General features: G+C 68.8%; 47 protein-coding genes and 1 tRNA gene. 13 read left to right on the forward strand and 35 right to left on the reverse strand.

All coding sequences use genetic code 11. The features are described 5' to 3' along the window. Positions 1 to 298: 298 nt before the first annotated feature. Positions 299 to 871, forward strand: a complete 573-nt coding sequence (locus AB0F44_RS25855) for a cob(I)yrinic acid a,c-diamide adenosyltransferase (RefSeq protein ID WP_350659693.1) — start codon at positions 299 to 301, stop codon at positions 869 to 871. A gap of 7 nt (positions 872 to 878) precedes the next feature. Here AB0F44_RS25855 and AB0F44_RS25860 read toward each other — a convergent pair whose 3' ends face one another. Next, the gene (locus AB0F44_RS25860; RefSeq protein WP_357359630.1) at positions 879 to 1,874 is read right to left on the reverse strand and encodes a helix-turn-helix domain-containing protein; all 996 of its coding nucleotides are present in this window, start codon (positions 1,872 to 1,874) and stop codon (positions 879 to 881) included. Between the two features lie 376 nt (positions 1,875 to 2,250). Between AB0F44_RS25860 and AB0F44_RS25865 the strand changes: the two genes are divergently transcribed. Then, positions 2,251 to 5,421, forward strand: coding sequence for a DEAD/DEAH box helicase (locus tag AB0F44_RS25865; RefSeq protein ID WP_357359631.1), 3,171 nt, complete (start codon positions 2,251 to 2,253; stop codon positions 5,419 to 5,421). 123 nt (positions 5,422 to 5,544) lie between these two features. Here the strand turns inward: AB0F44_RS25865 and AB0F44_RS25870 are convergent, their stop codons facing one another. The 15 genes from AB0F44_RS25870 to prmC form a co-directional block, all read right to left on the reverse strand. Further along, complete coding sequence (locus AB0F44_RS25870) at positions 5,545 to 6,705, reverse strand: MFS transporter (protein ID WP_357359633.1); 1,161 nt, start codon at positions 6,703 to 6,705, stop codon at positions 5,545 to 5,547. A gap of 44 nt (positions 6,706 to 6,749) precedes the next feature. Continuing rightward, complete coding sequence (locus AB0F44_RS25875; protein ID WP_357359634.1) at positions 6,750 to 7,361, reverse strand: DUF1707 and DUF4870 domain-containing protein; 612 nt, start codon at positions 7,359 to 7,361, stop codon at positions 6,750 to 6,752. A 112-nt stretch (positions 7,362 to 7,473) separates the two neighbouring features. Then, the gene (locus tag AB0F44_RS25880) at positions 7,474 to 7,890 is read right to left on the reverse strand and encodes a DUF2550 domain-containing protein (protein WP_357359636.1); all 417 of its coding nucleotides are present in this window, start codon (positions 7,888 to 7,890) and stop codon (positions 7,474 to 7,476) included. 51 nt (positions 7,891 to 7,941) lie between these two features. Next, on the reverse strand, positions 7,942 to 8,334 hold the full coding sequence (locus tag AB0F44_RS25885; RefSeq protein WP_045547377.1) for a F0F1 ATP synthase subunit epsilon: 393 nt from the start codon (positions 8,332 to 8,334) through the stop codon (positions 7,942 to 7,944). Further along, positions 8,334 to 9,770 (reverse strand): F0F1 ATP synthase subunit beta, encoded by a 1,437-nt coding sequence (gene atpD, locus AB0F44_RS25890; RefSeq protein ID WP_350659687.1) that lies wholly within the window; start codon positions 9,768 to 9,770, stop codon positions 8,334 to 8,336. The genes AB0F44_RS25885 and atpD overlap by 1 nt, the downstream gene beginning before the upstream one ends. A gap of 26 nt (positions 9,771 to 9,796) precedes the next feature. Further along, the gene (locus AB0F44_RS25895; protein ID WP_350659686.1) at positions 9,797 to 10,723 is read right to left on the reverse strand and encodes a F0F1 ATP synthase subunit gamma; all 927 of its coding nucleotides are present in this window, start codon (positions 10,721 to 10,723) and stop codon (positions 9,797 to 9,799) included. 3 nt (positions 10,724 to 10,726) lie between these two features. Continuing rightward, a complete protein-coding gene (gene atpA / locus AB0F44_RS25900) occupies positions 10,727 to 12,367 on the reverse strand; it encodes a F0F1 ATP synthase subunit alpha (protein WP_357359639.1) in 1,641 nt (546 codons plus the stop codon). An 81-nt stretch (positions 12,368 to 12,448) separates the two neighbouring features. Further along, positions 12,449 to 13,261: a F0F1 ATP synthase subunit delta gene (locus AB0F44_RS25905; protein ID WP_160027746.1), complete on the reverse strand. Its 813-nt coding sequence runs from the start codon at positions 13,259 to 13,261 to the stop codon at positions 12,449 to 12,451. Beyond that, positions 13,261 to 13,797 carry a F0F1 ATP synthase subunit B gene (locus tag AB0F44_RS25910; RefSeq protein ID WP_355019004.1) on the reverse strand — a complete coding sequence of 179 codons (537 nt, stop codon included), beginning with the start codon at positions 13,795 to 13,797 and terminating at the stop codon, positions 13,261 to 13,263. The genes AB0F44_RS25905 and AB0F44_RS25910 overlap by 1 nt, the downstream gene beginning before the upstream one ends. A 26-nt stretch (positions 13,798 to 13,823) precedes the next feature. After that, positions 13,824 to 14,036, reverse strand: coding sequence for an ATP synthase F0 subunit C (locus AB0F44_RS25915; protein ID WP_141795487.1), 213 nt, complete (start codon positions 14,034 to 14,036; stop codon positions 13,824 to 13,826). Positions 14,037 to 14,113: 77 nt separating this feature from the next. Then, the gene (atpB, locus tag AB0F44_RS25920; protein WP_357359641.1) at positions 14,114 to 14,920 is read right to left on the reverse strand and encodes a F0F1 ATP synthase subunit A; all 807 of its coding nucleotides are present in this window, start codon (positions 14,918 to 14,920) and stop codon (positions 14,114 to 14,116) included. Positions 14,921 to 15,034: 114 nt separating this feature from the next. Beyond that, complete coding sequence (locus tag AB0F44_RS25925) at positions 15,035 to 15,403, reverse strand: hypothetical protein (RefSeq protein ID WP_357359643.1); 369 nt, start codon at positions 15,401 to 15,403, stop codon at positions 15,035 to 15,037. 159 nt (positions 15,404 to 15,562) lie between these two features. Next, entirely contained in the window at positions 15,563 to 16,741 is a 1,179-nt protein-coding gene (locus tag AB0F44_RS25930) for an MraY family glycosyltransferase (RefSeq protein ID WP_357359644.1), read from the reverse strand. Beyond that, complete coding sequence (locus AB0F44_RS25935; protein WP_357359646.1) at positions 16,741 to 17,487, reverse strand: L-threonylcarbamoyladenylate synthase; 747 nt, start codon at positions 17,485 to 17,487, stop codon at positions 16,741 to 16,743. The genes AB0F44_RS25930 and AB0F44_RS25935 overlap by 1 nt, the downstream gene beginning before the upstream one ends. Next, the gene (gene prmC, locus AB0F44_RS25940; RefSeq protein ID WP_357359648.1) at positions 17,484 to 18,341 is read right to left on the reverse strand and encodes a peptide chain release factor N(5)-glutamine methyltransferase; all 858 of its coding nucleotides are present in this window, start codon (positions 18,339 to 18,341) and stop codon (positions 17,484 to 17,486) included. The genes AB0F44_RS25935 and prmC overlap by 4 nt, the downstream gene beginning before the upstream one ends. Positions 18,342 to 18,516: 175 nt before the next feature. On the opposite strand from prmC, the gene AB0F44_RS25945 reads away from it, so the two are divergent. Beyond that, the gene (locus tag AB0F44_RS25945) at positions 18,517 to 19,497 is read left to right on the forward strand and encodes a hypothetical protein (protein ID WP_357359650.1); all 981 of its coding nucleotides are present in this window, start codon (positions 18,517 to 18,519) and stop codon (positions 19,495 to 19,497) included. A 70-nt stretch (positions 19,498 to 19,567) separates the two neighbouring features. On the opposite strand, the gene prfA is transcribed toward AB0F44_RS25945, so the two are convergent. From prfA to AB0F44_RS25985, 8 genes are all read right to left on the reverse strand, one after another. Then, positions 19,568 to 20,647 carry a peptide chain release factor 1 gene (gene prfA, locus AB0F44_RS25950; RefSeq protein WP_357359652.1) on the reverse strand — a complete coding sequence of 360 codons (1,080 nt, stop codon included), beginning with the start codon at positions 20,645 to 20,647 and terminating at the stop codon, positions 19,568 to 19,570. 160 nt (positions 20,648 to 20,807) lie between these two features. Then, positions 20,808 to 21,020: a 50S ribosomal protein L31 gene (gene rpmE, locus AB0F44_RS25955; protein WP_350832694.1), complete on the reverse strand. Its 213-nt coding sequence runs from the start codon at positions 21,018 to 21,020 to the stop codon at positions 20,808 to 20,810. A gap of 212 nt (positions 21,021 to 21,232) precedes the next feature. Next, a complete protein-coding gene (gene rho / locus AB0F44_RS25960) occupies positions 21,233 to 23,038 on the reverse strand; it encodes a transcription termination factor Rho (protein ID WP_357359654.1) in 1,806 nt (601 codons plus the stop codon). A gap of 213 nt (positions 23,039 to 23,251) precedes the next feature. Beyond that, positions 23,252 to 24,175: a homoserine kinase gene (thrB, locus tag AB0F44_RS25965; RefSeq protein ID WP_357359655.1), complete on the reverse strand. Its 924-nt coding sequence runs from the start codon at positions 24,173 to 24,175 to the stop codon at positions 23,252 to 23,254. 5 nt (positions 24,176 to 24,180) lie between these two features. Continuing rightward, positions 24,181 to 25,248: a threonine synthase gene (gene thrC / locus AB0F44_RS25970; protein ID WP_357359657.1), complete on the reverse strand. Its 1,068-nt coding sequence runs from the start codon at positions 25,246 to 25,248 to the stop codon at positions 24,181 to 24,183. Further along, on the reverse strand, positions 25,248 to 26,561 hold the full coding sequence (locus AB0F44_RS25975) for a homoserine dehydrogenase (RefSeq protein WP_357359659.1): 1,314 nt from the start codon (positions 26,559 to 26,561) through the stop codon (positions 25,248 to 25,250). The genes thrC and AB0F44_RS25975 overlap by 1 nt, the downstream gene beginning before the upstream one ends. Positions 26,562 to 26,637: 76 nt before the next feature. Further along, positions 26,638 to 27,582, reverse strand: coding sequence for a zinc-binding dehydrogenase (locus AB0F44_RS25980; RefSeq protein WP_357359661.1), 945 nt, complete (start codon positions 27,580 to 27,582; stop codon positions 26,638 to 26,640). A 64-nt stretch (positions 27,583 to 27,646) separates the two neighbouring features. After that, the gene (locus AB0F44_RS25985) at positions 27,647 to 28,213 is read right to left on the reverse strand and encodes a hypothetical protein (protein WP_357359663.1); all 567 of its coding nucleotides are present in this window, start codon (positions 28,211 to 28,213) and stop codon (positions 27,647 to 27,649) included. 177 nt (positions 28,214 to 28,390) lie between these two features. Between AB0F44_RS25985 and AB0F44_RS25990 the strand changes: the two genes are divergently transcribed. Then, positions 28,391 to 28,963 carry a hypothetical protein gene (locus AB0F44_RS25990; RefSeq protein ID WP_357359665.1) on the forward strand — a complete coding sequence of 191 codons (573 nt, stop codon included), beginning with the start codon at positions 28,391 to 28,393 and terminating at the stop codon, positions 28,961 to 28,963. Between the two features lie 106 nt (positions 28,964 to 29,069). Here the strand turns inward: AB0F44_RS25990 and lysA are convergent, their stop codons facing one another. Together lysA and argS are read right to left on the reverse strand one after the other, a co-directional pair. Then, the gene (lysA, locus tag AB0F44_RS25995; RefSeq protein ID WP_357359667.1) at positions 29,070 to 30,455 is read right to left on the reverse strand and encodes a diaminopimelate decarboxylase; all 1,386 of its coding nucleotides are present in this window, start codon (positions 30,453 to 30,455) and stop codon (positions 29,070 to 29,072) included. Then, positions 30,455 to 32,119, reverse strand: a complete 1,665-nt coding sequence (argS, locus tag AB0F44_RS26000) for an arginine--tRNA ligase (RefSeq protein ID WP_357359669.1) — start codon at positions 32,117 to 32,119, stop codon at positions 30,455 to 30,457. Before argS ends, lysA begins: the two co-directional genes overlap by 1 nt. A gap of 86 nt (positions 32,120 to 32,205) precedes the next feature. On the opposite strand from argS, the gene AB0F44_RS26005 reads away from it, so the two are divergent. Beyond that, positions 32,206 to 32,278 (forward strand) — tRNA-Arg (locus tag AB0F44_RS26005). 516 nt (positions 32,279 to 32,794) lie between these two features. On the opposite strand, the gene AB0F44_RS26010 is transcribed toward AB0F44_RS26005, so the two are convergent. Together AB0F44_RS26010 and AB0F44_RS26015 are read right to left on the reverse strand one after the other, a co-directional pair. Beyond that, the gene (locus AB0F44_RS26010; protein ID WP_357359671.1) at positions 32,795 to 33,637 is read right to left on the reverse strand and encodes a class I SAM-dependent methyltransferase; all 843 of its coding nucleotides are present in this window, start codon (positions 33,635 to 33,637) and stop codon (positions 32,795 to 32,797) included. 36 nt (positions 33,638 to 33,673) lie between these two features. Beyond that, complete coding sequence (locus AB0F44_RS26015; protein ID WP_357359673.1) at positions 33,674 to 33,880, reverse strand: DUF4287 domain-containing protein; 207 nt, start codon at positions 33,878 to 33,880, stop codon at positions 33,674 to 33,676. Between the two features lie 106 nt (positions 33,881 to 33,986). Between AB0F44_RS26015 and AB0F44_RS26020 the strand changes: the two genes are divergently transcribed. From AB0F44_RS26020 to AB0F44_RS26030, 3 genes are all read left to right on the forward strand, one after another. Continuing rightward, positions 33,987 to 34,592, forward strand: coding sequence for an acetoacetate decarboxylase family protein (locus tag AB0F44_RS26020; RefSeq protein WP_357359675.1), 606 nt, complete (start codon positions 33,987 to 33,989; stop codon positions 34,590 to 34,592). A gap of 61 nt (positions 34,593 to 34,653) precedes the next feature. Beyond that, positions 34,654 to 35,001, forward strand: a complete 348-nt coding sequence (locus AB0F44_RS26025) for a VOC family protein (RefSeq protein ID WP_357359677.1) — start codon at positions 34,654 to 34,656, stop codon at positions 34,999 to 35,001. Positions 35,002 to 35,055: 54 nt separating this feature from the next. After that, positions 35,056 to 35,364 carry a MazG-like family protein gene (locus AB0F44_RS26030; protein WP_357359679.1) on the forward strand — a complete coding sequence of 103 codons (309 nt, stop codon included), beginning with the start codon at positions 35,056 to 35,058 and terminating at the stop codon, positions 35,362 to 35,364. Between the two features lie 31 nt (positions 35,365 to 35,395). Here the strand turns inward: AB0F44_RS26030 and AB0F44_RS26035 are convergent, their stop codons facing one another. Then, entirely contained in the window at positions 35,396 to 36,157 is a 762-nt protein-coding gene (locus AB0F44_RS26035) for a lysophospholipid acyltransferase family protein (RefSeq protein WP_350659658.1), read from the reverse strand. Between the two features lie 52 nt (positions 36,158 to 36,209). Here AB0F44_RS26035 and AB0F44_RS26040 point away from each other — a divergent pair, with 52 nt between their 5' ends. Beyond that, entirely contained in the window at positions 36,210 to 37,058 is an 849-nt protein-coding gene (locus AB0F44_RS26040) for an alpha/beta fold hydrolase (protein ID WP_357359682.1), read from the forward strand. A 16-nt stretch (positions 37,059 to 37,074) separates the two neighbouring features. On the opposite strand, the gene AB0F44_RS26045 is transcribed toward AB0F44_RS26040, so the two are convergent. After that, positions 37,075 to 38,022: an LCP family protein gene (locus tag AB0F44_RS26045; protein WP_357359683.1), complete on the reverse strand. Its 948-nt coding sequence runs from the start codon at positions 38,020 to 38,022 to the stop codon at positions 37,075 to 37,077. Further along, a complete protein-coding gene (locus tag AB0F44_RS26050) occupies positions 38,019 to 38,684 on the reverse strand; it encodes a hypothetical protein (RefSeq protein ID WP_357359685.1) in 666 nt (221 codons plus the stop codon). Before AB0F44_RS26050 ends, AB0F44_RS26045 begins: the two co-directional genes overlap by 4 nt. A 220-nt stretch (positions 38,685 to 38,904) precedes the next feature. Between AB0F44_RS26050 and AB0F44_RS26055 the strand changes: the two genes are divergently transcribed. Further along, positions 38,905 to 42,651 (forward strand): multifunctional oxoglutarate decarboxylase/oxoglutarate dehydrogenase thiamine pyrophosphate-binding subunit/dihydrolipoyllysine-residue succinyltransferase subunit, encoded by a 3,747-nt coding sequence (locus AB0F44_RS26055; RefSeq protein ID WP_357359687.1) that lies wholly within the window; start codon positions 38,905 to 38,907, stop codon positions 42,649 to 42,651. Positions 42,652 to 42,793: 142 nt separating this feature from the next. Here AB0F44_RS26055 and AB0F44_RS26060 read toward each other — a convergent pair whose 3' ends face one another. Next, positions 42,794 to 44,965, reverse strand: coding sequence for an MMPL family transporter (locus tag AB0F44_RS26060; protein WP_357359689.1), 2,172 nt, complete (start codon positions 44,963 to 44,965; stop codon positions 42,794 to 42,796). Positions 44,966 to 45,051: 86 nt separating this feature from the next. Between AB0F44_RS26060 and AB0F44_RS26065 the strand changes: the two genes are divergently transcribed. Together AB0F44_RS26065 and AB0F44_RS26070 are read left to right on the forward strand one after the other, a co-directional pair. Then, positions 45,052 to 45,738, forward strand: coding sequence for a TetR/AcrR family transcriptional regulator (locus tag AB0F44_RS26065; protein ID WP_357359691.1), 687 nt, complete (start codon positions 45,052 to 45,054; stop codon positions 45,736 to 45,738). Positions 45,739 to 45,750: 12 nt separating this feature from the next. After that, positions 45,751 to 45,927, forward strand: coding sequence for a DUF6104 family protein (locus AB0F44_RS26070; RefSeq protein WP_008362094.1), 177 nt, complete (start codon positions 45,751 to 45,753; stop codon positions 45,925 to 45,927). A 100-nt stretch (positions 45,928 to 46,027) separates the two neighbouring features. Here AB0F44_RS26070 and AB0F44_RS26075 read toward each other — a convergent pair whose 3' ends face one another. From AB0F44_RS26075 to AB0F44_RS26085, 3 genes are read right to left on the reverse strand one after another with little or no spacing between them, the layout of a single operon-like run. Beyond that, a complete protein-coding gene (locus tag AB0F44_RS26075; RefSeq protein ID WP_357359693.1) occupies positions 46,028 to 46,231 on the reverse strand; it encodes a hypothetical protein in 204 nt (67 codons plus the stop codon). A gap of 26 nt (positions 46,232 to 46,257) precedes the next feature. Continuing rightward, a complete protein-coding gene (locus tag AB0F44_RS26080) occupies positions 46,258 to 47,382 on the reverse strand; it encodes an acyl-CoA desaturase (RefSeq protein WP_357359695.1) in 1,125 nt (374 codons plus the stop codon). 24 nt (positions 47,383 to 47,406) lie between these two features. After that, a complete protein-coding gene (locus tag AB0F44_RS26085) occupies positions 47,407 to 48,501 on the reverse strand; it encodes an iron-sulfur cluster-binding domain-containing protein (RefSeq protein WP_357359697.1) in 1,095 nt (364 codons plus the stop codon). Between the two features lie 146 nt (positions 48,502 to 48,647). Here AB0F44_RS26085 and AB0F44_RS26090 point away from each other — a divergent pair, with 146 nt between their 5' ends. Beyond that, positions 48,648 to 49,283 (forward strand): TetR family transcriptional regulator, encoded by a 636-nt coding sequence (locus tag AB0F44_RS26090; RefSeq protein WP_350659648.1) that lies wholly within the window; start codon positions 48,648 to 48,650, stop codon positions 49,281 to 49,283. Positions 49,284 to 49,389: the final 106 nt, after the last annotated feature.

Genomic DNA, 49,389 nt, shown 5'->3' on the forward strand with positions numbered 1-49,389 from the left:
ACCGGAGACGTCGAGGACGACATCACCCTCCACCGAGTCGAGATGGTCATAGATCACGCTGCGTGCCATCCAGGTGCTGCGTACGTCGAAATCTCCGCTCAGCACCAGCGTCGGCCCGTCGATCAAGATCTCCATGCCCTGCCTCCATCCCCCAGGAAGTGGATTCCCCTCTCGCCCACTATGACGCGCGGCTGCTCCGATTGGTTGCACCTCACCAGCCTCATTCGTCACTCTTGTCCCGATTTTCTGTCGCTTGACCACGTTCGCCGAAAGTGGGCCTTCCGAATAGGCTCAGCGCATGGTCAACCTGACGCGCATCTACACCCGCACCGGCGACGCCGGTGAGACCCGGCTCGGCGACATGAGCCTGACCGCCAAGACCGATCTGCGGCTGGAGGCGTACGCGACGACCGACGAGGCCGGGGCGGCGATCGGTGTCGCGCTGGCTCACGGCGGCATCGACGAGGACGTCGTGAAGGTGCTGACGACCGTCCAGAACGACCTCTTCGACGTCGGCGCGGACCTCTCGACCCCGGTCGTGGCCGAGCCCGAGTATCCCCCGCTCCGCGTCGAGCAGGCCTACATCGACCGGCTCGAGGCCTGGTGCGACGACTACAACGAGCCTCTGGAGAAGCTCCGCTCGTTCATCCTCTCCGGCGGCACCGTGGCCGCGGCCCACCTGCACGTGGCCCGCACCGTCGTGCGGCGCGCGGAGCGGGCGGCCTGGGCTGCGTACGAGGTCCACGGCGAGACCATGAACAAGCTCGCCCTGACCTATCTCAACCGCCTCAGCGACCTGCTCTTCATCCTCGCCCGGCATGCCAACCGCGAGCAGGGCGACGTCCTGTGGGTGCCGGGCGGCGAGCGCTGACCAGGCCTCACAGCCAGCCGCGACGCCCCGCCTCGTAGCCGAGCTGGAGGCGGGTGTCGACCCGCGCGCGGTCCATCATCTGGCGCACCCGCCGCTGGACCGTACGCAGCGACAGCCCGAGCTGCGCCCCGATGGAGGCATCGGTCAGGCCCGCCAGCAGCAGCGAGAGCACCTTGGTGTCCAGGGGCTCGAGGCGGTCGGCGGCCGTCTCGACCGTGCCCTCGGGCGTCGCGACCAGCTTGGGGGCCGAGGTCCAGATCAGGTCGAAGAGGGCGATGATCGCGTCGAGGAGTCCGCTGGGGTGGAGCAGCAGGGCGTCCTGGACCGTGTTGTGCTCACCCGATGCCGACGAACCCTGCATCAGCGGGATCAGGGCGATCTCCCGGTCGACGATGAAGGCGCGCAGCGGCACCGTCGGCACCACCCGCAGCTCGATCCCGATCTCGAGGCCGGAGTCGATGGTCTCGTAGATGCCGGGGGTGTCGAAGACGGAGCGCTCGAGGACGATGTCGTGCCTGACCCCGCGTTCGATCGCGGCCCGCTCGGCCTCGTCGGCGTCCTCCCGGGTGACGACCGCGGCCTGCGGCTTCTGCAGCGCCTGGATGCACTTCTTCGCCGAATACTGCAGCTGGGCGAACCGCTGGGCGATCGCCTCGGTGCCGTGCACGACGTCGACGACGTCGGCCACGTCCCGGCGGGCGACCGAGCCGCGATAGAGACCGGCGAGCTCGGTCATCTCGACCTGTGCACGACGCAGCTCGTCCTGGCGCTGGACGAGCAGCGCACCGAGCGCGACCGCCGGCGGGGAGGCGACGTAGCGGTCCTGGCCGGCCGAGGCCCGAGCCACCAGGCCCTTCCCCTCCAGCGCGGACAGCACCGCCGAGACTGCGTAGGTGTCCAGGTCGGCCGCCTCGGCCAGCTCTTCGAGGTTGGCCGACGGCGCGGCGACCAGCTGGCGGTAGATCGTCTCCTCGAGATTGTCGAGACCAAGCGCATCGAGCATCCGAGATGCCTTTCGTGGCGGGGGAACGAACGACCGACATCATGGCAGATATACGTCACGTCATATTCCCGCCATGGCGGTTCGACTTGCAATCACCGCCAACTTGGCCGAAAGTATTCATCGCCACCTCGGTCCGGATCCCCCCGCTCGGATCGAGGTGGCTTTACTTTTGCGCGACAAAGTTGTCGCGATCGGTTCGGATCCGGTTGTTCAGACGGGATGTCGGGCGTGCGTCTATGCAGGCCGATGAATGCACCGCAACCCCATGGTGACGCGCCGCTGGTCTAGACCACTGCCACCGCAACGAACGAGACGCTGCTCACCACCAGCGTCCACGAAGTCGCAGAACCCGCCTCATGCTGGAAGAATAGATCGGGTGCCCTTGCTCGAAGCTCTCACGAACGACCTGCTCCGCGAGACCTTCGACCCCCAGACCATCGAGCGTGGCGAGGCCTACGCAGCCCAGGGCCGGGTCGGTGAGCCCCGGGTCACCGAGGTCGGCAGCAGCGCGCTGCGAGCAGTAGCCGAGGTCAGAGGCACCAGCCCGGCTCCCTACCGCGTGACCCTCAACCTGGATTCCAGGAACGGCGTCGTCAGGGCAACGAGCTCGTGCAGCTGCCCCGTGCACAACAACTGCAAGCACGGTGCCGCCCTGGGCCTGGTCCTCGCCGGCTCGCGCGCCGGGGCGACGCCGATGGGCCCGTCGTGGGAGACGGAGCTGCGTACGCTCTTGGGCCAGCTCGCCGAGGACAACAAGCCCGAGGACGACCTGCCCGCGCTGGCGCTCGAGATCGACGTGCACAGCCCGCGGTCGGCCGTGGCCGGCTCCCCCACGATCGAGCTGCGCCCGATGCGCATGGGCAACCGCGAGCGCTGGGCGAAGACCGGCGCCGACTGGGGCAACATCCCCAACGCGGTGCCCGGCAAGGACTTCCCCCGCAGCCAGCTGCTCCCCCTGCAGGAGCTGGCCCGCCAGCTGCGGTCCGACCGGCTGCTCTACGCCCGGGGCTCCTCGCTCAGCCTCGCCGACTTCGGCGAGCACGCGGTCAGTCTGCTCCGCGACGCGATCCGTGGCGGTGTGACCGTCCTGCCCGGCGAGAACGTACGCGGCGTGGTGATCTTCGACGAGCCGCTCTCGCTCGCCGGCGAGCTGCGCCGCGAGGACGGCGAGGCCGTCCTCCGCTTCGGACTCGCCCACGGTGACCGGGTCTACGCCGGCCCCACGGTGCTTCCGATCGGCCGCCCGACCCGCTCGGTGGGCGTCCTCGATGCCGGGGTGCTCCATCTCGCTGATCTGCCCGGACCGCTGTCGACGCACGCACAGCGGCTGGTGACCGCCCGGGAGCCGCTCACCGTCCCCGAGGCCGAGATCGGCACGCTGAGCGCCCTGCTGGGCCCGCTGGCCCGTCTGGTGCCGCTGCGCTCGGCCGACGGCTCCCTCGACATCCCTGAGCCTCCCGCACCGCGCCTGACCCTGACGGTCACCTGGCGCAGCTCGACGCATGCCACGCTCGGATGGACCTGGGCCTACGGCGTACGTCACTACCCGGTGGACTCCCGCGAGGACCTCGGCCTGGTGCGCAACCCGGCGGAGGAGGCCGCGCTGCGCGCGAAGGTCTCCACCGAGCTGCTCCGCAAGCAGGAGGTACGCGACGGTGACGCCCTCGCGCTCGCCATCCACGACCTGCCCGCGCTGCGCGAGGTCGACGGCGTCGAGGTCACCGAGGTGGAGCGGCCCGACTTCCGCGAGACCGACGAGGACCCCGAGATCTCCTTCGAGATCACCTCGCCCGACGGTGCTGCCGTCGCCGGGCAGGACTGGCTCGACCTGCAGGTCGTGATCCGGATCGGCGCCGAGGCCGTGCCGCTCCCCGACGTACTCGGGGCGCTGACCCGCGGCGACGACCACCTGATCCTCCCCAGCGGCACCTACATCACCACCGACCGCCCCGAGCTCGACCGGCTGCGCAACGTCGTCGAGGCCGCCGGACAGCTCCACGAGCGCACCGGTGACGGGATCGCGGTCGGGAAGCACGACCTCGGCGTCTGGGCCGAGCTCGCCGAGCTCGGTGTGGTCGACCAGCAGGCCGCCGAATGGGTCCAGCGCGCCCAGGCGCTGCGCGACCTGCGCGAGATCCCCCGGCCCGAGCCGACCGGGCTGGCGACCGAGCTGCGCCACTACCAGCTCGACGGCTTCCACTGGCTGGCATTCCTGCACGAGCAGGGCCTCGGCGGGATCCTCGCCGACGACATGGGTCTGGGCAAGACGCTCCAGGTGCTGGCCACGATCTCCCACGCCGTGCACACTCAGCCGGAGACGCGCGCCCCCTATCTCGTGGTGGCGCCCACGAGCGTCGTACCCGCCTGGGTCCAGGAGGCCCGCCGCCACACGCCCGGTCTCCGGGTGAGCACGGTGAGCAAGCGCGTCGAGTCCATCGCCGAGGCCCGCGAGGGCGCCGACATCGTGATCACGACCTACGCCATCCTCCGGCTCGAGCAGGATGCCTTCGCCGGGCGCCCCTGGGCCGGCCTCGTCCTCGACGAGGCCCAGCAGGTCAAGAACCACCAGTCCAAGACGTACGCAGCGGCCCGCCGCATCGACGCCCGCTGGCGTCTCGCGGTGACGGGCACGCCGTTCGAGAACCGCCTGATGGAGCTGTGGGCGCTGCTCTCGATCACGGCGCCGGGGCTCTACCCCAGCCCGCGGCTGTTCCGCGACACCGTGGTCTCTCCCGTGGAGAAGTCGGGTGACGACGCAGCGCTGCGCCGGTTCCGGACCCGACTGCGACCGTTCCTGCTGCGGCGTACGAAGGAGCTCGTCGCCGACGACCTGCCGCCCAAGCAGGAGCAGGTGCTCGGCGTGGACCTCAACCCGGCCCACCGCAAGATCTACGACGCCCACCTGGCCAAGGAGCGGCAGCGGATCCTGCATCTGCTCGACGACTTCAACGACAACCGGGTGGCGATCCTCAGCGCGCTGACCAGGCTGCGACAGCTCTCCCTCGACCCCGGCCTCGTCGACCCCGATGACGACGACGTCGGCTCCGCCAAGCTCGACACCCTCGTCGACCACATCGAGGAGCTCGCCGCCGAGGGCCACAAGGCGCTGGTCTTCAGCCAGTTCACCTCGTTCCTCGGCCGGGCGCGCACGCGGCTCAAGGAGGCGGGCATCGACGCCGCCTACCTCGACGGCGCCACCCGCGACCGCGGCGCGGTCATCGAGAGCTTCCGCGACGGCGATGCCCCGGTCTTCCTGATCTCCCTGAAGGCCGGCGGCGTCGGCCTGACCCTGACCGAGGCCGACTACGTCTTCGTGCTCGACCCCTGGTGGAACCCCGCCGCCGAGGCCCAGGCCGTCGACCGCGCCCACCGCATCGGCCAGACCCAGCACGTCATGGTCTACCGCCTGGTCTCGACCGAGACGATCGAGGAGAAGGTCATGGAGCTCAAGGAGCGCAAGGCCGAGCTCTTCGCGAAGGTCGTCGACGGCGAAGGCGCCATGGGCTCCACCATTGGCGCCGACGACATCCGTGCTCTCTTCGACTGAAACGGGCGCAGCCCGTCCGGTGTAGCCGAGTCGGCTCATCCTGACCGAAAATCACGTCGAGTCGGCGCGTTATGACGCGCCGACTCGGCATGTATTTACGTCAGGATGAGCCGACTCGACGATTCAGACTGAACGCCGTCTTGCGACCGTCGCGGCCAACGCCGCAGCGGGGATCATGAGGACGGCGACGACCAGCAGGGCGCTCAGGGTGCCGACTTGGTCCCCCACGGCGCCCAGGATCGGTGGGAAGCCGAGGAAGGCTCCGTACGCCAGCGTGGAGACGACCGAGACGCGAGCCGCGGCCCGGGTCTCGTCGTCGGCGGCGATGCTGATCCCCAGGGGGAAGCCGAGGGCGGCGCCGAAGCCCCATAGGACGATCCCGGCCAGCGCGAGCCCGAACGAGCCGGCGAACACGGTCAGTACGATCCCCACGCCCGCCAGCGCCGCCGAGGTGATCAGGACCGGCTGCCGGCCGACCCTGTCGATCACCTTCGCGCCGGCGAAGCGGGCCAGGCTCATGCAGAAGACGAACGCCGCGTAGCAGGCCACCCCGACCCGGTGGCTCACGTCGTAACCGTCGATCATCGCCAGCGACACCCAGTCGTTGGCGCTCCCCTCGGCGGCGGCGAAGGCGAGCACCATCAGTCCCAGCAGCAGCGTGTGCGGCGAGCGCCAGGCGGCGATGAGCTCCCGCCGCGGCGAGTGCCCCTCTCGGGGCGGCTCGGCCGGGAGGAACCCCGCGGTCCCCCACCAGCAGACCGCCAGCACGATGGCCGCGACCCCGGCGACGTGCCACACCGTCGGCAACGTACCCACCAAGGCGATGCCCAGCAGTCCACCGAGCACGGTGCCGACGCTCCACATCGCGTGCAGCTGCGGCATCAGCGTCTTGCCGCCGAGCCGCTCGACCGCGGCCCCCTCGACGTTCATGGCGACGTCCCAGAGCCCATAACCGACGCCGTACGCCACCAGGAACAGCGCCACCAGCCAGGCCTGTCCCAACCAGCTGCCGGAGACCGCCACCAGGGTCAGGGCGGCGACACAGAGCACCGCGCAGCCGCGTACGACCCGGGCGGCGCCCCAGCGCATCACCAGTCCCCCGGCGAGCGGCAGCGCGGCGACAGAGCCGATGCCCATGGCCAGCAGCATCAGGCCGACGGCCGAGTTGTTCAGACCGAGGCTCTCGCGGAGCGCGGGGATGCGGGAGATGAAGGTCGCAGACAGCAGACCGTTGGTGGCGAACGCCACCACCGATCCAGCCTGGGCACGGCGGAGAGGCGTCACAAGTAAAGGCTAGTGGGGCCTCGGGCCGCGTCCAGGTGCGGGGATCAGTCCCGCTTCTTCTCGTACGGCCCACCGCGGCCGAAGATCGGCAGCACCCACGGCTGACGCAGCGGGGCACCGGCGAGCGCGACGACCGCGAAGGCGGCCGCGAGCACCCAGGCGATCCCGTAGAGCGCGCCACCGAGGCCGAAGGTCACGATCGTGACGGCGAGCAGGGTGAGCTGCAGGTTGAGGGCGCCGGCGGCGTGGTGCTTCACGAACTCGGAGCGCTTGCCGACGGTGTAGTAGAGGATCGCGGGGCCGACGACGATCGGAACCAAGGTCGTGGCCTGGGCGAGGGCGCCCAGGAGCCGCTCCTCGGTGGTCGGCGGCGGCAGCAGGTCGCGGACGGGCTTCGCCTGCACCGGCGCCGGGGTGGGCTGCGCGATCAGGTCGCGAGTGATCGGCTCCAGGGCGGCGTACGTCTTCGACTTCATGGTCAGGTCGAACCGGACGTCGAACTCGGCCTGGTCGAGCCGGCCGTCGGCGTAGGCGGACTTGAGGACGTCGATCACGCGGTCGCGATCGGCGTCGGTGCAGCGGAGCTCGTCGCCGGTGACAGGAGCCGACGGGACGGGTGGAGTGGGCGGGGTGGGAATCGGGGCAGTTGAGGACATACCTCTACCATCCGCCGCAGATGCCCTCCGGACAATCAGGGAAGCCCCCGAATGCAAACCGACCGACCCCGGTGTTGTGCCGGAGACGGTCGGAGGGAGTAGGAAGAGTCCCTCAGAAGACGGTCCAGGTGGACCGCATCGGGCGGGACTCCAGCCACGCCTGGAAGCCGATGAGGGTCTGCTGGTCCATCGCCAGGTCGATGTGCTCGCCCTTGACGTCGCAGGTGACGATCAGGCTCTCGGGGTAGAGGACCAGCTCCTCGATCCCCTCGGGAGAGCGGCTGGAGACATAGACGATCTCGGTCCGGCGCCAGACCCGTTTAGGCTTGGGCGAGAGCGAGAAGATCCGGAACCACTCCAGTTGAGCGTCACCGGAGTAGCGGCCGATGCCGATGACCCAACCGCGCCCGGGACTGGTGTCCCGGACGCGGTGGCTCAGTTCGAAGACGCCGCCGTTGCGAGCGAGCAGACGGCGGCGTACGGCGATCCCGACGCCATAGGCGAGGACAAGCAGAAGCGATGCGGCCACAACGGCCAAGAGCAGCTCCCACCATGCCATCCGGGTATCGCCCCTCTTTCCCTAAGAGGCCTTCTCGACAGCGCGGATGCGTGCCTCGGCACGACGGATGCGCTTCTCGGCGTCATTGTTGGTGCCGAGCAGGCGACGGGCCTCCTCGAGCTCGACCTCAGCCTGGCTGAGGTCGATCTCGTGGGCCAGCAGCACGTGCTCGGACAGGATCGAGACGCGGTCGTTGGCCACCGAGAGGAAGCCACCGTCGACGGTCGCGATCACCTCGGTGCCCTCCTCCGGAGTGATCTCCACGACCGCCTCGGTGAGAGCCGACAGCACCGGCGCGTGACCGCGCAGGACGCCGACATCACCGTCGACCGTTCGGGCGATGACCATGGTGGCCCCGCCGCTCCAGACCACGCGGTCTGCAGCGACGAGCTCCACCTGAAGTGCGTCCGTCATCAGAGGCTCTTCTGGATCTCGGCCCACTTCGCCTCGACGTCGTCGAGGCCACCGCACATGAAGAACGCCTGCTCGGCGACGTGGTCGTACTCACCCTCGGCGATCTTGTTGAACGCCTCGATGGTGTCCTTGACCGGAACCGTCGAACCCTCGATGCCGGTGAACTGCTTGGCGACGTAGGTGTTCTGCGACAGGAACCGCTGGATCCGGCGAGCGCGGGAGACGATGATCTTGTCTTCCTCGGAGAGCTCGTCGACACCCAGGATCGCGATGATGTCCTGCAGCTCCTTGTTGCGCTGGAGGATCTGCTTGACGCGGACGGCGCAGTCGTAGTGGTCCTGACCGATGTACTGCGGGTCCAGGATTCGCGACGTCGAGGTCAGCGGGTCCACGGCCGGGTAGATACCCAGCGACGCGATCTCGCGGGAGAGCTCGGTGGTCGCGTCCAGGTGGGCGAACGTGGTCGCCGGAGCCGGGTCGGTGTAGTCGTCGGCCGGCACGTAGATCGCCTGCATCGAGGTGATCGAGTGACCACGCGTCGAGGTGATCCGCTCCTGGAGCTGACCCATCTCGTCGGCGAGGTTGGGCTGGTAGCCCACGGCCGAAGGCATCCGGCCCAGCAGGGTCGAGACCTCGGAGCCCGCCTGGGTGAAGCGGAAGATGTTGTCGATGAACAGCAGCACGTCCTGGCCCTGGACGTCGCGGAAGTACTCCGCCATCGTCAGCGCCGAGAGGGCCACGCGAAGACGCGTGCCCGGCGGCTCGTCCATCTGGCCGAAGGTCAGGGCGACCTTGTCGTAGACGCCGGCCTCCTGCATCTCGTGGATGAGGTCGTTGCCCTCACGGGTGCGCTCGCCGACACCGGCGAACACGGAGACACCACCGTGGTTCTTGGCGACTCGGGCGATCATCTCCTGGATGAGGACGGTCTTGCCGACGCCCGCACCACCGAAAAGGCCGATCTTTCCACCGGTCACGTAGGGGGTGAGGAGGTCGATGACCTTGATGCCCGTCTCGAACATCTGGGTCTTGGACTCCAGCTGGTCGAAGGCCGGAGCCTTGCGGTGGATGCCCCAGCGCTCGTTGACCTCGACCGTGGCCGGGTCGACGTCGAGGATGTCACCGGTCGCGTTGAACACGTGGCCGAGGGTGACGTCACCCACGGGAACCGTGATCGGGCCACCGGTGTCGCGCACCGAGGAGCCGCGTACGACGCCGTCGGTCGGCTTCAGCGAGATCGCGCGGACCATGCCGTCACCGATGTGCTGGGCAACCTCGAGCGGCAGGGTCGTCGTCTCACCGCTGATGGTGACCTCGACCTCGAGCTTGTTGTAGATGTCTGGCATGGCGTCGACGGGGAACTCCACGTCGACGACCGGGCCGATCACGCGGGCGATGCGGCCCGTCGTGGTCTTCTCGTCAACCTGTGCGGTCATTTTCTAGTCAGTCCTTCTGTGGGTTCTCAGTCGTTCGCAGCCTGGGCGTCGGCGAGCGCGTTCACGCCGCCGACGATCTCGCTGATCTCCTGGGTGATGCCTGCCTGGCGAGCCTGGTTGGCAACCCGGGTGAACTTCTTGATGAGCTCATCGGCATTGTCGGTGGCCGACTTCATCGCCTTCTGACGCTGGGCCAGCTCGGAGGCGGCGGCCTGCAGCAGCGCGAACCAGATCCGGCTCACGACGTACTGCGGGAGCAGCGAGTCGAGCACGGCCTCGGCCGACGGCTCGAACTCGTAGAGCGGCAGGACGTCGCCCTCGGCCGGAGCCTCGGTGCCCTCCACGACCTCCAGAGGCAGGAGACGTACGGCGGTGGGCTTCTGCGTCATCATGGTGATGAACCGCGTGTAGACCACGTGGACCTCGTCGACGCCGGGAGCGGCGGCCTTCTCGGCCTCGGTTCCCTCGACGAAGACCTCGATCAGCTTCTCGCCGATCTCCTTGGCCGCCTCGAACTCCGGACGGTCGGAGAAGCCGGTCCAGGCCTGCGCCACGGAACGACCGCGGAACTTGTAGAAGGCCTCCGCCTTGCGTCCGGTGACGTAGAGGTCGACCTCCTTGCCCTCGGCCTTGAGCTTCTCGACCAGGCCCTCGGCCTCCTTGAGCACGCTCGAGGAGTAGGAGCCCGCCAGACCACGGTCGCTGGTGACCACCAGCACGGCGGCGCGGGTGGGCGCCTCCGGCTCGGTGGTCAGCGGGTGGTCCACGTTGGAGTAGGTCGCAACCGCCGAGACGGCACGGGTGAGCTCACGGGCGTACGGCGCGGCCGCATTGGCCCGCTGCTGCGCCTTGATGATCCGGGACGCAGCGATGAGCTCCATGGCACGCGTGATCTTCTTCATCGACTCCGTCGACTTGATCCGCGCGCGGAGTTCACGCACTGACACGGCCATGGGTCAGCCCCGCTTCTGCTTGACGATCTGCTCCTGCTCGACGTCCTCGTCAGCCAGGGCCTCCGTCTTGGAGGAACCCGGCTTGATCGAGTGGCCCTCCGAGGTCTCGAACTGGTTGAGGAACGAGTCGTAAGCCTTCTTCAGCTCGGACTCGGTGGAGTCCTCGAACTTCAGCGACTCACGGATGCCGGCGAGGATGCCGTCGTGGGAGCGACGCAGGAAGTCGAGGAACTCCCGCTCGAACTTGAGCACGTCTTCAACCGGGACGATGTCCAGGCCGCCGGAGGTGCCCAGCCACAGCGAGACGGTCATCTCGTCGATCGGGTAGGGCGAGTAGGCCGGCTGCTTGAGCAGCGCCATCAGCCGCTGACCGCGGGCCAGCTGCTGCTTCGAGGCCGCGTCCAGGTCGGAGGCGAACATCGCGAAGGCCTCCATCGCGCGGTACTGCGCGAGTTCGACCTTGAGCGAGCCGGTGACGCCCTTGAGGGCCTTGGTCATCGCGGCGCTACCGACGCGGGAGACCGAGACGCCGACGTCGATCGCCGGGCGCTGGTTGGCCGCGAACAGGTCGGACTGCAGGAAGATCTGACCGTCGGTGATGGAGATGACGTTGGTCGGGATGAACGCCGAGACGTCGTTGGCCTTGGTCTCGATGATCGGCAGACCGGTCATCGAGCCCTTCCCCATCTCGTCGGAGAGCTTCGCGCAGCGCTCCAGCAGCCGGGAGTGCAGGTAGAAGACGTCACCCGGGTAGGCCTCACGGCCCGGCGGGCGGCGCAGCAGCAGCGACACGGCGCGGTAGGCCTCGGCCTGCTTGGTCAGGTCGTCGAAGACGATCAGGACGTGCTTGCCCTCGTACATCCAGTGCTGGCCGATGGCCGAGCCGGTGTAGGGGGCGAGGTACTTGAAGCCGGCGGAGTCGGAGGCCGGAGCCGCGACGATCGTCGTGTACTCCAGCGCGCCGGACTCCTCGAGGGCGCCACGCACGGAGGCGATGGTCGAGCCCTTCTGGCCGATGGCGACGTAGATGCAGCGGACCTGCTTGTCGGGGTCGCCCGACTCCCAGTTCTGCTTCTGGTTGATGATCGTGTCGATCGCGACCGTGGTCTTACCGGTCGAGCGGTCACCGATGATCAGCTGACGCTGGCCACGGCCGATCGGGGTCATCGCGTCGATCGCCTTGATGCCGGTGGCGAGCGGCTCGTGCACCGACTTGCGGGCCATCACGCCGGGAGCCTGGAGCTCCAGGGCGCGGCGGCCGACCGTCTCGATGTCGCCGAGGCCGTCGATCGCGTTGCCGAGCGGGTCCACGACGCGGCCGAGGTAGCCGTCACCGACGGGGACCGAGAGAACCTCGCCCGTACGTCGGACCGACTGGCCCTCCTCGATCTTGTCGAAGTCGCCCAGGACGACGACACCGATCTCGCGGGTGTCCAGGTTCAGGGCGAGACCAAGGGTGCCGTCCTCGAACTCGAGGAGCTCGTTGGTCATGGCCGAGGGCAGACCCGACACGCGGGCGATGCCGTCCGCGGTCGAAGCGACGGTGCCGACCTCCTCGGTCTTCGCCGCCTCCGGCTTGTAGTCCGCGACGTACTTTGCCAGTGCGTCCCGGATCTCGTCGGGACGGATGGAGAGCTCCGTCATCTGTGCCTTCTCTCTCAGTTCTTACAAGTCAGTCTGTGTCACACAGGGGTCGTACGGCCAGTTGACGGCCGCGGTGCCGGATCAGCCGGCCAGGGCTCGCTGCGCCCCTTCGAGGCGACTCGAGACGGTGCCGTCGATGACGTCGTCACCGATCGATACCTTGATGCCACCGACGACAGCCGGATCGACGACCACGTTGAGGTGGACCTCACGGCCGTACTTCCTCGCCAGTGCTGCCGCCAGACGGGTGGTCTCGGCCTCCGAGAGCGGGGCCGCAACGCGGATGACCGCGGTGCCCTCGTCTGCGACGGATGCCGCGACCTTCTGGTATTCACCGAGAGCGGCCGATGCGGTGCGGTAGGTGCCCGCCAGCGCCTGCTTCGTCAGGGTCACGGTCGCAGGAAGCGCCTTGCCCCCGAGCAGCGTGTCGACGAGCGCGGCCTTGTCCTCGGTCGTGCGAGCCGGGTCGGAGAGCGCGTCGCGCAGCTCCGGCGTCTCCTGCACGGCCTGCTGGACCGCGAACAGCTCGTCGGCGAGGCGCTTGGCCTCGCCGCCGGCGCTGCGGACCGCGGCGATCTCGCTCAGTCGCTCGACCGCGTCGCTCAGGTCACCGGCGTGTGTCCAGCGGTGCTTGACCGCCGACTCGAACACGCCGAGGCCCGTCGCGTCGACCTTCCCGCCGAACAGCTCAGCGACGAGGCCGGTCTTGGCCTCCTGCGGCACCGAGGCGTCGGTGACGAAGCGTCGCAGAGCTGCCTCGGCACGGAGGGTCTGGGAGACCTCGAAGAGGGTGTCGGCCGCCTTCGCCGCCGCCTCAGGCGAGGCGGAGACAGCGGTCTTCAGCTCCTCGGTCAGGGCGGCAACGGCGTCGGCCGACGCTCCACGGAAGTCCATCAGTGAACCCCTGCCTCGAGGTCAGCGAGGAACCGCTCGACCACACGGCTGGAACGCTCGTCGTCGTCGAGGGACTCGCCGACGATACGACCGGCGAGACCGGTGGCCAGCGAGCCGACCTCGGTCTTCAGCGACGTAGCAGCCGCCTGGCGCTCGGCCTCGATCTGCGCCTTGCCGGCGGTGATGATGCGCTCCGCCTCGGACTGCGCCTCGAGGCGCATCTCGGCCTTGATCGCGGCGCCCTCCTCGCGAGCCTGCTCGCGGATGCGGGCAGCCTCGTGGCGAGCGTCGGCCAGCTGGGCCTCCAGCTGAGCGAGCTTGGCATCCGCCTCGGCCTGCTTGGCGTTGGCGTTCTCGATGCCGCCTTCGATCGCCGCGGTTCGATCGGCGTACGCCTTCTCGAAGTTCGGAACGATGAACTTCGCAACTCCCACGAAGAGGATGGCGATGACGATGAAACCGAGGATGATCTCCGGGACGTGCGGGACCAAGGGATTGATCTCGGTCTCCGCAGCGGTTACCTGGGTAAGGATCATGTCGGAACCTTCAGTAGTTCCCTACGTCAGCGAAGGACGAAGGCGAGAGCCAAGGAGATGATGAAGAACTGCTCACACAGAGCGAAGCCGAGGATGGCGATTGCCTGCAGACGGCTCTGGGCCTCCGGCTGACGGGCGACACCGGCGACGTACGCGGCGAAGATCAGACCGACACCGACACCCGGGCCGATGGCGGAGAGGCCGAGGCCGATGATTCCGAGCTGTCCCGACAGTTCCATGGGATTTCCTTCCGGTTATGACGCGATCTGCGTCAGTTGTTGTGCGTCGACTTGGGTTGGGCTGGGATGACGAGGCGTCAGTGCTCGTCGGCGACTGCACCGGCGATGTACATCGCCGAGAGCAGGGTGAAGACATAGGCCTGCAGGAACATGATCAGCATGTCCAGGAAGGACACGAAGATGCCGAGCAGGAAGGCGAAGACGCCGGCGGTGATGCCCTGCCACGTCGGAACGTAGTGCAGGATCAGCCAGGCGCCACCGATGGAGAAGAGCGCCACCAGCAGGTGGCCGGCGAACATGGTCGCGAAGAGACGAATCGCCAGCGTGAACGGGCGCACGACGATGTTGGAGAGGAACTCCAGCGGGACCATCATGATCAGGATCGGGCCGCTCACGCCGCTGGGTACCGTCTGGAGCTTGAGGTAGCCGACGAAACCGTGCTTCGCGATGCCGACGGTGTTGTAGATCAGCCAGGTGATGATCGCCAGGGCCGCCGTGTAGCCGATGTGCGACATCGTGGGGAACTGGACGAACGGGATGATCCCGTAGAAGTTGTTGATGATGATGAAGACGAAGACCGTGAAGAGGTACGGCACGAACCTCATGTAGTCCTTCGACCCGATGATGTCGCGGGCGATGGAGTTGCGGACCATCCCGTAGACGTACTCACCGGCGAACTGCAGACGGCTCGGAACCACGGCAGCCTTGCGGGAGGCGGCGTAGAAGAAGCCGAAGCCGATCACGACGGACAGCAGGACCAGGAGGCTCACCTTGGTCAGGGCCCAGTCGCCGGACCCGACGATCGGCGGAAGGAAGAAGTCCGCGGGCCCCGGGATATGAGGCCCCGACTCCGACGCCATAACGGTGGCGGCAAGCGACTTCACGCTGTCTCCTGTTTGTTCGAACTTACGATTTCTGGGTGGCGAGCCTCAAAGGCTCGGGCATCATCCCGGCGGCCGCCCCCGACGGCCCGGACGATATCAGGCGCTACTGGCGGGTCACGAGTCTGCCCCGGGCAGGTCGAAGAGCGGGATTCGCTCGCGTCGCACCAGGAACGCGAACGTGGTCGTCCAAGCGACTGTGAGCGCCATGACCGAGAAGGCTGCCGGACGTACGACAGCGTCTCCCCCGGTCTGCGAAACGATCAGCAGGACGACGAAGAGAACCATGCCTGACAGCGTGAAGACACCGACAGCGGCGGGCAGCGACAGGGCGGGCGACTTCGCCGCGATCCAGAACATCGCCCAAGAGCCGACCGCCAGCACGACAACGGTGGCGATCGAACCGATCGCAGCACCAGTCAGACCATCGGTCCCGGCAAGAACAAAGGCCACCACGAGGGCCGCGAGCACAGCAACTGCGGACACTGCGGCAGAACCTCGCAGCACCTTGGACTTGCTGGTTGCGGTCGTCATCGTCGGCGGCCGTTCTCTCTGGGGGCATTTCACGTGTTCAGGAGCGTATCCCGAACGCTCGTGAAAACTATCACAAGCGTCTTTGGGTGCCCTAATTGATCGATCAAGGCGTCACGAGTGAGTCTGGTTCTCCAGCGGGGTGAGGTCCTCGGGGACCTCGAGGAGCTTGTCGGTGCGCTCGCCGCGGATCTTGGGGAGGACGAAGGTGAGGAGCACGATGAGGGCGGTGGCGACGACTACGCCGGTGATGACGACCGGGCCGCGGTAGAGGGTCACGAAGACCGAGCCGAAGGACATCAGGCCGGCCCAGAGCCACATGATCAGCACGGCACGACGCTGGGAGTGGCCGATCTCCAAAAGGCGGTGGTGGAGGTGCTTCTTGTCCGCGGCGAAGGGTGAGCGGCCGGCGCGGGTGCGGCGTACGACGGCCAGCACGAGGTCGACGAGAGGGACCACCAGGATCGTCAGTGGGAGCAGCAGCGGCAGGAAGGTCACCAGGAGCGCGGTGGAGGCGTCGAAGGCGTTCACGTTCAGGCCGCCGGCGTTGTAGGAGCCCGAGAGGGTGACCGCGCTGGCGGCGAGGATCAGACCGATCAGCATCGAGCCGCTGTCGCCCATGAACAGTCGGGCGGGATGCCAGTTGTGGATGAGGAAGCCGACGCAGGCTCCGGCGAGGGCGACGGTCAGGAGAGCCGCTGTCGAGGCGCGGCCGATGTCGTTGATCCGGGTGAACTGGTAGCAGAACAGGAACAGCGCCAGCGCGCCGATACCGACGACCCCCGCAGCCAGACCGTCGAGGCCGTCGATGAAGTTGACCGCGTTGACCACGGTGATCACGACGAGCCCGGTGAGCAGAGCGCCCTGGGCAGGGTCGATCGAGAACTGGGTGCCATCGGGGAACGTGATGAGGCTGTACTGCAGGTTGAAGCCCACCAGGATCGCGGTCGCCAGCACCTGGCCGCCCAGCTTGGTGAGGGCGTCGAGCTCGAAGATGTCGTCGACGACACCGACGATGCAGATCAGTGCACCGGCGAGGATCACCACGCCGGTGTCCTGGAGCACGAAGTCCGGCGCATCGGCCAGGAACGGCAGCTCGCGGGCGACCAGGTAGGCAGCCACCAGTCCACCCAGCATCGCCACGCCACCCATGTAGGGGATCGGGACGGCATGTACGTCACGGTCGCGGACCTTCGCGACGGCCCCCGTGCGCATCGCGAACTCGCGGGCGACGACAGTGAGCAGGTAGGTCACCACGGCGGCGACCAGGAAGAGGAGGACGTAGGCGCGCATCAGGCTTCTGTGTCGGCGTCCGTGGCGGGCAGGTCGGTCTCGGGTCCGTCGGTCTCGGGCATGTTGGCGGGGTCCGGATCGCCCGGCCGACGGATGGCGACGTCGTGATTGGCGAGGATCTCGTTGATCCGATCGATGCTGATCGCACCCTCCCGCAGAACCTTCGGCTCGTCACCGGTGGCGGAGACGATCGTGGACGCCTCGCCGACCGGCGACTCGCCCCCATCGATGATGGCCTTGACCATCTTGCCGAGCATCTCGTCGGCCTGGTCGGCGTTGGTGGCCGCAGGCTTCGTGGTGCGGTTGGCCGAGCTGGTCGCCAGCGGACCGACCCGGTCGATGATCCGGCGCAGGATGTCGGAGTCGGGGATGCGTACGGCCACGGTCTGGCGGGCCTCGCCCAGGTCCCACTGCAGCGACGGCTGCTGGTGGAACACCACCGTCAGCGCACCGGGCCACAGCTCCTCGACCAGGCTGCGCGCCCAGTCGGGGATCCGCGTCGCGAGGGCGTCGAGGGTGGCGACGTTGGAGATCAGCACCGGCGGCGGCATCGAGCGGCCTCGGCCCTTGGCGGCGAGCAGACCGGCCACGGCGCCCTTGTCGAACGCGTCGGCGGCGATGCCGTAGACCGTGTCGGTCGGTACGACCACGAGCTCGCCGGCCTGAAGGGCGGCCACAGCAGCATCGATCGCCTCGGTCTGCTCGTCCTCGGTCGCGATCGGGTAGCGCTCAGTCACAGTGCTCATGTTGCCAGTTGTGCGGTCGTGAAGCGCGGACGGCCTGCCAGATCGAGATGATCGCGTACGTCCTGCCATCTTCCGGTGGCGGCGAAGACCGCCGGAGCGCCACCGTTCTGACCGTCAGGGCCCTGCTCGTCGGCGTGCTCGAAGCCGACCACTCCCCCGGGCTTCAGCAGCTCGGCGGCCCGCCGTTCCAGGACGCGGATCGCGTCCAGCCCGTCCTGCCCGGAGAAGAGGGCGAGGTCGGGATCGTGATCGCGCGCCTCCGCGGCGACGGACTCCCAGGCTTCGAGCGGGATGTATGGGGGATTGCAAACGAGCACGTCGACGCTGCCGTCCAGATCGGTGAACGCCTCGGCCATGTCGCCCTGTCGCAGATCCACGCCGGTGCCGGTCAGGTTGCGTACGGCCCAGGGGTAGGCGTCCTCGGAGAGCTCGACCGCGTGCACCTCGGCGCCGGAGACCTCGTCGGCGATGCTCTTCGCGATCGCTCCCGACCCCGTGCAGAGGTCGACGATGACGGGCTGGTCGATGGTCGCAGCCTGGTCGATCGCCCAGCCGGCGAGCAGCTCGGTCTCGGGCCGCGGCACGAAGACGCCGGGACCGACGGCGAGCTCGACGTGGCGGAAGTACGCCACCCCGGTCAGGTGCTGCAACGGCTCGCGTTCCGCGCGGCGGGCGAGCAGGTCTGCGTAGGCCTTCTCATGGTGCTCCGCCACGTCGTCGACGAGGAAGAGACGGTTGCGGTCGGTGTCGAGGACATGGGCCAACAAGATGGCCGCATCGGCGTCCGGGCTGTCGACTCCGGCCTCTTCGAGCTGCTTTCGGGCACTTGCCAGAAGTGTGCGCGGGGCGGTCATGGGCAACTGCTCCTGAATGTGTTAGTCATGCTTTACCCGGCTGAGGGTAACGTTCGGGCGCCTCAACGGTTCTTCCGGTCATATCGGGGGACGCGGGACTGGCCGCACACCTCGTCGGGCGCTGTGCTGCCCCACCATCACACCCGAGATCTCCCCCGGAAGGAAACATCACCCCATGAAGTGGCCCTTGCTGCTTGCACTCATCCTCGTCCTCGTCCTCCTGATCTGGTTCTTCTTCGGACGCCCGATCCGCAAGGACGCCAAGGCCGCACACCGTGCCGACAAGGACCACCCGGCCACCGAGGGCACCGACGCCACCAGCGCTCCCGTCGCCGCTGCCGCCGTCCCCGCCGAGGCGTCCGTGGCCGAGCCGGCCGCTGAGACACCGGCTGCCGACGCTCCGACGGCCGAGGAATCCGCTGTCGAAGAGCCCGTCGCCGAAGAGCCCGCCGAGGCTGCTGTCGAGTCTGAGGTCGCAGAGACCGCCACGGACGACGTGACCGACGCGGACACCGCTGCCGTCGTCGCGGAGGCCGAGAGCGTCACTGCGGCTGCTGCAGCCGACGCCGAGACCACTGAGGCGGAGCCTGCCGCGGCCGAGGCCGTCACTCCCGAGCCCGCTCCCGTCGAGGCCGAGCCGGAGGCAGCTCCGGCCGCCGAGGCGCCCGCCGCGACCAACGGTGCTCCCTACGCCGGCGCCGTGCTGCCGGCTGCTGACGGAAGCAGCTCGGACGCTGCGTACAGCATCAAGGGCAGCAGCGGGAAGAAGTACCACACGACCGCGAGCCCCTACTACGGCCGCACCAAGGCAGCCGTCTACTTCGACTCCGAGGAGTCGGCCGAGGCGGCCGGGTTCGTGCGGGCGAGCAGCGACTTCTACGACCGCAGCAAGAAGGCCGACACGACCGAGACCGAGCAGCCGCTGCCGCCGGCGAGCAGCTACGGCGCCGGTAGCGCCGACCCGCTCGAGGACGGCTCCAGCCCGCACCCGGCGTACGTCGTGAAGGGCAACATCCGCAAGGACGGCGCGAAGCGCTACCACACCTCCGCGAGCACGGCCTTCAAGCGGACCCAGGCCGAGGTCTGGTTCGACAGCGAGGCCTCGGCCGAGGCCGCCGGCTTCGTCGTGGGCTTCAAGAAGAAGGCCAACGCCTGACCTGCACGTCAAAACAAGCTCGAAGGTCGCAGTCACCCGGTGACTGCGACCTTCGAGCTTGTGACGGGCCTTAGGAATCGAGGGAGGCCAGCCGGGCCGCCAGGTCGGCGTCCACGGCGCTTCCGATCACCGGCTCCAGGTCGCCGTCGAGGACCTGGTCGAGGTTGTAGGACTTGTAGCCGGTGCGGTGGTCGGAGATGCGGTTCTCCGGGAAGTTGTAGGTGCGGATGCGCTCGGAGCGGTCGACGGTGCGCACCTGGGAGCGGCGGGCATCGGAGGCTTCCGCGTCGGCGGCGTCCTGCGCCGCCTGGAGCAGGCGCGAGCGGAGCACGCGCATGGCCTGCTCCTTGTTCTGCAGCTGCGACTTCTCGTTCTGCATCGAGACGACGATGCCGGTGGGGATGTGGGTGATCCGGACCGCCGAGTCGGTGGTGTTGACCGACTGGCCGCCGGGGCCGGAGGAGCGGTAGACGTCGATGCGGAGGTCGTTGTCGTTGATCTCGACGTCGATCGGCTCGGCCTCGGGAACCACCAGGACACCGGCGGCCGAGGTGTGCACTCGGCCCTGCGACTCGGTGACCGGCACCCGCTGGACACGGTGTACGCCACCCTCGAACTTGAGCAGCGCGTAGGGCGCCCGGCCGGGCTCGGAGGTCCCCTTCGCCTTCACCGCGACGGTGACGGACTTGTAGCCGCCGAGGTCGGACTCGTTGGCGTCGAGGAACTCGAGCTTCCAGCCCTGACGCTCGGCATAGCGGGTGTACATCCGCAGCAGGTCGCCGGCGAACAGCGCCGACTCCTCGCCGCCCTCCCCCGACTTCACCTCGAGGATGGCGTCCTTGTCGTCGGTCGGGTCACGAGGCACGAGCAGGCGACGAAGCCGCTCCTCGGCCTCCTCGCGCTGCGGCACCAGCGCCTCGGCCTCCTCGGCGAACGAGGGATCCTCCCCCGCCAGCTCGCGGGCGGCCTCGACGTCGTCACCGAGCTGCTGCCAGGAGTGGTAGGCGTCGATGATCGAGCTCAGCTCGGCGTACCGCTGGTTGAGCTTCTTCGCCAGGCGCGCGTCGGCGTGGGTCTCGGGCTCGGCGAGCCGCTTCTCGAGGCCCTCGTGCTCCTCGATCAGCCCTTCGACCGCTTCAAACTGTGACATCTCCGCCTCGCTTCTCGCTTGGAAGGAATACCCGGTTAACCGGGTATTCCTGCACTTCTCGGGCCTTGCAACACCCCGGAAGTGCAGGAATTGCCCGATAAGTTCGATGAAATGCGCCGCGCCGGCCCCCACGAACACGTGGGGGCCGGCGCGTTAAGAGCTACTTGTTGCGCTTGCCGAAGCGAGCCTCGAAGCGAGCCACGCGACCGCCGGTGTCGAGGATCTTCTGCTTGCCCGTGTAGAACGGGTGGCAGTTGGAGCACACGTCGGCGCGGATGGCGCCCTCGGCCACAGTGCTGCGGGTGGTGAAGGAGTTGCCGCAGGTGCAGGTGACCTGGGTCTCGACGTACGTCGGGTGGATGTCGGTCTTCATGAGGTTCCTCTCAAGACATTGGGTTCCGGGTCGCCTCCGCAGGTTGCGGGACGTGAACCGGCACCGAGGATTCAGTGTATGTGAACGCCTGGTGCCGCCAATAATTCCCGGAGGCCCCAGGGCGCACATCGCACTCCGCGCTTCGCGCGGTCACTCCCTCGCTCGGCGCGAGCGGACGAGCAAGCTCGCCGCACGACCTCGCTACGGTCGTCTCAGCTCTTGGCGACCTCGTTGAGCAGCACCATGTTGGTGGCCGAGCCGGCGACCTTCTCGGTCAGGACCGAGGCGGCCTTGGCGCCGTCGAGCGTGGCCAGCGAGGCGCGCAGCTTGCGCACCGCGTCGCCCTCGCCGCCGGTGAAGAGCAGGTCGTCGCGGCGGGTGCCGGATGCGTTGACGTCGACGGCAGGGAAGATCCCGGCCTCCGCGTACTCCTCGCTCAGTCGCAGCTCGGAGTTGGCGGTGTCCTTGAACGCCTCGAAGATGATCTCGTCGGTCTTCGAACCGGTCTCGACCGCGGCCGTGGCGAGGATGGTCAGCGAGCCGCCGTCCTCGACGTTGCGGGCCGCACCGAAGAACCGCTTGGTCGGGTAGAGCGCCGCGGAGTCGACGCCGCCACCGAGGATCCGGCCCGACGCCGGGACGGAGAGGTTGTACGCCTTGCCCAGGCGGGTCAGCCCGTCGAGCAGGACGACCACGTCGTGGCCGAGCTCGACCAGGCGCTTGGCCCGCTCGATGGCCAGCTCGGCGACCACGGTGTGGTCGGTGGGCTGACCGTCGAAGGTGGAGGCGATGACCTCGCCCTTGACGCTGCGCTCGAAGTCGGTGACCTCCTCCGGGCGCTCGTCGACGAGAACGACCATCAGGTGGCACTCGGGGTTGTTGGCGGTGATCGCTCCGGCGATCGCCTGCAGGACGGTCGTCTTGCCGGCCTTCGACGGCGAGGCGATCAGGCCACGCTGGCCCTTGCCGATCGGCGCGACCAGGTCGATGACCCGGCCGGTGACCGGGTCGGAGCCGCCCTCGAGGCGGAGCCGCTGGTCGGGGTGGACCGGGGCGAGCTTGTCGAACTCGACGCGGTGCCTGGCGACCTCGGGGTCGGCACCGTTGACCGAGTCGATGCGCACCATCGGGTTGTACTTCTCCTTGCGCTCGCCCTCGCGGGGCTGGCGCACCTGGCCGACGATCGCGTCGCCACGGCGCAGGCCGAGGCGCTTGACCAGCGACAGGGAGAGGTAGACGTCGTCCGGTCCGGGCAGGTAGCCGGAGGTGCGGACGAAGGCGTAGTTGTCGAGTACGTCCAGGATGCCCGCCGCGGGCACGAGCACGTCGTCCTCGAGGACGGTCGTGTCCGGCTCGCCGCGGCCCGGGCGGTTGCGGTCGCGGTCGCGGCCACGGCGGCGGCGGTTGCGGCGGCTGCCGCCCTCGCCATCGTCATCGCCCGCGTCGTCGCCCGAATCGGCCGGCCGCTCCTTCTGGGCGTCCTCGTTCTTCTTCTCGGCGGCAGGCTGGCCGGCCTTGGCCGGACCCTTGTTCTGGCCACCACCGGCGGACTGACCGGACTGGCCGCCCTGGCCGGACTGACCGCCCTGGCCACCCTGACCGCCCTGGCCCTGGCCGCCGCTCTTGTTCTGGTTCTGGTTGCGCTGGCGACGCGGGCGCTGGGCGCCCTCGTTACCGGCGTCAGCAGCCTCGGCGGACTTCTCCGCGGGCTTGTCGGCCTTCTCGGCCGGCTTCTCTGCGGTCTTCTCCGCAGGCTTCTCAGCGGCAGGCTTCTCGGCAGCGGGCTTCTCGGCAGCGCGCTTTTCGGCGGCAGGCTTCTCGGCCTTCTCCGCCGGCGCCGACTGCGCACGGCTGCTCTGGGCAGCCTTGATCGCGTCGATCAGCTGGGCCTTCTTCATCGAGTTGGCCCCGGTGATACCCATACCGTTCGCCATCGCCTTGAGGTCGGCGAGGAGCATTCCGCCAAGGCCACCGCGCTTCTTCGGGGCTGCGTTCGGCTCCGGCGCAGTGGATTCCATGGTTTCAGTCACGTGAGTCCTTTCCCACGTATCGCCGATCGGCGTACGACGCCGACGGCTCGTTTGTCAGAACCCCTGACGCGCCGATGCGCGCCAAACGAAGTGGCACGGCACGAAAGGGGGATAGCACATTCGCAGACCTGAACGGCCCAACGGATGTATCCCCAGGCTAACACGCATGGCACCCCTCACAGCAGGGGCCCGGAAGGCGGGTCAGAGGATGCGTACGCCGTCCATGTCGACACTCAGCGCATGGCAGGCCCAGCCCTCGGGACAGCGGGCGGTGAGCTTGCTGGTCTCGGCGGACTCGACCCCGCTGCTGAACGCCAGAACCGTGGGCCCGGCGCCGGAGACGATCGCGGCGACGCCGTCGGCGCGCAGCTCGTCGACCAGGGCGAGCGACTTCGGCATCGCAGGTCGGCGGTACTCCTGGTGCAGGAAGTCGCGGGTGGCGCGGTGCAGGTGTTCGGGCGCATCGCTCAGCGCCGCGACCAGCAGAGCCGTACGCCCCGCATCGGCCGCCGCGTCGGAGTGCGGGACGGTGTCGGGCAGCAGCCCGCGGGCGGCCTTGGTCTCGACACCGGTCGCGGGGACGAAGACGACGACGCTGACCCTCGGGTCGACGGCGGTGCGGACGGCGAAGAAGCCATCGTCGTCACCGGCGATCGTGAAGCCGCCGTGGAAGGCGGGGGCCACGTTGTCGGGGTGACCCTCGATCTCGGCGGCCTTCTGGAAGAGCGTGTCGTCGTCGAGGATCAGCTCTCCGCCGGCGACCAGGGCACGAGCGAGCACGAGACCGCCGATGATCGCGGCCGAGGACGAGCCCAGGCCGCGCGCGTGCGGGATCCGGTTGCGGCAGTGCAGTCGCAGGCCGGCCGGCTGCTTGCCGATGATCTCGAAGGCGGCCCGCATGGAGCGTACGACGAGGTGGGACTCGTCGAGCGGGACCGTGCCCTCACCCGCACCCTCGACGATGACCTCCAAGGTCCGTTCCCCGGTGGTCGAGCTTGTCGAGACCACCTCGCCGGTGAGCTCGTCACGCAGGTCGAGCGCCAGCCCCAGCGAGTCGTAGCCGGGGCCTAGGTTGGCGGAGGTGGCCGGGACGGTGACGGTGACCGGGCCTTCTACGAACGTCATGGTTGCTACGCGAGCCCGGCTGCGGCCGCTGCGGCCTCGAGGTCGGCGTCGATGATGATCTCGGGCAGCTCACCGAAGAACTCCAGCGCGGTGGCGGTGTCCTTGAGCCCGTGACCGGTGACGGTGATGACCGTGGTGGCTCCGGCGTACGTCTCCCCCGCCTCGAGGTCGGCGAGGAGCCCGGCGACACCGGCCGCCGAGGCGGGCTCGACGAAGACACCGTCGTTGCGGGCGAGCAGCGCCTGGGCCGAGAGGATCTGCTCGTCGGAGAGGGCACGGAAGCGGCCACCGGACTTGGCGGCCGCGGCCTCGGCGAGCTGCCACGAGGCCGGGTTGCCGATGCGGATCGCGGTCGCCTTGGTCTCCGGGTGCTCGACGGGGTGGCCGAGGACGAGCGGCGCCGCGCCCTCTGCCTGGAAGGCCCGCATGACCGGGGTCTTGGTGGCGTGGCCGGCCGCTGCGTACTGCTCGTAGCCGAGCCAGTAGGCGGAGAGGTTGCCGGCGTTGCCGATGGGCATGAGGTGGTAGTCGGGGGCGTCGCCCAGGCGGTCGACGACCTCGAACGACGCCGTCTTCTGGCCCTCGAGACGGATCGGGTTGACGGAGTTGACCAGCGCGACCGGGTAGCTGTCGGCGAGCGCACGGGAGAGCTTGAGGCAGTCGTCGAAGTTGCCGCGTACCTTGACCACCTCGGCGCCGTGGACCAGAGCCTGGGCCATCTTGGCGGCGCTGATCTTGCCGTTGGGGACGAGCACGACAGGGGTGATCCCGGCCTTGGCCGCATACGCCGCCATCGAGGCCGACGTGTTGCCGGTCGAGGCGCAGACCACGGCCTTGGCGCCCTCGTGGACGGCGACGGAGATGGCCGCGGTCATGCCGCGGTCCTTGAACGAGCCGGTCGGGTTCTGGCCCTCGACCTTCAGCCACACCTCACCCTTGGTGGCGCCGGAGAGCCACTCGGAGTGGACCAGCGGGGTGCCGCCCTCACCGAGCGTGACCGCGGGGGTGTCCTGGGGGATGTCGAGGAGGGTTCGATACTCCTCGATCACACCGCGCCATTGGCTGGTTGTCATCAAACTGCTCCTTCTACGCGCATCACCGAGGCGACGTCGCGGACGAACTCCATCTCGCGCAGGTGCTGCACGGTCGCCGCGAGCGCGGCATCGGGGGCCTCGTGGGAGACGACGACGAGCTGGGCGTCCTCTCCCCTGCCTTCTTGGCGTACGGCCTTGATCGAGACGCCGTGCTCGGAGAAGGCGGTCGCGACGGCGGCGAGCACGCCGGCCTTGTCGGCCACGTCGAGGCTGACGTGGTAGCGGGTGACGGTCTCGCCCATCGGGCGCACCGCGCGGTCGGCGTAGGCGGACTCGCCGAAGCCACGGGTGCCGAGGACCTTGTTGCGGGCGATCGTGACCAGGTCGCCAAGGACGGCGCTCGCGGTGGGATCGCCGCCCGCGCCCTGGCCGTAGAACATCAGGTCGCCGGCCGAGGCGGACTCGACGAAGACGGCGTTGTAGGCGCCGCGTACGGTCGCCAGCGCGTGGGTGCGCGGGATCATCACCGGGTGGACCCGGACCGAGACGTCGTCGTCATCGAGCTCGGCGATCGCGAGCAGCTTCACGACGCTGCCCATGGCCTTGGCCGAGGCGACGTCGCCGGCGGTCACCTCGGTGATGCCCTCGCGGTAGACGTCGCTGGCGGTCACCCGGGTGTGGAAGGCGAGGCTGGCCAGGATCGCGGCCTTGGCGGCGGCGTCGAAGCCCTCGACGTCGGCGGTCGGGTCGGCCTCGGCGTAACCCAGCTCCTGGGCCTCAGCGAGGGCCTCCTCGAAGCCGGCCCCGTAGGTGTCCATCTTGTCGAGGATGTAGTTGGTGGTGCCGTTGACGATGCCCATCACCTTGGTGACGTGGTCGCCGACGAGCGAGTCGCGCAGGGGGCGCAGGATCGGGATCGCGCCGGCGACCGCGGCCTCGTAGTAGAGGTCGGTGCCGGCCTTCTCGGCGGCCTCGTAGAGCGTCGGGCCGTCCTCGGCGAGCAGCGCCTTGTTGGCGGTGACGACGCTGGCGCCGTTCTCCAGCGCCGTGAGGATGAGTCCGCGGGCCGGCTCGATGCCGCCGATCACCTCGACCACGAGGTCGATGTCATCGCGGGCGACCAGGCCCTGGGCGTCCGTGGTGAGCAGCTCCGCGGGCACCTCGACGTCGCGAGGGGCGTCGAGGCGGCGTACGGCCACGCCTCTGATCTCCAGCGGCGCGCCCACTCTGGCGGCGAGATCCGCATCGCCCTCGAGCAGGAGTCGGACCACCTGGGACCCCACCACACCGCAGCCGAGGACGGCGACGCCCAGGGGATCGACGGCGTGCGCGGTCGTCTTGTTGCTGCTCACGCGCCCAAGGGTATCCGGGACAGGCTCCAGGGTCCGACTTCCGCTCTAGGCGCGGACACCTCCGCCGGGTTTCGGCTCAGGTCAGCAGCACGACCTTGCCGGTGGTCTCCCGAGCCTCGAGCGCACGATGAGCGGCTGCCGCCTCGGCCAGCGGGAAGGCGGAGCCGACGTACGGCCTCCGGGTGCCGTCCGCGGCGGCCTCGAGCGAGGCGTGCTCGAACTCCTTGATCCGGCCCTGGACCCAGGGTCCGAGGATGTCGATGATCTTCGCGGCGCCCTCGTAGCCTTCCTGGTCGCCGGAGAAGCGGACCATCCGCCCGTCCGGGTCGAGGTGGGCGTAGACCTGCCTGGGTACGTCACCCCCGAGCCCGTCGAGGAGGACCGTGATCCGGGGCTCCTCGGCGCGAAGCCTCTCCAGCCAGCCGTCCGTGCGGTAGTCGATGGCCGTCTGCGCGCCGAAGCCGCGGGCGATCTCGAGCTTGGCGTCCGAGCCCGCGAGCCCGACCGCGCGGGCGCCCACGTTTCGGATGCCCTGGAGCAGGATCGCGCCCATGCCACCGGCGGCCGAGGTGACCACGACGACGTCGTCGGGAGTGATCTGGGCGGCCTCGAGCACCGCGGCCGAGGTGCGGCCGGTGCCGATGGCGGCCACGGCCTCGGCCGACTCCAGCCCGTCGGGGCGGAGGTAGAGCTGCTTCTCGTCGGCGACGGCCAGCTCGGCGTAGCCGCCGCTGCTTCCTGGACCGAGATGCGCGACGACGTTCGCGCCCCGCCAAGCCTCGTCGACGCCCTCACCGAGCTCGTCGACCACGCCGGCGACCTCGCGGCCGGGAGTCATCGGGAGCTCCGGCCGCGGCATCGCCGGCGGCAGGTCGCCCGCTCTGATCGAGGTGTCGAGACGGTGGATGCCCGCGGCCTCCACCCTGATGCGTACCTGACCCGGGCCTGGTGTCGGGTCGGGCACCTCCTCGAGGCGTAGGACCTCCGGGCCGCCGAACTCGTGCTGTCTGATCGCTCGCATGCGGCAAGTCAACCTGCTCAAGTTGACTTGAGGTCAAGGGTTTTCGCCAACCCTTGGATGAGCCTCAGGCGAGCTCCGGGATCGGCCGGAGCACCGCGGCCACATCCCGCGCCAGACGTACGCGCCGGAGCAGCTCCTCCGCGTCCGGCTCCACGTCGGTGGTGACGGTGATGGCGTCGTCGCGGGCCACCACCCACAGCCGCTCGTCGACGACGTGGCTGGCGAACCGGGACAGAGCGCGCGCATGCTCCTCGTCGGCGGCGATGACGGCCCCGTCGGGGGTGGTCACGTTGGTCTTGGCGCGGAACTCCGGCGGGAAGAAGACCGGCGTGGGCACCCGGCCGGTGCCGGTGTTGCCCGAGCCCGGCGAGAGCCCGATCATCGCGGCGGTCTTCGGCAGGCGGGCGGGGACGCGCACCACCACCCAGCGCGCCGGACGCCAGGGCCCTTTCCCGGGCGACGCCTTGCCGTGCCAGTACTCGACCAGGATCCCGTCGCAGGTGCCGTCGACGACGAGGTCGCAGCGCTCGGCGCGTACGTCCGGGCCCAGCACCTCCCACCGCACCGGCCGCTGCGCGGCGGCCTTGCCAGTCACCACCGGCCAGCCGAACGTCTGCGCAGCTCGGGTCACGCTGTCCCGCCGTTCCTTCGTCAGCCGGGCAGCAGACGCTCGCGGCGCCTGGGACGGCGCCGCGAGCGTCCGTTCTGAGTAGACCCCCCGCGGCATGCGCCCCATCGTAGGACCCCGGACCCCAGGATTTCGGGAAGGCGAAACCGAATTTCGTACGCCACGCGGTTTGATGGGTGGGTGCTGTTCCCCAACGCCGACCTCGAACGCATCCGCACCGGCGAGGTCGACCTCGCCTTCCGCCGCTGGAAACGTCCGATGCATGTCGCCGGCGGCCGCCAGCGCACCCGGATCGGCGTGGTCGAGTTCGTCTCCGTCGCTCCGGTTATGTGCGACACGCTGACCGACGAGGACGCCCGCCGGGCGGGCATGACCCTGGAGGAACTGCTGGCGTTCCTGTCCCGCAAGGAAGGCGACGTCTACCGGATCGAGATGCGCTACGCCGGCGAGGACGAGCGGGTCGCGCTGCGTACCAAGCGCCCGGGGAAGACCGAGACCGCCGCACTGGTCGCGAAGCTGGCCGACATGGACCGGCGCAGCCGCCGGGGCCCGTGGACGCGGGAGCACCTGGAGCTGATCGAGGCCCGGCCCGGCGAGCTGGCCGAGACCATCGCGGCCTCGATCGGGCGAGAGAAGAAGCCGTTCAAGGCCGACATCCGCCGACTCAAGGAGCTCGGACTCACCGAGTCCCTGCCCGTCGGCTACCGCCTCTCACCGCGCGGCCGCGCAGTCCTCCGGGCTTTGCGGGCGTGAGCCTTTCCCTTCATCAAGGTATGCAGGGAAAGGCTCACATCTCCTGCGGAACTCCGCGAGGGATGTGACCCTTCGTCGGCATACCTTGACGAAGGAACGCGCCCGATCAGCCGAGATCGGTCGCGAAGAGGTCGTCCTCGGTCTCGCGCCGGACGATCACCCGGGACTCACCGTCGCGCACCGCGACCACCGGGGGCCGCAGTGCGTGGTTGTAGTTGGAGGCCATCGAGCGGCCGTAGGCACCGGTGCCGGGGACCGCGATCAGGTCCCCGGGAGCGATGTCGCCGGGCAGGAACTCGTGCTTGACCACGATGTCGCCCGCCTCGCAATGCTTGCCGACGACGCGACCGAGCACGGGACCGGCGGACGAGGACCGGCCGGCGAGCGTGGCTGAGTAGTCGGCGTCGTAGAGAGCCGTGCGGATGTTGTCGCTCATCCCGCCGTCGACGCTCACATACGTGCGGGTGACGCCGCCGTCGAGGGCGACCTCCTTGACCGTGCCGACCGTGTAGACGGTGCACATCGAGGGCCCGACGATGGCGCGGCCCGGCTCGATCGAGAGGTGCGGCACCGCGAGGCCGAAGCCACGGCACTCGTGCTCGACGATCGCGGTGAGCTCCTCGGCCAGGGCCTTGGGCGTCGAGGGGTCGTCCTGGGTGGTGTAAGCGATGCCGAAGCCACCACCGAGGTCCATCTCGGGCAGCTCGGTGCCGAGCTCGTCCCGGATCCGCGCCTGCAGCGCCAGCACCCGCCGGGTGGCCACCTCGAAGCCGGAGGAGTCGAAGATCTGCGAACCGATGTGGGAGTGGAGCCCGCGCATCTCGACGTTCGGGGCATCCAGCAACCGGCGTACGGCCTCGAAGGCGTCGCCGGACGAGATCGAGAAGCCGAACTTCTGGTCCTCGTGGGCGGTGGCGATGTATTCGTGGGTGTGGGCCTCGACGCCGGCGGTCACCCGCACCATCACCTTGGCGGTGATGCCGGTCTCGGCGGTGATCGCGGCGACCCGCTCGACCTCGTCGAAGGAGTCGACGATGATCCGCCCGACACCCGCGACGATCGCGCGCCGCAGCTCCATCGGGGTCTTGTTGTTGCCGTGGTAGCCGATCTTCGCCGGGTCCACCTCGGCGCGCAGCGCGACCGAGAGCTCACCGTTGGAGCAGACGTCGAGGCAGAGCCCCTCCTGCGCCACCCAGCGCGCCACCTCGGTGCACAGGAACGCCTTGCCGGCGTAGTAGACGTCGTAGCCGGTGAAGGCGTCACGGAACGCGCGGGCGCGCTCGCGGAAGTCGGCCTCGTCCAGGACGTACGCAGGGGTGTTGATGTTCGCGACCAGGTCAGGCACCGCGACACCGCCGACGGTGAGGACACCGTCGGTCTTCTCGGCCGTCGCCGACCACAATGCCGGCACGAGGGCGTTGACGTCGTCGGGGGTCTTGAGCCATACCGGGGAGGTGCCGGTGAACGAGCCCGGCGAAGAGTGGGACGTCATCACATACGCTCCGGGGCCGAGACGCCGAGCAGACCGAGGCCGTTGGCGAAGACGGTGCGGGCGGCGGAGACGAGCGCCAGCCGGGCCAGGTTGACGGGCGCCACCGGCTCGTCGCCCTTGGGCAGCATCCGGCAGTCGTCATCGTCGTACCAGCGGTGGAAGATCCCGGCGGTGTTCTCCAGGTAGCGGGCGACCCGGTGCGGCTCGCGCAGCTCGGCGGCGGTCGCGACCACGCGCGGCAGCTCGGCCAGCGCACGCAGCAGCTCGCCCTCGCGCTCGTGGGTGAGCAGCTCCGGGTCGAAGGTGTCGAGGTCGATCTGCATCCCCAGGTCGGCCGCGTTGGCCATCATCCGGCAGGTGCGCGCGTGGACGTACTGCACGTAGTAGACCGGGTTGGCGCTGTCGGCCTTGGCCCACAGGTCGAGGTCGATGTCGATGTTGGAGTCGCTGGAGTAGCGCGCCAGCGCGTAGCGGGCCGCGTCCACCCCGATCGCCTCGACGATGTCGTCGATCGTGACCACGGTGCCGGCGCGCTTCGACATCCGCATCGGCTGGCCGTCCTTGAGGAGGTTGACCATCTGGCCGATCAGGATCTCGAGGTTCTCGTGGGGCGTGTCGCCGAAGGCGGCGCACATCGCCATCATCCGGCCGACGTAGCCGTGGTGGTCGGCGCCCAGCATGATGAAGCAACGGTCGAAGCCGCGCTCGCGCTTGTCGAGGTAGTAGGCGAGGTCGCCGGAGAAGTAGGCCCCCTGGCCGTCGGCCTTGATGACGACGCGGTCCTTGTCGTCACCGAACTTCTCGGTCGCCAGCCAGATCGCGCCGTCCTTCTCGTAGACGTTGCCGAGCTCGCGGAGCTTCTCGATGGCGCGGTCCACGGCTCCGGACTTGTGGAGGTTGTCCTCGTGGAAGTAGACGTCGAAGTCGACGTTGAAGTCGTGCAGGCTCTGCTTGATCTCGGAGAACATCAGGTCGACGCCGATCGCACGGAAGACCTCCTGCGGGTCTTCGCCGTCGAGCGCGCTCGGCTCCTTGGCCAGCACCTGCTTGGCGATCTCCTCGATGTACGCCCCGCCGTAGCCGTCCTCCGGCACCGGCTTGCCCTGCGCCCAGGCCAGCAGCGAGCGCGCGAAGCGGTCGATCTGGCCGCCGTGGTCGTTGAAGTAGTACTCCCGGGTGACCTCGGCGCCGGACGCCTCCAGCACCCGACCGAGCGCGTCGCCGACCGCGGCCCAGCGGACGCCACCGAGGTGCAGCGGGCCGGTCGGGTTGGCGGAGACGAACTCTAGGTTGATGTTGTGGCCCTTGAAGGCCTCGTTGTTGCCGTACGTGGCGCCGGCGGCGACGATCTCGCCCGCCAGCTTGCCTTGGGCACCCGCCTCGACGGAGATGTTCAGGAAGCCCGGACCGGCGATCTCGACGTCCGCGATCCCGTCGGTCGCCTTCAGCTTCTCCGCGAGCTGCTCCCCCAGCGCACGCGGGTTCATCCCCGCCTTCTTGGCCAGCTGCAGCGCCACGTTGGTGGCGTAGTCACCGTGGCCCTTCTGCCGGGGTCGCTCCACCGTGACAGTGCTCGGAACGCCGTCGGGAAGGGTGATCGCACCCTCATCGACGAGCGCGGTGAGGACATCGACGACCGCGGTGGAAAGCTGCTCAGGAGTCACGAGGTCCAGCGTATAAGCGCCAGTCGGTTTCACCGTTATCCGTCCCAGCCTGTAGGGTTCCATTCGCACTGCTCGAGCAGTGCATCGCCTCCGTAGCTCAGGGGATAGAGCGCCGGTTTCCGGTACCGTAGGCCGCAGGTTCGATTCCTGCCGGGGGCACAGATGAGACCGCTGGGTGACCAGCGGTTTCTCTCATTTTCGCGCGGTTGTCCAGGATCGGCTCCACGACGAGCACCGCCACGACGGCGAGCGTCGCGGTGATGGCCACTCCCACCTCCCCGGCGCGGACGATCACGACGACCGCTGCGGCTGTCACGACGTACGGACGCAGGAACGTGCACGGTCCCATGATGGTCGCGGAGGCGAGGTATCTCAGCTCCCAGCGCAGGATCCCGTACGCCGCCAGCGCGAGCAGCACGATGGCCGTGAATGGAGCGATGACCAGCAGGAACAGGTTGGCGGCCGAGACGTACGCCTGGAGGCCCTGCCCGCGGAAGAGGTCGATCGCTAGGACGGCAGCGGCCGACAATGACAGCAAAGGGAACAGCCGAAGCCCGCGGAGCATGCCCACGCGGTCCTCATGAGTGTGATCGACCAGCCCGCTGCGTCCCTGCGCGGACCGGAACCCGCTGAAGGCGGCGTCGAGGAGGCCAAGCAGTACGAGGATGACCAGGCTCATCGGCGCACCCCGACGAGCGGACGGAGTACGTCGAGCGCCTTCGGATGCCAGCGCGAACCCTCGCGCACCTCGACGGCGTAGTCGGGCGCACCACGGCCTGCGGCCGCCAGCAGCGTCTCGGCCGGATGGGCCCGGCGTGCCGACATCACGCCGTCGTGGCGCGAGACGGCCTCGCGCATCCGTGCCTGGTGGAAGATCCAGGCACCCATCGTCGACCACAGGCACGGAGCGATGTCCCAGTGCACGAACGCCGCGACTCCCAGCCGCGCCTGGGCGGCGAAGAACCCGTCCAGGTCCTTCGGCGCGAGATGGTGCATGAGTCCGCTGGACACGACCACGGTCCGTGCTCCGTCCTCGATGACGACGCCTGGCTCGAACGCGTCACCCGAGACGAATCGGCAGTCCAGCCCTTCGATCGTGGCGAGTCGCGAGGCCTCGTTGACGAGCGTGGTGTTGAGGTCGACCCCGACAAGCTCGACATGCTCAGGTAGCTCCCCACGAGCCGCGATCGACCGCAGCACATGTCCAAGCCCACAGCCGACGTCGACCACCCGTACCGGTTCGACACCGGCAGGAAGCAACGTACGCACCACCGACGCCACCCGCCGGCCCAGCTGGAGCTCCTCCCCCAGCCGCTGCAGTTCACGATGAATCCGCAGCCCAAGCGCGTCGGTCGCGTCCGCGTCGAGGAAACCGTCCCGCTCAGGCAGCAGGGAAACCGTCCGCGCCGCCCGAGCCTGCCCACGCGATCGCAGCAGCGCGACCGCCTCCGCCCGAACCACCGGCTCACCTGAATCCGACCAGAGCAGGTCGGTGATCTCCAACGGTCCCTCGCGCATGGCAGAAGTGAACCCCATGCCAGACCCTGATGCGGGTCAGACGCCCTCGGCGAGGGTGTGGGCGACGAGGGCGTTGGCGTGACCGTGCCCGAGGGCGTACTCGGTCTTCAGCATGCCCACGAGCTCCATGTGTTTGGTGATCCCGCTGTCGCGGATGATCTGCTGCCACTCCGCGATCGGGCGGCCGTACTTCTTCTCGATGGACGGGAAGTAGGCGGCGGGGCCCTTCACCTGGTCGGTCATCTCTGGTCTCCTTGGGTAAAACGTGGCGACGATCGCCACACGCCTACGCGTCGAACAGAGCATGACCGCTTCGACACGGACCACAACAGAAATTCGGGAGACCCACGTGACCAGCTATCCCCCAGCCCCTTGGCACATGCACGGATCGATGTGGCTCTCGGTCTACCGGCTCGCTCACGACGTCGACGAGCGGCACCCGAAAGGCATCTACGCCGTCGCCCTGGTCGACTACACCGAGCCGAGTCCGCTGACCTACCGCGAGCTCCTCTCCGCCCGGGTGATCACCGCGTCCAACGGGAAGAAGGCGGTGAGCGTCGTCGACATCTGGGTGGACTCCCCCGACTCCGTGGCCGGTGGCCGTACGTTGTGGGCGATCCCGAAGGGGCTGGCCAAGTTCAGCGGCGGGTCGTCCACCAAGGGGCCGCTCGCGACCCACTCCTGGGAGGCGAGCCACGACGACGGCCCGATCGCGACCGCCAGGTTCACCGATGTCACCCAGCTCGCCCCGCGCCTCCCCATGGTGGGCAACGTCGAGCAGCCGGGCATCGAGGAGCACCCCGACACCGCCTGGCTCACCATGAAGGGCGGCGCCAAGCTCCTGCCCGCGCGCGGCACCTGGACCTTCGACCCCGACGGCCCGCTCGCCTACCTCCGCGACGCCACCAAGCTCGGCTCCTTCCGCGGCAAGGGCTTCGAGATCTCCTTCGGCTGAGCCTTCAGCTGAGTCTTCGACTGCGCGAGAGTGTCGGTGGTCGCAGGTAGCGTCGAGGGGCATGAATGCACTCCACATCGACTACCTCGAGCTCGCGGTCACCGACCTCCCGAGCTCCCGCACCTTCTACGAGTCCGCCTTCGGCTGGTCCTTCAACGACTACGGCGGGATGTACGCCGGGATCGTCGGGCCCGACGGCAAGGACGAGAACGGCGGGATGTACGCCTCCGAGACCGCGGTCGCCCCGCTCCCGTTGATCCGCACGACCGATCTGGAGGCCGCGGTGACGGCCGTCGAGAAGGCCGGCGGGACGATCACCGAAGCGCCCTACGACTACCCCGGCGGGCGTCGCTTCATCTTCACCGACCCGTCCGGAAATCGGCTCGGGGTCTACCAGCCTGCCGAGTAGCCCTTAAACCTAAGGCTCGACCGAATTACCGGGAGCGCCCTAGACTCCGACCGCATGACCGACGCTACGCCGGCTCTGCTCGCGTATCTGTCCCGGTGGCTCGATGAGTCCCAGGGCGATCGCGACGCGGAAGCCGTTCTCTGGGGGAGAGTCGCGAAGGTGAGCGAAGAGGCAGGCGAGGCCATCGCCGCACTCATCGGAGCCACCGGCCAGAATCCCCGACTGAACCCTTTTTTGGGAAACACCCACAGCTACGACGATGTCGTCGAAGAGCTCCTCGATGTCGCGATGACCGCGCGCTCGCTCGGCCTCTTCCACGAGAAGGTCGGCGCCGTCGCCGAGCGCGCCGGCGCACCGACCTAGGGCGAGCCGTTCGACAAGCTCAGGAGAGTCCTCAGGACTTCCGCTTCGCGGCCTTCCGCTGAGCGCGAAGCCTGCGCTCCTCGGCGTACATCGCCTCGGCCTCCTCGAGCGTGGGGGCCGAGCCGCCGTACGCCTTCGGCAGCCACCACGAGCCCGGGGGCTGCTCCTCGGCGGGGTGCGCCTTGATCAGCCGGTCGAGCATGCCCTCCATCTGCGCCTTGAGCGCCGCGGTCTCGGCGGCCGGGTCCTCCCCGGTCACCGGCAGCGGCGGGCCGATCTCGATGCCGACGGTCTTGTGGCGCGACAGGTCGACCTTCTGACCCTTCGTCATGATCCGCTGGGTGCCCCACAGCACGACCGGGATCAGCGGCACGCCGGCGTCGGCGGCGATGCGTACGGTGCCGGTCTTGAGGTCCTTGATCAGGAAAGAGCGCGAGATGGTCGCCTCGGGGAAGATCCCGACGACCTCACCGTCCTGGAGATAGTCGACGGCCTTCTTCATCCCGGCCGCGCCGTAGCTGCGGTCGATCGGGATGTGGTGGAACGAGCGCATCACCGGGCCGCCGACGGGGTGGTCGAAGACCTCCTTCTTGGCGATGAACCGGGTCAGCCGGCCGCGCTCCGCGCCGGGGAACCCGGCCATGACGTAGTCGACGAAGGAGAGGTGGTTGATCGCCAGCAGGGCACCACCCTTCTCGGGGATGTGCTCCGCGCCGGTCATGTTGATCTTGATGTCGCCGAGCTTGAACCAGGTGCGAGCCGCGGCGATCGTGACCGGATAGCTGATGTCCATGGGGCGAATCGTGTCACGTCGGCGCGAACGCCGCCCGACTAGCCTCGCCCACGTGAGCAGCCTTTACGTAACGACCACCGACGGGCTCCGGCTGGCCGTCACCGACTTCGGGTCTCGCGGCGACACCCGCCCGGCGCTGGTCTGCGTCCACGGCTACCCCGACAACGCCAGCGTCTGGCTCCCGCTGGTGAGGATCCTCGGCAGCGAGCTGCGGATCGTGACCTACGACGTACGCGGCCACGGCAGCTCGCAGGCTCCCGCCAGGCGCGAGGGCTACCTGATCGAGCAGCTCAACGCGGATCTGCAGTCCGTCATCGACGTGGTCAGCCCGTCGACGCCGGTGCACCTGCTCGCCCACGATTGGGGCTCGACCCAGACCTGGGAGGCGGTCGCCGGGAACGTGCCGTCCGAGCGGATCGCGTCGTTCACCTCGATCTCGGGGCCGAGCCTCGACCAGACCGGGGCCTGGCTGCGTACGCCCGCACGGACAGCCCGCGGCGTCCTCGAGCGTCTCAAGCAGGGCGCCGAGTCGACCTACATCGGGTTCTTCCAGGCTCCGCTGCTCCCCGAGCTCGCCTGGCGCTCCGGGTTCCTCGACCGGATCGTCGGCGGCTCGGCCGTCGACCGCACCCAGGCCGACCGGATCAACGGCCTCGAGCTCTACCGCGCCAACGCGATCGCCCGGATGGGACGACCGCAGCCACGGCCGGTCACCATCCCGGTCCAGGTCATCACCCCGACCGGTGACGTCTACGTCAGCCGCGCGCTCGCGACCGAGGCCCCACAGCCGTACGTCGCGGACCTGACGATCCGCGAGGTCGCCGGCTCCCACTGGGTGGTCGCCGATCATCCGGAGCGGATCGCGCCGCTGGTACGCGACTTCGTCGCCGCGCACGAGTGACCCGCACCGATGAGGCTCAGCCGCGGCAGCCGCGGTTGAGCCGGCCGTCGTTGCGCGCGTCCTTGCCCATCGCCCGGGCCGCCCCGACGTTGGGGAAGACGACGCTGGCAGCGCCGGCGTTGCCGATCCCGCCGGGAACGACGCAGGTGCGGATCTTCCCCGGGTTGATCGCGGCGACCGCGTTGGCGAGCTGGTAGAGGTCGCGGCCGGAGAGGCCGGTGGTGTGCATCTTCTTCATCACCAGCGAGACGCCCTTGGCCTTGAAGCCGATGTCGTACTGCCGGGCGACGATCTTGCGGTGGATGCCGCGGATCACCCGGGACTGGTTGGCCGAGCGGTCGAAGTCACCGCCGGGCAGCGTCTTGCGGGCCCGCGCGAAGTCGACCGAGTGCGGGCCGCTGATGTGGATCCGGCCCTTCTTGAAGCCATAGCGCGCGACGTACGGATCGCTGAACGCACGCGGGTTGTCGACGTCGACGCCACCGACCCCGATCACCATGTCGCTCATGCCGGAGAACGAGGTGACGAAGACGTACTGCGGCTGCACGCCGACCAGGTTGCCGACGGCGCGGCCCATCAGCTTCGGGCCGCCGTAGAGCAGCGCCGAGTTGATCTTGTCGCGCCCGTGGCCGGGGATGTTGACATAGGAGTCACGTGGGATGCTGATGTCGGTCGCATAGCCCGAGGATGGATTGAAGCCGATCAGGTGCAGCGCGTCGCCGCGGCTGCGGGTGACCTTCTGGCCGGGGCGGGCGTCCGAGCCGACCGCGAGGACCCAGATGGTGCCGCCCTTGCGGGTGAACTTGGCGACGTCGAGCCCCTTGGCCGACTTGGTGGCGATCAGCTCCGCGCGCGGCTCGGCGACCTCGGCGTCGGGCACCAGGACGGCGGTCAGCGCGAGTACCACGCCCAGCGCGAGCGTGGTCAGGAGGCGACGGCGTACGAGCGTCGTCAGGCGGCTCATGACTTGTCTCCCGAGGGGCTGGGCGAGGCGGAGGGCGCCGAGGACGGGTCCAGCGCCAGCTTCTCCTCGCGGGTGATGTTGAAGCCGAAGACGGCCCAGGAGGTCTTGGTCGGCACCATGTCCAGGGTGCCGCGGACGGTCTGGCGCGACGCGCGGTCCCCCGTGGTGTCGTAGACCAGCCGCACCCGCGCGACCGCGCCGACCGGGTAGTTGTTGTTGGCCAGCAGGTCGACGTGGACGTCGCTGGCGACCACCTCGACGCCGTCGATGTGAGGGGCGATCGTGGCGTTGCTCATCTGGGTCATCTGCTTGCCCGCCTGGGCGATCGTGACCTTGGAGAAGCCCGGAAAGGACTTCGCGGTGAAGGTCGAGGTCGCGCGCGGGTAGTCACCGCCGACGTACGCAGCCTGCAGCCATCGGTCGACGACCTTGGCCACGTTGGTGGAGACCGCCTGGTGCCGGCTCTTGGGGAACTTGCCCTGCACGTGGACGAGCTTCGCGGCCGACTTAACCGTGGGCGCAGGGGTCGGCGACGGGGACGTCGAGGCGGCCGGCTTGTCGGGCTCGCCGCCGCATCCGGTGAGCGCCAAGGTGCTGCTCAGGGCCGCCGCCGTGAGTGCCGTTGCGACGCGCGGAAGGCGCCTCGTACTGCTGCTCGTCATGTGGGGAATCCGCCTCATCGACCTGCTCCGGGACCGGGCCACTGTACGCATACCGACCCGGGTTGCAAGTACACCCGGCAGGTAACGCAAGATGTGGGACGGATTACATCCTGTCCACAGGGAGAGCCTGCATCGGGCATTTGCGTGTTCGTGGGGATAGCCTTGCCCGTGGGCAACCCATTTCTTACAGTGCGAAAATTCGGAAGAGGCGAATCAAGCCGTGTCCTCAGGCACCCCGTCCCCCAACACTGCCGATATCCCAGCGGAATTCGGCGCCAACGAGTGGCTGGTCGAGGAGATGTACGACCAGTACACGAAGGATCCCAGCAGTGTTGACCCCGTGTGGGTGAAGTTCTTCGAGACCAACGGACAGCCTGGCGCGTCGCCGAACGGCGCCGCCGCCCCGGCGACGCCCGCCGCCGCTCCCGCCGCCAAGGCTCCGGTCTCCCCCGCGCCGGCCACCGCGCCCGCGCCGACCACCCCTGCCTCCGCCGAGGCGCCGGCGGCCAAGGCGGCTCCGGCCCCCAAGGCCAAGCCGCGCCCGGCCGCGCAGGCCGCCGAGCCGGCCAAGGGCACCGCGACGCCCACTCCCAAGGACGCCCCGAAGCCGACCGCCGTCGCCGTCACCGACGAGCCGACCTACACCACGCTGCGCGGCATCCCCGCCGCCACCGCCAAGAACATGGACGTGTCGCTCTCGGTGCCGACCGCGACCTCCGTGCGCAACATGCCGGTCAAGCTGCTGTGGGACAACCGCACGGTCATCAACAACCACCTCAAGCGCGCCCGCGGCGGCAAGGTCTCCTTCACCCACCTCATCGGCTACGCCATCATCAAGGCGATCAAGGCGATGCCGGCGATGAACAACACCTACGCCGAGGTCGACGGCAAGCCGACCCAGGTGACCCCGCCGCACATCAACCTCGGTCTGGCCATCGACCAGCAGAAGAAGGACGGCACCCGCCAGCTCGTCGCGCCGTCCATCAAGGGCTGCGAGCTGATGGACTTCGCCGGCTTCTGGACGGCGTACGAGGACATCGTCCGCAAGGCCAAGGACAACAAGCTGTCCATGGCCGACTACTCCGGCACCACGGTCAGCCTGACCAACGTCGGCGGCATCGGCACCAACAACTCGGTGCCGCGGCTGATGCACGGCCAGGCCGCGATCATCGGCGTCGGCTCGATGGACTACCCGCCCGAGTTCCAGGGCGCCTCCCCCTCGAAGCTCGCCCAGAACGCGGTCTCGCGGATCATGACGATGACCTCGACGTACGACCACCGGGTCATCCAGGGCGCCCAGTCCGGCGAGTTCCTGGCGACCGTCCACCGGCTCCTGCTCGGTGAGAACGAGTTCTACGACGAGATCTTCGCGTCGCTCCGGATCCCCTACGAGCCGATCCGCTGGAACCAGGACATCGACACCACCCACGACGACCAGATCTCCAAGCAGGTCAAGGTCGGCGAGATCATCCACGCCCACCGCGTGCGTGGTCACATGATGGCCGACACCGACCCGCTGGAGTACAAGCAGCGTTCGCACCCCGACCTGCAGATCGAGTCGCACGGGCTGACCCTGTGGGACCTCGACCGCGAGTTCCCGGTCGGCTCCTTCGCGGGCGGCCGCAAGCCGTTCATGAAGCTGCGCGAGATCCTCGGTGTCCTGCGTGACTCCTACGTCCGCACCACCGGCATCGAGTACATGCACATCCAGGACCCCGAGCAGCGCCGGTGGATCCAGGACCGCGTCGAGCGGCCGTACGACAAGACCCCGCGCCAGGAGCAGCTCCGGATCCTGTCGAAGCTCAACGAGGCCGAGGCCTTCGAGACCTTCCTGCAGACGAAGTTCGTCGGCCAGAAGCGGTTCTCCCTCGAGGGTGGCGAGACCGCGATCCCGGTCATCGACGAGGTCTGCGAGGCCGCTGCCGAGGCCGGTCTGGACGAGGTCACGATCGGTATGGCCCACCGTGGCCGTCTCAACGTGCTCGCCAACATCGTCGGCAAGTCCTACAACCAGATCTTCCGCGAGTTCGAGGGCAACATCGACCCGCGCACGGTCCAGGGCTCCGGCGACGTGAAGTACCACCTCGGTGCCGAGGGCGAGTTCCTCTCCGACCTGGGCGACACGATCAAGGTCTCTGTCGCCGCTAACCCGTCCCACCTCGAGACCGTCGACCCGGTCCTGGAGGGCATCGCCCGCGCCAAGCAGGACGTGCTCGACCAGGGCGCGGTCTTCCCGGTCCTGCCGCTGCTGGTCCACGGTGACGCGGCCTTCGCCGGCCAGGGTGTGGTCGCGGAGACGCTGAACCTGTCCCAGCTGCGTGGCTACCGCACCGGTGGCACCGTCCACCTGGTCATCAACAACCAGGTCGGATTCACCACCTCGCCGGGCTCGTCGCGCTCCTCGCTCTACGCCACCGACGTCGCGCGGATGGTGCAGGCGCCGATCTTCCACGTGAACGGCGACGACCCGGAGGCCTGCGTGCGCGTCGCGCGGCTCGCCTTCGAGTACCGCCAGGCGTTCAACAAGGACGTCGTCATCGACCTCATCTGCTACCGCCGTCGCGGTCACAACGAGGGCGACGACCCGTCGTTCACCCAGCCGATGATGTACGACCTGATCGAGCAGAAGCGCTCGGTCCGCAAGCTCTACACCGAGTCGCTGATCGGTCGTGGTGACATCACGATCGAGGAGGCGGAGCAGGTGCTGGCCGCCTACCAGGCTCGCTTGGAGCAGGTCTTCACCGAGGTGCGCGAGGCCGACAAGATGCCGCAGGCCTGGGAGACCGTCCCGGACTACCCGGAGAAGCCTGTCGGCGAGACCGTCACCGCGATCACCAACGATGTGCTGAAGCGGATCGCAGATGCGTACGTCACCCCGCCGGACGGCTTCACGGTCCACCCGAAGGTGATGCCGCAGCTGCAGCGTCGCGCGACCCAGATCACCGACGGCGGCATCGACTGGGGCACCGGCGAGACGCTGGCGTTCGGGTCGCTGCTGATGGACGGGCGCCCGGTGCGCCTGGCCGGTCAGGACTCGCGTCGCGGCACCTTCGTGCAGCGCTTCGCGACCATGATCGACCGCAAGAACGCCGACGAGTGGACGCCGCTGAACAACCTCACCGAGGACCAGGCGAAGTTCTACGTCTACGACTCGCTGCTCTCCGAGTACGCCGCCCTCGGTTTCGAGTACGGCTACTCGGTCGCGCGGCCGGACTCGCTGGTCCTGTGGGAGGCGCAGTTCGGTGACTTCGTCAACGGCGCCCAGTCGGTGATCGACGAGTACATCTCCGCAGGCAAGACCAAGTGGGGCCAGGACTCGGGTGTCGTGCTGCTGCTGCCGCACGGCTACGAGGGCCAGGGTGCCGACCACTCCTCGGCGCGCATCGAGCGGTTCCTCACGCTGTGCGCCGACGAGGCCATGGTCGTGGCTCAGCCGTCCTCGCCGGCGTCCTACTTCCACCTGCTGCGTACGCACACCCTCGGCGCCGAGCACCGGCCGCTGATCGTCTTCACCCCGAAGTCGATGCTGCGCCGCAAGGAGGCCGCCTCCCAGCCGGCCGACTTCACCTCGGGTTCGTTCCAGCCGGTCATCCCCGACACCGAGACGGACGCCTCGAAGGTCAGCACCGTTCTGCTGGTCTCCGGCCGTCTGACCTGGGACCTCACGGTCGAGCGTAAGAAGCGGAGCCGCGAGGACGTCGCGATCGTCCGCGTCGAGCAGCTCTACCCGTGGCCGACCGAGGAGCTCGCTACCGAACTCGCGAAGTACCCCAACGCGAAGGTCAAGTGGGTCCAGGACGAGCCCTTCAACCAGGGCCCGTGGCCGAGCTACTACCTCAACGTGGTTCCCGAGCTGGGCCGCGAGGTCGAGCCGATCACCCGCACGGCCTCCTCCACCACCGCCGTCGGCACCATCAAGCGGCACACGGTCGAGCAGAAGGAGCTCATCGACCGCGCCTTCGCCTGATCCCCGGATCGAACCCAATGCCGAGTCGGCGCGTTCTAACGCGCCGACTCGGCGTGGCTTTTGGTCCGCGCTTCGCGCGGTAACTCCCTCGCTCGGCGCGCGCGGACGAGCAAGCTCGCCGCTCGACCTCGCTCCGGTCGTCTCAGACGGGGACCGGGACCGGCTCCTCGCTGAGCCCGACCTTGCGGTGCAGGCGCCGCAGCGGCCGCGGCGCCCACCAGGCCGCCTCTCCGAGCATCCGCATGGCTGCCGGGAGGAGGATGCCGCGGATCAGGACCGCGTCGATGAGGATCGCCAGCCCGACCCCGAGGCCGAAGAACTTCATGAAGCTGATGTCGCTGACCATGAACGCGAAGAAGCTGGTCGCGATCAGGGCGGCGGCCGTGGTGACGATCCGGCCGGTGTGGGCCAGCCCCTGTACGACCGCCTCGACGTTGCCCAGACCGCGCCGGCGCATCTCGGTGATCCGGCCGAGCACGAAGACCTCGTAGTCCATCGACAGCCCGAACGCGATCACCAGCAGCAGGACGACCATCGACACGTTCAGCGGCATCGCGGTGAAGCCGAGGAGGTCCGCGCCGAATCCCTCCTGGAAGATCAACACGGTCGTCCCGACCGTCGCGCCGAGACCGATGACATTGAGCACGAGCGCCCGAAGCGGCTGGATCAGGCTTCCGGTGAACAGGAACAGGATCACCACCATCGCGATCGCGAGCCCGCCGACGGCGTACGGGAGCTTGGCGCCGATCGCGTCGAGGGAGTCCAGCAGCTCCGCGGCGCCGCCGCCGACGAGCGCTGTGGTTCCTTGTGGTGACGGGACGGCGCGTACGTCACGGACCAGGTCACGCGCCTCCTCGGACTGGCGATCGAGCTGGTTGACGACGGCGAGCTCGTCCGCGCCGTCGCCGGGCGGGAGGGCCGGTGTCCTCGAGGCGAGGGTGCCGTCGACGTACGTCCCGACGCGGGTGTCGACGCGGTCGACATCGTCGACGAGGGAGAGGTCGGCGGCGTACGTCGCCAGGCTCTCATCGTCGACGGTCGACGTGGTCACGACGCGGATGGGGCTGGTGCCGTCGCCGTCGAACTCCTCGCGCAGCAGGTCGCCTGCCTGGCGGCTCCCCGCCGATGCCGGGAGGACTCGGTCGTCGGGAGTGCCGAACTCGATCACGGCGAGCGGCGCGGCCATCGCGAGCAGGACGGCCACGACAGGGAGGGCGACCCACGGGCGCTTGGTGACGAAGCCGGCCAGCCGGGTCCAGAAGGGGGCGGCGCCTCCGCGGAGACCACGTACGCCGGGGACGCGGAGGGCGTCGATCCGGTCCCCCAGGAGGGTGATCGTGGCCGGGAGCAGCACCACCGCGACCACGGCGGTGATCACCATGACCCCGATGCCGGCGTACGCCGAGGAGCGCAGGAAGTAGAGCGGGAAGACGAGCAGCGAGGCCAGTGAGACCGCGACGGTGGTGGCGCTGAAGACGATCGTCCGGCCGGCGGTCTCCACGGCGCGCACGACGGCGTCGGAGTGCTCCGCCCCTGCTGCTCGCTCCTCGCGGACCCTCGCCACCATCAGCAGGCCGTAGTCCACCGCGAGGCCGAGCCCGAGGCCGGTCGTCAGGTTGAGGGCGTAGATGGAGACGTCGGTGAAGTTGCCGAGCACCGAGAGCTCGGCGAAGGTGCCGGCGATGGCGAACCCGCCGACTCCCATGGTGACGATGGCGGCGACCACGTTGCCGAAGGCGAGGACCAGCAGCGCGATCATCAACGGGATCGCGATCGCCTCAGCAAGGGCGAGGTCGGCGCCGATCTGGCTGCCGACCTCCTCGAAGGTCGCCAGCTGGCCGCCGACGTGGACAGTCGTAGCCCCGTCGTTCGCGGCCTCGTCGGTGTAGCGGTCGATCACCGCGGCGGCGTCGACCGTATCCGGGTTCTTCGCGCCGACGGAGATCAGTCCGTGGGTGCCGTCGCCCGAGATCATGCCGGGACCGGGGGCGTCGAGGTAGGAGACGACGTCGGTCAGGTCGTCGTCGGCTCGAAGACGGTCGACGAGCGCCTGAGCGTCCTTCGCGGCGGTGCCCTCGGTCACCGCGCCGTCGGCGGCGCTGACAGTCAGGAGGAACCCGGCCCCGTTGCCGAAGCCCTCCTCCAACGCGATGGCTGCGCGGCTGCTCTCCGAGGCGGGGTCGTCGAAGCCGGCGTCGTCGAGCTTGCCGAAGGCCGAGGTGGCCAGATAGATCGCGCCGAGGAGGGCGATCAGGCCGATCACCAGGACCCGGCGCGGATTTCGCACCACGAGGGTGCCGAGTCGGTGGAACACGATTCCTCCAGAATGAATGTGGGCAGGCGTAAACTTTGCAGGTGTTAACTTTCCCTTTGATGTGGGCAGGTGTCAACATGAATTCCGTGAAACCCTCAGAGAGCTCGGACGAGGGCGCCCGGCCCTACCACCACGGCGACCTCCGGAACGCGCTGGTCGATGCAGCCGCGACGCTTGCCGAGGAGGGCGGCCCCGATGCAGTGACCATCCGAGCCGCGGCCCGCGCGGTCGGCGTGACCCCGACCGCGACCTACCGCCACTTCGCCAACCAGGCCGACCTGCTCGTCGCCGCCAAGCACGAGGCCATGGACCGGCTGGCCGCGACGATCCTCGACCTCCTCGCCGCCGAGAAGCCGGCTCCGCATCCGGCCGAGGCCGCGGTGCAGCGCCTCGCCGCGGCCGGGCGCGGCTACATCCGCTTCGCGCTCGTTCAGCCCGGCCTGTTCCGCACCGCCTTCCTCCGCCCCCACGACGGAGACCCACACCCGCCCGGGGAGATGTCAGCGATCCTCGCCGAAGCCCCGCCCTACGCCTTCCTCACCACAGCCCTCGACGACCTCGTCGCGGCCGGCTGGCTGGCTCCGGAGCTGCGCCCCGAAGCCGAGACGGCGGCCTGGTCCGCCGTCCACGGCCTAGCGGTCCTGCTCATCGACGGGCCCTACCGCACCTGCCCCGACCCCGAGCGGGATCGGCTCATCAACGTCACCCTCGGCATGGTCGTACGCGGCCTCTCCGGCGGCCCGGCCTCCGACGCACCACTGAACGCAGAATGAAAGACTGACGCCATGTACTTCACCGACCGCGGCATCGAGGAGCTCGTCACCCGTCGGGGCGACGAGGAGGTCACCCTCGCCTGGCTGGCCGAGCAGCTCCAGGCCTTCGTCGACGTACACCCCGAGCACGAGACCGCCATCGAGCGCCTCGCCACCTGGCTGGCCCGCCTCGACGACCCCGAGGACTGACCCCCGCCGAGTCCGCAGTTGTGGCAGGCGAGAAATCAGTTGTGGGCGACGAAACGATGGTTTCGTCGCCCACAACTGCGGATTCGGCCGGCAGAACTACCTATTCGGCGAGGTCCTTCTCGGCACGCTTGGCGGCGGCCCGGAGCTCGAAGAGCTCGGTGGCGAGGCCGCCGATGGCACCGGCCACGTCGCGTACGGCGCCGGTGATGATCATGGTGACCTGGCCGACCGTGGTCGCGGTGACCTCGACGGCGCTCTGCGCGACATCCTTGCGGATCTCGCTCTTGCTCAGCTCGGGCTCCATGACAACCCATTGTGGCTGGTCAGGCGTCATGCCGCGACCCCCTCGAGGGCGGGAGTGCTCTCGACACCGACGGAGGCCTGCTTCTTGCGGTCGGGGAGGGCGTACTTGCAGATCTTCTTGAAGACTCCCCACAGCTGCTGGTGCAGGGGGCCGGTGTTGTACGCCAGGTCGTAGCGCTCGCAGATCTCGCGGACCTCCTCGGCGATCTCCGGGTAGCGGCGGGCGGGGAGGTCGGGGAAGAGGTGGTGCTCGATCTGGTGGGACAGGTTCCCGGACATGATGTGGAAGATGCGCCCGCCGGTGATGTTGGCAGAGCCGAGGAGCTGGCGGTAGTACCAGTGACCCTGGGTCTCGTCCTCGCACTCCTCCTGCGAGAAGGAGGCGACGCCGGCCGGGAAGTGGCCGCAGAAGATGATGTTGAACGTCCACACGTTGCGGATGATGTTGGCGGTGAAGTTTCCCGCGAAGGTCAGCGGCGCGAGCGGACCGGTGAGCAGCGGGAAGAGGACGTAGTCCTTCAGCGTCTGCTTCTTCACCTTGCGCCAGATCCGGGCGCCGATCTCCTTGTTCTCGGCCCAGGTCCGGCGACCGGCGACGAGCTCGTCGACCTCGAGGTCGTGCAGCGCCACCCCCCACTCGAAGAACGTCATCAGCAGGAACGCGTACAGCGGGTTGCCGAGGTAGTACGGGTGCCACTTCTGGTCCTCGTCCATCCGGAGGATGCCGTAGCCCACGTCGCGGTCCTTGCCCAGGATGTTCGTGAACGTGTGGTGCATGTAGTTGTGGCCGTACTTCCAGTTGTCGGCCGGCGCCATCGTGTCCCAGTCGAACATGCGCGAGTTGAGGTCGGGGTCGCCCATCCAGTCGTACTGCCCGTGCATGACGTTGTGCCCGATCTCCATGTTGTCGAGGATCTTGGAGATCGACAGACAGGCGACGGCCGGGACCCAGCCGATCACGGGCAGGTAGAAGAGCGCGCGGCCGGCGAGCTCGAAGGCGCGCTGCTTCTTGACGATGTCGTAGATGTACGTCGAGTCCTTCTCGCCCAGGTCGGCGACGATCCGCTGGCGGATGGCCTCCATCTCGGCGCCGAACGCCTCGAGCTCCTCGGGGCTGAGTCGGCGGTTGCCGGTGTTCTCAACAGTGGTCATGGGGATGTCTCCTTGAAGGAATCGTCAGAGGTCCACGGAGCAGTCGCCCTCGGGCGTGCTCACGCAGATCCGGATCTGTTCGTCGGGGAGCTCGGAGGTCTCGCCGGTCAGGACGTTGCGGACCCGTCCGGAGCTCTTGTTGGTCGTGCAGGAGAAGCAGATCCCCATCCGGCAGCCGGACTCGGGGGTCAGCCCCGCGGCCTCGGCCTGGTCGAGGATCGTGGCGCCGTCGTTGGCGACGGTCTTGCCGGTGCGGGCGAACTCCATCTCGCCACCGGCCACGCCGGCGTTCTTGGGCGGCTTGAAGTACTCCACGCGGAGCGACTCGGTCCCTTCGTACGCAGCCTGCGTCGCCTCGATGAGGGACGCCGGCCCGCAGGCCCAGGTCGGCACGTCGCGGTAGCCCGGGACGAGCTTCTCCAGCAGCGCCGGGGAGAGGTAGGGCGCCCCGTCGGCGGTGTGCAGGATGTGCAGGTCGACGCCGTGACCCTGGTGACGGATCTCCTCGAGCTCGTCGGCGAAGATCTGGCGGTCGGCGCTGGGCGCCCAGTGCAGGAAGGTGACCTTGCCCCGGTGCGTACGCCGCTGCAGGGAGCGCAGCATCGACATCACCGGGGTGATGCCAGAGCCTCCGGAGATGAGGAGGATGTGCTCGGGCACGCGGTCGGGAAGGACGAAGTCGCCCTCGGCCTGGGACAGGTGGACCAGGGTGCCGACAGTGGCCCGCTCGGTCAGGTACTTGGAGATGCTGTAGGGGGTCGCGTGCTCGTCGTCGTGGGCACGCACCGTGATGGTGAGCGGCTCACCCGGCTTGCCCTCGGTGTTGGAGACGGTGAAGACGCGGGTGGTGCGCCGCCCCTCCCCCGTGTCGATGCCGACGCTGACGTGCTGGCCGGCGCGGTGGCCGCGCCAGGTCGAGGTGGGCTGGAGCGTCACGGTCGCCACCCGGGGCGCGCCAGGCGCGCTCACCTCCGGGTGGATGTCGGTGATGCGGGCACGCACCTCGTGCGCGGCCAGCATCGGGTTGATCTGGGTCAGATAGCGGTCGATGCCGTGCGGTGAGGCGAGCGCCGCAACCGTGCGGGAGCGGAGGATCCGGCCGCCGAGGTCGAGTGCCATGTGTTTCGCCTTTCAGTGAACATCTGTACACCGACAACCATGGCGGGTGATCACAGCACGCGTCAAGACGCCACGGACGTGGTCCAGATCACGGTGTACAGGTGTGCACCTGACGCTCCACCGACCTCTGCGCCTAGGATGGTCTGGTGATCGAGACGGGTGCGGAGCCGGAGAGCCGTGCGGAGCGCAAGCTCCGGACCCGGCGAGCGATCCTGGACGCGACGCTGGAGCTGTGCACCGACAGCTCGTTGACAGCGCTCTCGCTACGCCAGGTCGCCAAACAGGTCGGCATCGTGCCGACCGCGTTCTACCGCCACTTCGACTCCATCGAGTCGCTCGGGCTGGCACTGGTCGAGGAGTCCTTCGACTCGCTGCGCGACCTCTTCCGCGACGTACGCCGCAATGCCCGGGCCGACCAAGACATCGTCGACGGCTCGATCGATGCCCTCGTCGACCACGTTCACCGGCGCCGCGACCACTTCGGGTTCATCGCCCGCGAGCGTGTCGCCGGGCCGCGTTCGGTACGCGAGGCAATCCACCGCGAGATCGAGCTCTGCGAGCGCGAGCTCGCCACCGACCTGGCGCTGATGACCGGCACCGACACCTGGACCGCCAAGGACCTGCACGTGCTCTCGTCGCTGTTCGTGACCGTCCTGGTCGCCACCGCCGAGCAGATCCTCTCCACCGCCCGCCCCGAGCAGGAGGAGCAGATCGTCGCCACCGTGCGCACCCAGCTGAGGATGTTGCTGATCGGCGTCTATCAGTGGCGCTCGGAGTCGTAGGAATACCCGGTTAACCGGGACGCCCGGTCGAGGCGGACTCGTCTGTACTTTCCGATTCCGGTTCCGGCGTGTCGCGGACCTCCGTGCCGCAATCCGTGCCCGGAGG

This window comes from Nocardioides sp. NPDC023903 (assembly GCF_040639295.1).
In the GTDB taxonomy this organism is placed as follows: Bacteria; Actinomycetota; Actinomycetes; order Propionibacteriales; family Nocardioidaceae; genus Nocardioides.

Excerpts from the sequence above, each read along its gene's own strand:
- AB0F44_RS25855 (WP_350659693.1), top strand. The coding sequence starts at position 299 with ATGGTCAACCTGACGCGCATCTACACCCGCACCGGCGACGCCGGTGAG.
- AB0F44_RS25860 (WP_357359630.1), bottom strand. The coding sequence starts at position 1,874 with ATGCTCGATGCGCTTGGTCTCGACAATCTCGAGGAGACGATCTACCGC.
- AB0F44_RS25875 (WP_357359634.1), bottom strand. The coding sequence starts at position 7,361 with ATGTCCTCAACTGCCCCGATTCCCACCCCGCCCACTCCACCCGTCCCG.
- AB0F44_RS25885 (WP_045547377.1), bottom strand. The coding sequence starts at position 8,334 with ATGACGGACGCACTTCAGGTGGAGCTCGTCGCTGCAGACCGCGTGGTC.
- atpD (WP_350659687.1), bottom strand. The coding sequence starts at position 9,770 with ATGACCGCACAGGTTGACGAGAAGACCACGACGGGCCGCATCGCCCGC.
- AB0F44_RS25895 (WP_350659686.1), bottom strand. The coding sequence starts at position 10,723 with ATGGCCGTGTCAGTGCGTGAACTCCGCGCGCGGATCAAGTCGACGGAG.
- atpA (WP_357359639.1), bottom strand. The coding sequence starts at position 12,367 with ATGACGGAGCTCTCCATCCGTCCCGACGAGATCCGGGACGCACTGGCA.
- AB0F44_RS25905 (WP_160027746.1), bottom strand. The coding sequence starts at position 13,261 with ATGGACTTCCGTGGAGCGTCGGCCGACGCCGTTGCCGCCCTGACCGAG.
- AB0F44_RS25910 (WP_355019004.1), bottom strand. The coding sequence starts at position 13,797 with ATGATCCTTACCCAGGTAACCGCTGCGGAGACCGAGATCAATCCCTTG.
- AB0F44_RS25915 (WP_141795487.1), bottom strand. The coding sequence starts at position 14,036 with ATGGAACTGTCGGGACAGCTCGGAATCATCGGCCTCGGCCTCTCCGCC.
- AB0F44_RS25930 (WP_357359644.1), bottom strand. The coding sequence starts at position 16,741 with ATGCGCGCCTACGTCCTCCTCTTCCTGGTCGCCGCCGTGGTGACCTAC.
- AB0F44_RS25935 (WP_357359646.1), bottom strand. The coding sequence starts at position 17,487 with ATGAGCACTGTGACTGAGCGCTACCCGATCGCGACCGAGGACGAGCAG.
- prmC (WP_357359648.1), bottom strand. The coding sequence starts at position 18,341 with ATGACCGCCCCGCGCACACTTCTGGCAAGTGCCCGAAAGCAGCTCGAA.
- AB0F44_RS25945 (WP_357359650.1), top strand. The coding sequence starts at position 18,517 with ATGAAGTGGCCCTTGCTGCTTGCACTCATCCTCGTCCTCGTCCTCCTG.
- prfA (WP_357359652.1), bottom strand. The coding sequence starts at position 20,647 with ATGTCACAGTTTGAAGCGGTCGAAGGGCTGATCGAGGAGCACGAGGGC.
- rpmE (WP_350832694.1), bottom strand. The coding sequence starts at position 21,020 with ATGAAGACCGACATCCACCCGACGTACGTCGAGACCCAGGTCACCTGC.
- rho (WP_357359654.1), bottom strand. The coding sequence starts at position 23,038 with ATGGAATCCACTGCGCCGGAGCCGAACGCAGCCCCGAAGAAGCGCGGT.
- thrB (WP_357359655.1), bottom strand. The coding sequence starts at position 24,175 with ATGACGTTCGTAGAAGGCCCGGTCACCGTCACCGTCCCGGCCACCTCC.
- thrC (WP_357359657.1), bottom strand. The coding sequence starts at position 25,248 with ATGACAACCAGCCAATGGCGCGGTGTGATCGAGGAGTATCGAACCCTC.
- AB0F44_RS25980 (WP_357359661.1), bottom strand. The coding sequence starts at position 27,582 with ATGCGAGCGATCAGACAGCACGAGTTCGGCGGCCCGGAGGTCCTACGC.
- lysA (WP_357359667.1), bottom strand. The coding sequence starts at position 30,455 with ATGACGTCCCACTCTTCGCCGGGCTCGTTCACCGGCACCTCCCCGGTA.
- AB0F44_RS26010 (WP_357359671.1), bottom strand. The coding sequence starts at position 33,637 with ATGCGCGAGGGACCGTTGGAGATCACCGACCTGCTCTGGTCGGATTCA.
- AB0F44_RS26015 (WP_357359673.1), bottom strand. The coding sequence starts at position 33,880 with ATGACCGACCAGGTGAAGGGCCCCGCCGCCTACTTCCCGTCCATCGAG.
- AB0F44_RS26025 (WP_357359677.1), top strand. The coding sequence starts at position 34,654 with ATGAATGCACTCCACATCGACTACCTCGAGCTCGCGGTCACCGACCTC.
- AB0F44_RS26030 (WP_357359679.1), top strand. The coding sequence starts at position 35,056 with ATGACCGACGCTACGCCGGCTCTGCTCGCGTATCTGTCCCGGTGGCTC.
- AB0F44_RS26035 (WP_350659658.1), bottom strand. The coding sequence starts at position 36,157 with ATGGACATCAGCTATCCGGTCACGATCGCCGCGGCTCGCACCTGGTTC.
- AB0F44_RS26045 (WP_357359683.1), bottom strand. The coding sequence starts at position 38,022 with ATGAGCCGCCTGACGACGCTCGTACGCCGTCGCCTCCTGACCACGCTC.
- AB0F44_RS26050 (WP_357359685.1), bottom strand. The coding sequence starts at position 38,684 with ATGACGAGCAGCAGTACGAGGCGCCTTCCGCGCGTCGCAACGGCACTC.
- AB0F44_RS26070 (WP_008362094.1), top strand. The coding sequence starts at position 45,751 with ATGTACTTCACCGACCGCGGCATCGAGGAGCTCGTCACCCGTCGGGGC.
- AB0F44_RS26075 (WP_357359693.1), bottom strand. The coding sequence starts at position 46,231 with ATGGAGCCCGAGCTGAGCAAGAGCGAGATCCGCAAGGATGTCGCGCAG.
- AB0F44_RS26080 (WP_357359695.1), bottom strand. The coding sequence starts at position 47,382 with ATGACCACTGTTGAGAACACCGGCAACCGCCGACTCAGCCCCGAGGAG.
- AB0F44_RS26085 (WP_357359697.1), bottom strand. The coding sequence starts at position 48,501 with ATGGCACTCGACCTCGGCGGCCGGATCCTCCGCTCCCGCACGGTTGCG.